Here is a 57,671-nt window from a genome sequence, read left to right on the forward strand (position 1 = left end):
GGCTAAGGTCCCCAAGTATATGCTAAGTTGAACTAAGGGGGTCCAGTCACAGAGACAGCCAGGATGTTGGCTTGGAAGCAGCCATTCATTTAAAGAGTGCGTAACAGCTCACTGGTCGAGTGACAGGGCATCGATGATAATCGGGCATAAGCATATCACCGAAGCCACGGACTCGAAAGAGTGGTAGGGGAGCATTCCAAGGGCGTCGAAGCCGTCCCGCGAGGGCTGGTGGAGCGCTTGGAAAAGCAAATGTAGGCATAAGTAACGATAAGGCGGGTGCGAAACCCGCCCACCGATAGACTAAGGTTTCCCTGGCAATGCTAATCATCCAGGGGTCAGTCGGGACCTAAGGCGAACCCGAAGGGGGCAGTCGATGGACAACTGGTCAACATTCCAGTACCCGCCATGGGCTAAAAAGTGACGAAGGAGGTTAAGGTACGCGCACTGACGGAATAGTGCGTTGAAGCCCTCGGGCGAGAGTACCGCGAAGCTACGGCGGAGCGGATAGCGACCTGGACTCCTTCCGAGAAAAGCGAACCATGGCGGCCCGTACCGCAAACCGACACAGGTAGTCAAGGAGAGGATCCTGAGGTGCTCGGAAGATTCATGGCTAAGGAACTAGGCAAAATAACCCCGTAACTTCGGGAGAAGGGGTGCTTACCTCATTTATGAGGAAGCCGCAGTGAAAAGGCCCAGGCGACTGTTTAACAAAAACACATGGCTTTGCGAACTCGCAAGAGGAAGTATAAGGCCTGACACCTGCCCGGTGCTGGAAGGTTAAGGGGGGACGTTAGCCTCGGCGAAGCGTTGAACCGAAGCCCCAGTAAACGGCGGCCGTAACTATAACGGTCCTAAGGTAGCGAAATTCCTTGTCGGGTAAGTTCCGACCTGCACGAATGGTGCAACGATCTGGGCACTGTCTCGGCCATGACTCCGGTGAAATTGTAGTTCCGGTGAAGATGCCGGATACCCGCAACGGGACGGAAAGACCCCATGAACCTTTACTATAGCTTAACGTTGGTATTGGGCAAATAATGTGTAGGATAGGCGGGAGGCTTTGAAGCGGTGTCGCCAGGCATCGTGGAGCCAATGTTGAAATACCGCCCTTTGTTTGTCTGGTGCCTAACCCCTTGCCGGGGACAGCGTTTGGTGGGTAGTTTGACTGGGGTGGTCGCCTCCAAAAGAGTAACGGAGGCTTTCAAAGGTACCCTCAGCACGGTCGGTAATCGTGCGCGGAGTGCAATGGCACAAGGGTGCTTGACTGTGAGGCCTACAAGCCGAGCAGGCAGGAAACTGGGACATAGTGATCCGGTGGTTCCGCATGGAAGGGCCATCGCTCAAAGGATAAAAGGTACTCTGGGGATAACAGGCTGATCTCCCCCAAGAGCTCATATCGACGGGGAGGTTTGGCACCTCGATGTCGGCTCGTCACATCCTGGGGCTGGAGAAGGTCCCAAGGGTTGGGCTGTTCGCCCATTAAAGTGGCACGCGAGCTGGGTTCAGAACGTCGTGAGACAGTTCGGTCCCTATCTGTTGTGGGCGCTAGAAGCTTGAGAGATCCTGACCTTAGTACGAGAGGACCGGGTTGGACGAACCTCTGGTGTACCTGTTGTGGCGCCAGCCGCACCGCAGGGTAGCTATGTTCGGAAGGGATAAGCACTGAAAGCATCTAAGTGCGAAACCCGTCTCGAGATGAGGCTTCTTTTAAGGGCCGTGGTAGACGACCACGTCGATAGGCCGCAGGTGTAAAGCCAGAGATGGCAAAGCCGAGCGGTACTAATTGCCCGTCAGCTTCCTTCACGCCGGCAGACCGTTGGCCGAGGGATACCCTTTCTTATCTGAGACATGCCAGGACTAAAGACATATAAAGACAAAATGGCGACGACAGCGCGGGTGCCCACCTCTTCCCATTCCGAACAGAGAAGTTAAGACCCGATGCGCCGATGGTACTGCGGTAACACGTGGGAGAGTAGGAGATCGCCAGCCCACCATGCGGGGGCGCCCGAAGGGCGTCCCCCTTTTTTTTGCCCCTGCCAAACCGCCCCACAGGCAGGCAATGCCCCCCCCACACAAAAAAAAATCCAACGGAAAGGTGCGAGACGCCCTCATCGAAAGATGATCACTGGCCGATCATCCCGCTACTTCCATTTAGCATGATATGGGGTTCATATGTTATTGTTAAATCCATAGTTCTGTTTTCCTTCAAACTAAATCTGCTAGCCCTAACTTTCTATATACTGTATTATTACTGTTTCATGCATGGTATTTATTCCTATATTTGAGTATAGTGATTGTATAAATACATTGGCGTTAATATATATTGAAATATAATGAAGAAGAAAGCATTAATCACTGGGATAACAGGTCAAGATGGGGCTTATTTAGCAGAGCTTTTGTTAGAAAAAGGCTATGAAGTACATGGAGTAAAAAGGAGGAGCTCTCTCTTTAATACGGATAGAATAGATCATTTATATCAGGATCCTCACGAGAAAAATCTTAAATTAATTTTACATTACGGGGATCTTTCTGATTCGACTAATATTATTCGAATTGTGCAGGAAGTACAGCCAGATGAGATTTATAACTTGGGTGCAATGTCTCATGTGAAGGTGAGCTTTGATAGCCCTGAATATACAGCAAATGTTGATGGTATAGGAACACTCAGGATTTTAGAAGCAGTTAGGATTTTAGGCTTGACAGAAAAAACTAAAATTTATCAGGCGTCTACTTCGGAGCTTTATGGACTTGTCCAGGAAGTTCCACAATCAGAAACTACACCATTTTACCCTCGCTCCCCATATGCAGTAGCTAAACTTTATGGTTATTGGATTACAGTTAATTACCGTGAAGCCTATAATATGTTTGCTGTAAATGGGATTTTATTCAATCATGAATCTCCTTTGAGAGGTGAGACTTTTGTAACAAGAAAAATTACTAGGGGGGTTGCTAGGGTAGCGCTAGGTCTTCAAGATAAAATATTTTTAGGAAACTTAGATGCTAAAAGAGATTGGGGGCATGCAAAAGATTATGTAGAAGGAATGTGGAGGATTTTACAGCATGATACGCCAGAAGATTTTGTGATAGCTACAGGGATTACTACTACGGTGAGAGATTTTGTTAAACTTTCTTTTGCAGAGGTTGGTATTGAAGTAGCATTTGATGGAGAGGGGGTAGATGAAAAAGGGACGGTGGTTAAATGTAATAATCCTGATTATCAACTTGAGGAAGGGATAGAGGTTGTAGCTATTGACCCAAGATATTTCCGCCCTACTGAAGTTGAGCTTTTGATTGGTGATCCAGCTAAAATGAAGGAAAAACTTAATTGGGAGCCTAAATATGACTTGAAAGGGTTAGTTGAGGATATGATAAAGGCTGATTTAGAATTATTTAAAAAGGATCAATATCTACAAGAAGGCGGTCATAAAGTCTTTAATTATCACGAATAATAATGGAAAAGGATTTTAAAATTTATATAGCCGGCCATAGAGGGATGGTCGGCTCTGCTATTTACAGGAAATTAGAGAGTGAGGGGTATTCGAATATAATTCACAGAACCTCTAAAGAGCTTGATTTACGAGACCAAACCCAAGTATCTGATTTTTTTAAAATAGAGAAACCTGATGTTGTAGTTTTAGCTGCAGCTAAGGTGGGGGGGATTCATGCAAATAATGTGTATAGAGCGGAGTTTCTTTATGATAATTTGATGATTCAAAACAATGTGATTCATCAAAGTTATTTGAATAACGTCAAAAAATTATTGTTTTTAGGGTCATCTTGTATTTATCCTAAGTTTGCTCCTCAGCCTCTTAAAGAGGATTATTTGTTGACAGGTGAATTAGAGCCGACAAATGAACCGTATGCAATTGCGAAGATAGCTGGCATAAAGATGTGCGAAAACTATAGGAGTCAATATGGCTGTGACTTTATTTCTGCAATGCCTACTAATTTGTATGGACCAAATGATAATTATGATTTAAATAATTCCCATGTATTACCTGCTCTTATCAGGAAGTTTCATACAGCGAAGACTAATGGAGTTGCGTTTGTTCCTGTTTGGGGAAGCGGAACCCCTAAGAGAGAGTTTTTACATGTAGATGATTTAGCAGATGCATGCTATTATCTGTTGCAGAACTATAATGGTGAACAGTTGGTGAATGTAGGTACAGGAGAGGATATAAGTATAAAGGAATTAGCTTATCTAGTAAAAATGATTGTAGGCTTTGAAGGGGATATTAAGTTTGATAGCTCAAAGCCAGATGGAACGCCTAGAAAATTGATGGATGTATCTAAGCTAAATGGCTTGGGTTGGAAGTATTCTATCGGTCTAGAAGAAGGAATCCGTTCTGTATATAATTCTATCAATTGGGATTCAATTATAGAGCGTTAACTAGCTATTTAAGATATAGCACTTTGTAAACCAGGGTGCTATATCTTATTTTGCAATACAATTTCAGTCTTATAAGTTTTGTCAACTCTTTGGATATAAAGCCTGATTTTCCTGCCATCACGGCTTTGAAAAAGGCTGACAATATCATTAAGCGAATACCTAGTCGCTTTCACCCCATTTATCATCATTATTTGGTCTCCTTTCAATAACCCTGCTTGCTTTGCAGGTGAGTTGGCTCGTACTTTAGATATTTCATAAATAGGCATTCCTGGAATAGGAGTACTAACCTCTATGCCACTCATATTATATCTAAAAGCATTTTTATACTCAGTATTTGGTTTTAAAAGGATAGTTTTATCATTATAATGATAAACTACTCTAAACCTTTTAAGTATTTCCGAACCAAGGCTTCCATTTCTATCACTGAAATCTAATACTTTTTGAATACTTGTTTCATCAGGGTAGGAAACAATTGGATCTGTAAAATTGTAATTCCCTAGCCAGAGTTCTTTAACTCTGCCCACATAACCGAAAATTTCCCCGCTCAATCCAGCACCCAAAAATGAGCGAAAAGTATCATCAGGAATCGCTAGTTTATTGTGGGTAATTGGATAAAGAGAGAGGGCATGACTTGCCCCGGAGTCCACTAAGAGTTTGATATTAAGCTTAGTACTATCTTTTTGTAAAATATTTGCCGTTATGTAAGGCTTTTCTTTTTCCAAGGATATCGGTAATGCTTCCCACTTTACCTTCATTTTTCGATACTTCTTATTATATCTGACTGGGTCATGTAAATAAATCTTCTTTTTTACATAAGATATTTCAACAATAAAGTTTCTGAATACATCGTAGCCAATCAGACCATGAACATATGTGCCCATGCTTGCTGAAAGGTGAAAAACATCATCAAGTAAAAATAGCACCTCGTGGTTATAACCTATTGCATCATGGATAGAAAGCGTATTTCCTGTAGAATAAAGTGCTTGTATAGAGTTGCCTTCTCCTAAGCCATTTAAATCAAGTTTTCTTACATATTTGAGATTAATATCTTCTGAATTGGGCAGACTTGTTATTACAGTAGTGCTAACTCCAGTGTCTAATATAAACCGGAGGGTATCCGAACCATTAATACTGAGTGGGATCAATATCAAGTTATGTACTAATTCGAAAGGTATAGTTAATGTCTTTTTATGCTTGGGAAGCCTAAAGCTACCTAATTCTTGCTGAGCGATAGCAGGTACTATAAACACAAAGACAATTAACGTAATAAAGAAAGCTCTAATTCTAACGTATATATTTGCTCCCATCTTTCTGAATTTAAGTACAAATAGGTCTCTTGTTAAGGAGGCTATTTGAAGGTGAAGCGTGGAAGAAGATAAAGAACATCAGTTTAATTCACACGCATTTCTGTTTTGGAAAAGGCATAGTCGGTATCCATGTTGATTAATACAGAAGTTTGTCTTTTGTACTTAAGTGATGCTAATTGCGGGAATTGAATCTAGTATTAGAACCTCAAAGAGGTGATATAGTAAGTTAATATACAGCTTTTTTTGCCAAAATCAAAGATTATTAGCTTGTCGAATTACTTATTGTATTAGTGTGATAAGATACAAACCTATTCCTCTTTTTAGAACGGTTAATGAAAGGAGTTGGTTTAAAAAAGTAGGGAATAGGGTTTGTATTATCAATTTTTCAAACCAAAACCATCGTAGGTAGGTTTTAATGAAGCTCATCGTCAATAAACAAGGACGGTAGTGTAACTTCTCATCTGTCTTTCATAGTATAATTTTACTTGTAGAAAATAACGGTAAGAAACCTTCTCTAATAGTGAGTATTAAATTAGATAGGTTTTTTACCGTTAAGCTTTCTTTAAACCTCAAGTTTCAGTTCCTCTAAATACTTGTTTATAAGGGATATTTCTTCGGTACTTAAAGAAATTGTTGCCCCTTTTACATTATGTTTTACTTGTTCGGTATTTCTAGCGCCTACTAAAGCACAAGTAATCCCAGGTTGCTCAATTGTCCATTTTATTACAAGTTGAGTCAGTGATACGCCTTTATCATCAGCAATAGGTCTTATCTTATTCAGAAAATCGTTGGTTTTCTTTAAGTTTTCTGTTTTGAAAAAGGGTGTATTAGGTCTATGGTCCCCTTCGCCAAATTGATAGTCTGGAGTGATTTTCCCCGTTAATAAGCCTCGCTGAAGTGGGCTGTAGGCTAATATCGATTTTTTCTTCTCTAGGCAAAGTGGGACAACGTCCTCTTCAATACCTCTAAATACCATGCTGTAAGGGACTTGGTTCGATGTAATTTCAACAGTTTCCTCAGCCTCTTTCATTTGGTCGGTGCTATAGTTGCATACACCTCCAGCCCTTATTTTTCCTTGTTTCAATAAAATGTCTATAGCTTCCATCGACTCGGAAATGGGAGTAGTTTTGTCAGGCCAATGAATTTGGTACAAATCAATAAAGTCTGTTTTTAACCTTCTCAAACTCTCCTCGCATTCTTTTATTATACCCTCTTTTCCAGCATATTTATAAACTTGGAGCGTTTTTCCATCATTGCTTTTAGTATCAAAATAATAGTCGCCTTTTGTATCATCCCAGCGTAGCCCAAACTTGGTCAAAACCTGTACTTTATCTCTTCTTCCTTCCAGCGCTTCACCTACAAGCTCCTCACTAAGGCCAAACCCATATACAGGGGCTGTGTCTATAGTAGTAATTCCCATATCCAAGGAACAATGAATGGCATCTATAGCGGCTTTTGCATCGGTACCTCCCCACATCCATCCGCCTATTGCCCATGCCCCAAAGGCTATTGGGGTAATTTCTACATCTGTATTTCCCAGTTTTCTATATTCCATTTTAAAGCTGTTTTAGGTTGTGAAGAAATTTGATTTTTATTTTCTTATTTTTTTGAAAAAATTCTTTATCAATATTTCCGATTCATTTGCCAATATTCCTGATATTACCTCCGCTTTGGGGTGCAATAGTTTGCTAGAAATAAAACTGTATCCCATTTTGGGATCACTTGCTCCATAAACCACTCTTTTTATTTGTGCCCACAGAGTTGCCGTAGCACACATAGGGCAAGGTTCCATTGTCACATAAAGGGTGCAATCTTGCAAATGGCGGTTTTGAAGAAAATTAGCAGCAGATGTAATTGCTAACATTTCGGCATGGGCAGTGGGGTCGTTAAGCCGTTCGGTTTCATTATGAGCTTTTGCTATAATCTCTCCGTTTGATACAATCAGAGCTCCTATAGGCACTTCTCCAAGTTCAAAAGCTTGCTTTGCAAGTTCGAGGGCTTTCCTCATGAAATGTTCGTCGTCCTTTTTTATCATATTCTCTAATTTCCCAATAGAAAATGAATGTTAAAAAATCTTTTTTTCAAGGCATACCTAAAAAATTAATCATCATTCAGATGGCTTAGTATTTGAACCACGTTCTATTTAAATAAAACTAGTACAAAAAGGTTTAAACAAACTTACTATAGGCCTCAAAAGTATATTAATAAATTTTTTTTAAGAAATACTGATGTAGTAAGCCAAGGTAAAGTAATTGTTTATGAATGCAAGCTAACCATGAGCCAATCACATATCACTGACAAATATCTAGTATCCCAATACCTTAAGGGTGATGAAAAAGCTTTTGAGTTGTTGATAAATCGACATAAAAATAGATTATATACCACTATTTATCTTGTGGTAAAAGATCAACACACTGCTGAAGATATTTTACAAGAGGTGTTCATCAAGGCTATTAAAAAACTGAAGTCTGGTAAATATAATGAAGAAGGAAAATTCTTGCCTTGGATTTCAAGAGTGGCGCATAATATGGCAATTGACTATTTTAGAAAAATAAAAAGGCTGCCTGTCACGGTATCGGAGGAAGGATACAGCTTGTTTGACCAATTAGTTTTTACTGAAAACCGAGGGGCGGAAAATACGAATTCTAATTATACTGCAAATATAAGAGAGCTTGTTCAGCAGCTTCCCGAACCACAAAAAGAGGTTTTGATAATGAGGCATTATCTGGAAATGAGTTTTCAGGATATTGCCCAAATGACAGGTGTAAGTATCAATACGGCTTTGGGCAGAATGCGATACGCCCTTATCAACCTAAAGAAACAAATCTTGCTTAACGAAGATAAAAATGAGCACAAGAGCCAACGACTTGATCGTTAAATACCTTTACGATGAACTTTCCGATAAAGAAAAAAAAGAGTTTGAAGCACAACTTAAGGTCGATCCTGAGCTTAGGGAAAGTGTACATTTATTAAGCTCAATAGTAGGCCAAGTAGATGAAATTGGTGAACATTTGAAGCCAGACGACTCTACCATTGATAAAATACTTGATTTTTCTAAGAATTATAAACCTAAAAAGCCGCCTAAAAAAAGAGACTCCTAATGTGCCCTGTCTTTCACTGTAAGTGAATATCACGGTATATTCCTAATATTCGGGTTAAAAAAGCAGAGCCTAGTTAGAGCTAACCAAGTTCCTATATTGCTAGGCTACAATTTATTCTGCTTTGCCTCTTCCTCCTAATTGTAAAAGTGTTTTTACCTCTGGCTAACTGGGAAATTTCACTAAACTCCACCACATTGTTTAGGATAAATTTCCATTTTCAAAAAAGGTTTAGCTAATTTGGCAATGGCCTTAAATGAAAAGGTCAAACCTTCCTTATGATTAAACAGCACAAACTTACTATGACAGCATGTACCTGGGCTCGTATTCCGAAAAAGTATTCTTTTCAGAGAAGAGTTAGCCCTCGATATACATAAAATGCTAAGTTTCATCATTCCAAGAAAACTTCATTGGTTAATAGGATTTTGTATAAATTAGCTTGGTAACACACAAAGAAAATCTACCTTGATATGTCGATAACTGAACGTTATAAACCCATTGAAAACTATGGATTAATAGGTGACCTGCTCACTACCGCATTGGTAGGAATGGACGGGTCTATTGACTTTATGTCCTTTCCAGAGTTTGATTCGCCTACTATCTTTGCTAGCCTGCTAGATCATGATAACGGTGGTTTTTTTAAGATTGCCCCAAGGCTTTATGAGCCCAAGCAGAAGCAAATGTATTTGCCTAATACGAATGTTCTCATAAGTCGTTTTTTGTCAAAGGAAGGGGTTGCTGAAATCTCAGATTTTATGCCAGTGGAAGCAGCAGGAGAGGAGCATCATGATTTGGTGAGAAGGGCTAAAACGGTTCGTGGAGAGGTGCATTATGAAATGATATGTGCTCCCAGGTTCAATTATGGCTTATCTAAGCATACTGCCAAATTAGTAGATGGAGGAGTTTTGTTCGAGTCACAAGGAGAAGATGACTTGAAAATATTTTTAAGGTGTTCTATCCCTGTAAAAATAGTAAATGGCGATGCTGTAGTTCGGTTTACGCTTAAAGCTGGTGAAACAGAATTTTTTATCTTAGAAAAGTATGAAGAAGGTAAAGAGAGCCCTTCTGCTCATCCAGATTATGTTTCTGAATCATTTAAAGATACAGTAAACTTTTGGAGGCGCTGGATTAGAAAATCGTATTATAGAGGACGCTGGAGAGAGATGATCAATCGCTCAGCTTTGACATTGAAACTTCTGACTTCACAAAAATACGGATCCGTAGTCGCTGCCCCTACATTTGGCTTGCCTGAGGAAGTTGGAGGAGTAAGAAACTGGGATTATAGATACACTTGGGTGCGAGATGCCTCCTTTTCCCTGTATGCTCTTATCCGATTAGGGTATACCGAAGAGGCAGCTGCATTTATGAGTTGGGTAGAAGATAGGTGTAAAGATCTTAACCCAGACGGTTCGTTACAAATTATGTATAGTATACGGGGCGAGAAGTATTTGGAAGAAAAAGAGCTTGATCATTTTGAAGGATATATGGGTTCCAAGCCTGTCAGAATAGGTAATGGTGCTCACGATCAGCTTCAGCTTGACATTTATGGCGAGTTGATGGACTCTGTTTATCTCTATAATAAATATGGGCAGCCAATTTCATACGACCTCTGGAAGAACTTGGTAAAACTTGTGAACTGGGTGACAGAAAACTGGCATTTGAAGGATGAGGGAATTTGGGAAGTACGTGGAGGAAGACAAGAATTTTTGTATTCTAGGTTGATGTGCTGGGTGGCTATGGATAGAGGTATCAGATTGGCTATGAGGCGCTCTTTTCCTGCTCCATTAGATAGATGGATAAAGGCTAGAGATGAAATTTATGTAGATATTTTTGAGAACTTCTGGAGTGAGAAAAAGCAGGCATTTGTACAGTATAAAGGTTCGGAAACTTTAGATGCTGCTAATTTGCTCATGCCTTTAGTAAAATTCATTGGGCCTACAGATCCTAAATGGCTATCAACCTTAAAAGCGATTGGGGATGAATTGACAGATGATTCTCTTGTATATCGTTATAAAATTGATGAAGCGGCAAGTGATGGACTTGACGGAGATGAAGGAACCTTTAGTATGTGTTCCTTCTGGTATGTAGAATGCCTATCAAGGGCAGGGGAATTGGAGCAAGCTAGGCTGCTATTTGAGAAGATGCTTAGTTATGCCAACCACGTAGGGCTATTTGCCGAAGAGCTAGGGCCAAGTGGTGAGCATTTGGGTAATTTTCCCCAAGCATTTACACACTTGGGGCTTATCAGTGCAGCATATAATCTCAATCATAACTTGTCAAAGGCTAGAAATCCATACTCTTCTCATGAAGAGCAGATTTAATATTTAACATGAGTCGAGGGCATAAAAAAAGAGCTAGTGGAAACTAGCTCTTTTTTTATATGATCAAGGCTTGTTGCCTTTTAATTATCCATTCATTGAAGTAAGAAACTCCTCGTTGCTTCGTGTACCTCTCATATTGTTGAGTAGGTATTCCATTGCTTCTACAGGGTTCATATCCGACATAAACTTGCGAAGTATCCAAACCCTTGAAAGTGAATCTTTATCAAGAAGCAAGTCTTCCCTTCTGGTACCAGATGCAATAACATCGATAGCAGGGTAAACTCTCTTGTTCGATAGTCTTCTGTCCAATTGCAATTCCATGTTACCAGTACCTTTGAATTCTTCAAAGATAACTTCGTCCATTTTAGAACCAGTCTCTATCAATGCAGTAGCGATGATGGTAAGTGACCCGCCATGTTCTACATTACGAGCAGCACCAAAGAAACGCTTAGGTTTATGAAGAGCATTGGCATCCACACCACCAGTAAGTATTTTGCCTGATGAAGGAGCTGTTGTATTATGCGCCCTTGCGAGTCTAGTGATCGAGTCAAGCAAAATGATTACATCATGCCCACATTCTACCATTCTCTTGGCTTTTTCAAGCACGATATTAGAAACCTTCACGTGCCTGTCAGCTTGCTCATCAAAGGTAGAGGCTACTACTTCAGCCTGTACGCTTCTTGCCATATCCGTAACCTCTTCAGGGCGTTCGTCTATAAGCAGAACAATTAGGTAACACTCAGGGTGGTTTTTCGCAATAGCGTTGGCTATTTCTTTCAAAAGGACTGTTTTACCAGTTTTTGGCTGTGCCACAATCATACCCCTTTGCCCTTTTCCTATCGGAGAGAACAAATCTACCACCCGGGTAGAAAGGCTGCTAGAGCGATCACTCAGGTTCAATTTTTCTTGAGGGAATAATGGAGTAAGGTATTCAAAGGGAACCCTATCCCTTATTTCTTCGGTAGTTTTACCATTTACACTTTCTACTCTTAGCAGAGCAAAGTACTTTTCTCCATCTTTTGGAGGCCTGATCTGCCCTTTAACAGTATCACCTGTTTTTAAGCCGAAGAGCTTGATTTGAGAAGGAGAAACATAAATATCATCAGGGCTAGCCAAGTAATTGTAATCAGGAGACCTTAAAAAACCGTAGCCATCTTGCATGATTTCAAGTACACCCTCATTTTCAATCGCTCCGTCAAACTCCCTTATATTGAAACCAGGTTTTTTCTTGTCTCTGTTAGGAGTATTTCTTTCCCTGTTATCAGAACCTTGATCGTCCTTTTCTCTGACAGCTCTTTTTCTTTCTACTACTTCCTTTTTCTCTTCTACAGCAACCTCTTGGGTAGGTTGTTCTTTAGGCTTCTCTTCTTGTACAGGAGTTGGGGTTGGTGCTGTTACTTCTTCACTCTGTACATTTTCTCTTTTTACTCTCCTCCTTTTACTTGCAGGAGAATCAGCCCGGTCAGCTCTTCGGTTGAGGGTTTTAGGCTCTTTGTTAGCAATAGGCTCTTTAGGTTCTGTTTTCTTCTCCTTCTTTGCTTTTGCTTCTAAATCAGCGTCAGGCAAAACTGCCTGCTGATCCAATATTTTATAAATAAGTTCTTTTTTTGGAAGTTTCTTGAAGTTCTTAAGACCTAGGTCTTCCGCTATTTCCTTCAGCTCTGATAAGAGCCTAACCTCCAGTTCTTCAATAGTGTACATAGTGTGTGTGAAAAATTATTAAAGGTGCCATTTGAGATGGTCTCTCCTAGAATAATCGTGAATAAATTTATTTGATTAAAATCCTTTGAGAGGAAAAAAATAATGTGGTGATTTTATATGATTTGAATGTGCAATTATAAAGACTTATACCGAAATACCAAAAACAATAAGGTTAAATTCAAGACTAACAAAAATAAATATGGTTTTGTAAAGACTTAATTAGCTTATAATTAGAAGCTAATAGAGATGTTATTGGTGGTGTGGTACAAAACATAAACTCTTGTTTCCAAGGAATGTTTTGCATCACAAATATATTATTTTTTTTGGATTGAGGCTTGTGTTTTTCTCTAAAACCTATCAAAAAGAGCTTTTCTCTTAAAATAAAAGGAGTTTTTTGTTAAAAAACATGTTAGGGTTCTTAGTAGTTGGACTAAAGGAATTACCAAGTTACCTTTGCCGCTTAGGTAAAGTTCTGTAGAAGTTAAGTAGCAACTGTTTATTGTTTTTATCTTGTTATTTAGCAAACAGGTGTTCTTTAGTTTAGATGATAAATACGATAAATTGCAATGGGAAAAGCTTTGAGAAGAAATAGTTTTTTGTGGATCGTCTTTGTGTTTTCTGCAATGTTTTTTAGTTGCGGTGGACCAAAAACACCAAAGGCTGGAGAGTTTGCCCCTGACTTTAAGTTAAAAGGGATTAATGGGAATGACTACACTCTTTCAGATTATAAGGGGAAGCTTGTTTTGCTGTATTTTTGGGTAGACAATTGTGATATCTGCAAAAAAGAGTTTCCTGTAGTGCAAGAAAATTATGAAGAGCTAAAGGGTGAAGGGTTTGAGATATTGGGCATATATATAGGTGATAAAACCGAACCTTCCAAAGAGTTTAAAGAGGCATACGGAGTGACATTTCCCATGCTGGTAGATGAGACTTACAAGGTAATAGACGAGTATAATATCACGGCTTCTCCTACCAATTACTTGGTAAATCCAGATGGGAAAATTGTACGGAGAATTGTCGGGTATCTTGATAAGCAACAAATAAGTTCATTGCTTTATAACATCAAAATGAATAAATAAAAGAATGAAACATCTCTATTTTTTTCTGTTAATCGCTTTGTTTTTTACTTCTCAAAGCTGCCAAAAGGAAAAGCAAGAGGAAGTCCAAGTTCAAGAATATGCTGAAGAGCATAAAGGTCATTCCCATGCTAATGAAGGAGGTTGTGCCCATTGTGGAATGGATTATACAATGCATCCAAAATGGAAGGCTTCGTTTGAGTCACCTGAAAAAGGGACGCTTATGTTTTGTAGCAATAGATGTATGTTGTTGACTTCTATAAAAGAGAAGGATCAGCTCGGGGAAATAAGCGGAATTCAGGTGCAAGATTATTATGACCTGAAAACTATCGATGGACAATCTGCTTTTTATGTGACAGGTAGCGATGTATTAGGACCTATGGGACATGATTTTGTGCCATTTTCTTCCAAAGAAGCAGCTGAAGAATTTATGAAAGACCATTCGGGAAAAAATATCTATTCTTTTGAGGAGGTAACTATGGAAGTGATCACTTCTGTGATAAATCAGTAAGGTTGCTATGAGATATGTATCGAGGTTTTTTGGCTTCTTACTTTTATTGGTTTTGTTTACTATAGCTACTTGGGGCTATGCTTTTTTTGGTAAAAAGCGTGCTGGAATAGAGGAAAAACAGCAAGTGGCAAGGAGCTTTTTGCTAACCGATTTTTGCCTTACTACCGAATCTCGGCATACGAGAAATATAGCCTTGCCTGAGCTGATAGCACCTTTTCAGGATCTTCCAGGTTATCACGATCATTTTCCTTCATCCTCTTTTTATCAACCCGATTTTTATTTGAGAAAATATAAATGAGAAGGCAATTAAATATTTTGGAATATGCCCTCTCGTCTTTGGCAAGAAGGTGGAAAAAGCAATTGTCATTAGTTGGGATTTACGGCTTGGTTGTAGGGTTCTTTGCATCGGTAATCTTTTTCACTTCAGCGCTTCGCTCAGAAACCACTCAGGTATTAGAAGATGTCCCCGAACTTTGGGTGCAAAAGCTTGCGGGGGGCAGGTTACGACCTATGGATACAAGCTTTATTGATTCTCTAGGGAAACTACGTGGGGTAGCATCGATAGCTCCACGTATTTGGGGCTATATGTATGATTCACCAACTGGAGCGGTATTTACCATCACGGGTTCGGATTCTTTGCCCAAGGGGCTGTCATTGGTGCAAACCCAACTAGAAGGAGCTCTTAAGCCAGATGAAGTGCTTTGTGGTACGGGAATATTGGAGCAAAGAGGTTTGTTTTTGGGGGATTGGCTAACCATGGCAAATTCAGAAGGTGAGCTCAAAACTTTCCGAATAGCAGGCACTTTCGATGCAAAATCTGATCTGCTTACTAAAGACCTATTGGTGCTTTCACCATCTTCGGCAAGGGATATGATAGGCTTGGATGAAGGGGAGATGACCGATTTGGCTATAGAAATAATCAACCCTGATGAGGTGGAGAATATCGCTAAAAAAATAGACATGGCTTTTGGAGGAATTCGAGTAGTAAGTAAGATGCAATTGCAAAGTACCTATGAAGCCCTTTTTAGTTGGCGAGGAGGTATATTTATCTATGGGGCAATCATTTCCATCTTAGCATTCCTAACCTTGGCTTGGGATAAGGCTTCAGGTTTAAATAGTGAAGAAAAAAAGGAATTGGGGATTTTGAAGGGAGTTGGTTGGGAAATCAGTGATGTATTGTGGATGAAGTTTTGGGAAGGCGCTGCTGTTTCGGTAACCGCTACATTATTAGGGATTATGATGGCGCTAGGGCATGTTTTTATTTTTGATGCCCCATTGTTGAAGCCATTTTTAATTGGCTGGTCAGTAGTTTATCCATCTTATAATCTTACTCCCAGTATCTCATTGGGGGACTTGCTTTCTATTGTGTCCATTTCTGTAATCCCATACCTTAGTGCTACGCTTATTCCCGCTTGGAAAGGGGCTATAACCGACCCCGCACAAGTGATGCAAGAAGGGTGATTTTTCATTTTTAAAACTGTAGATGTTGGAAAAAAATACGCCGATCCAATTTTCACATTCCAATGGATTTCCCGCAAGTTCTTATCAGCATTTCTTTAAGCTTCTAGCTCCATATCCAGTTACAGCAGTAGAACGCTTTGGTATGGGAAAGTATCAAATAAAGAATGATTGGAAGCCTTTGGTCGCAGAGCTAATAGATGATATCGAATCAAAGCACTCCAAGCCAGTAATAGGTGTCGGCCATTCTTTGGGCGGGGTGCTAACGGCTTGGGCTGCAATAGAGCGTCCAGATTTATTCGCTAAAATCATCTTTATTGATCCCCCCCTTTTTCGTCCTTTCAAGAGGTTTGTGATGAGATCGGCTAGTTTGATGGGAATTACCGATAAGGTTGTTCCTCCGGCAAGAAGCACTAAAAAAAGAAGGTCGGTTTTTGAATCAAAAGAACAGGCATATGAGCTGTGGAAGCACAAAAAGCTGTTTAAAAATTTTGATGACCAATGTTTTCAAGATTATGTGGAATACGGTCTTTCTCCATCTGCTAAAGGTGTAGAACTTATTATTCCGCCAAATTTAGAGTATAAAATATTCACCCTAACTCCTGCTATAATAGGAAGTGCTGATTTTAGTATGCCATCCTATTTTCTTTACTCTGGTAAATTAAAAACTGTAGAGGCTAAAGACTTAGCTTGGCTAAAGAAAAAGTTTAAGAAAACTCAATTTATGCCATATGACGGAGGGCATATGTATCCTATGGAAGAACCGGAAAAAGCTGCTGGATTAATAAAAGGTCTGATTAATTCACCTGATGCTTTAGGATGATTTTTTTCTTTCTTTTTTTCTTCTTCTTCTTTTTTTTACCCACATTGTATAAAAGCACCAAGCCAGCAGTAAAAAATGGTAACAGAGGGATTTTAAACCTAGCCAAAGCACCAAAATTATAGCTGACAAAGCCAACTGCAAAGCCAAAAATGACTGTAAACCAGAGGCATAGTTGGATTTCAGGATTGTTGACCATAAGATAAAAAACTCGGATTATCCCTCTTCGAAATAATATGACCAAAGTGAGCATGAGGTAAAAGCCACTCTCAAGTGCGCCTATGAGCATTACAGGGTTTCGTGCTTCCCATAAATACGGTCTATAAAGTGTTACATTTACACTGGCAGGTACTTTTTTGAGCATTCCGCCTATGGAATAATCTATTTCGCCCAATGAGTAACTAGATCCCCCAGCTCTACTTCCATGGTCACCATGAAAACCGCTTATTTCATCCTCTATAGCTTCCATTGAACTATATTTCTCTGTTTGTGCTGCCAAAGAAGTTACCATTAAAGCCCCAGCTCCAGCTATTAATATGATGAGAACTGGTGCGCTCATGTACCTAAGTACGGGATTTTTGATTCCTCCTTTAAATTTTAAGTAGTACCAAAGCATGAGTGGGGGTAAAAATGCATAAAGAATGTAGGCTTTAAGCTGTAGGATTACCCAAGCAGTTGATAACATAATTATAATTAGCCTCACTCGTCCTTTGTTGGTGCTTACTAGGTGGAGAGCCGCATAGGTAAACCAGCCAAGTGCACCCAAGGTTATGGAATCTTTAAGTAAACCAGAGCCCCAAAAAATAGCAGAAGGGATATAGAAAATAGCATAGGCAAGAGGTTTATAGAGTTCTGGATAGAACCTTATGAAGGTTTGGTAGATTTTCCATGTTCCGCTAAAGGCAAAAAAACTGAAAATAAAGGTGATGCCAATATAGGACTGAAAGCAAAATGCGCCTGCTATGGCAGCGATTCTTACCAGAGTCCACTCTTCATGGGCTTTGAAATACGTAATTCTTGTCGTGTAGAGCAAAGTATCTCCCGTATATTCTCGAGCATCGAGAGTCATTATTTTTAAGCCTGTAAAGAAGTTGTCAGAAAAGGCTCTTCCTATGATTTCGGCTCCTTTGTGGTAATAGAAAGTATCTCCACCTCCGTAGTAAAATTGGTAAATAAAGGCAAATGCAACTGCTCCAAAAAGCTTAACTGTGAAAGCAGGAATAAAATACTTTCTTGTAAAGCGGTTTGTGGTCTTTTTTCTCATCTTATAAGCCACCAAATAAATGGCTATAAGGAAAATAGGAGACAAGATAAGATCAAAAATAGTCATAGGCTGTTGGCGAAATTACAGAATTATCTTTAAGAAAAGTGCCTATGTGATTTGTAAGAACAAGAAAAGATTGATTGGGAGGGACAGTACGAATGACTTGAGTATCATTCGTAGGCTTTAGAGTACGTTTTTTGGTTGGCATAAAATAAAAGAGGCGGTCATGTGACCGCCTCTTTATATCAATTCGCATATATCTTAGTCATTCTAATATTAGAGTGGGCTTATGCTCGCTCTAGAATTCAAATTAAAACTTAGGATTGGATTAGAGTTTCAATTCTTTTTCAAATTGTTTTTTACCGGCTTTGATCTCCATACGGTAAACACCTTCTGAAAGACCTTCTAGTTTGTAAAGCTTACCGAATTTTTTTACTTGAGATCCAAGTTCTTCGTAGATCAACTTATTGTTAGCATCGAAAATGTTTACCGAAACGTCTTCAGCGCTTTCGTTTTCGAATACTACAGCAACTTTTTCTTCTACCAATTGTACAGAAGGAGTAAGTGCTTCTACTTCTGTGGTTTCTGTAACCGATACATCGCCACTTTTAGAGATAGAGAAGCTTTTTCTGGCAAGTTGGTTTCCGTTTACAATTTCTAATGTATATTCTCCTTCCTCCAATTTAGAGAAATTGAACAATTCTCTAACGAAAGGCTTATAAAGGCTCTTAGCATAAATAGTGGTTCCATCTTCGTTTAAGATGGCCAAAGAAGCGCTGGTTTCTTGAATGTTTCTTACTGTCAATACTGCATTGCTAGAAGAAGCAAGAGGCTTAAGAGAAACAGTAATTGATTTTGCTGCTGCAGCAGCAGGAGATTCCTTTGCGTTCACTGCAAATGCTCCAAGCACTAACAATGAGATTAAGATTACTTTTTTCATGTGATTAGGATTTAATTCTATATTTGAGTAAACGATTACAATGCAAACATAACTGTCTTTGCGGTTATGTCAATTAAATAGGTGTTAATTAAATATTAATTAGAAGTTCTAGTATTAACTTAATGTTAAGTTTATGGTTTGGTAATATAAAAGTTACACTAATATCATAAAGTATAAATATATTTTATTTATACTTTTTATCAGTATAATATTATGTTTTTTATTTATTATTTAGAATATAATTTTATGCAACCGTTGTAGTTTTTTGCTATATGCTCTTCTGTTATGTATAATTGTTATGCTAACTATATGCAAAAAGTCACATTAATGCTGAAAAATTACACGCTACTATTTGATGCTTGTTTTTAGAAGAAATGAGAGTATTTCCATAAAAAAGCATCAACATTACTATTTCACACCTCATTATTTAATTTTGCACCATCACAAAAATGAGTTTGTGCAGCAAAAAAAAAGAAATGGAAAAAGACGTTTGTGTAAGATTTGCCCCAAGTCCAACAGGGCCATTGCATATAGGAGGTTTGCGTACGGCATTATTCAATTATTTATTTGCCAAACATTATAATGGCAAAATGCTGTTACGGATAGAGGATACGGATCGTACAAGGTTTGTCCCAGGAGCAGAAGAATATATTAAAGAAGCTTTGGAATGGTGCGGGATAGTTCCTGATGAAAGCCCGTGGATTGGAGGGGAGAATGGCCCCTACAGGCAGTCGGAGCGAAAGGATATTTACCATACCTATATAAAACAACTTATTGAAGAGGGTAAAGCCTATTATGCTTTTGATACTCCAGCAGAATTGGAGAAAATGCGGGAGGAGCTGAAAGAAGCAAAAGTTGACAACCCGCAATATAATGCGATCACTAGACAAAAAATGTCAAATTCGTTGACGCTGACTGCCGAAGAGGTGCAGAAAAGAATTGACGAGGGCGTGCCGTATGTGGTAAGGCTTAAAGTACCTGCTAAGGAAGCAATTGTGGTGAGCGACATAGTGAGGGGAGAAGTAACGGTACATTCCCATACAATTGACGATAAGATTTTACTAAAATCGGATGGGATGCCTACTTACCATATGGCAAGTGTAGTAGATGACCATCTTATGGAAGTGACACATGTGATTAGGGGAGAAGAATGGTTGCCATCAGCTCCTTTTCATGTTATGCTCTATAAATATTTAGGTTGGGAAGACAGTATGCCGCAGTTTGCCCATCTGCCCTTGCTTTTGAAGCCGAGTGGAAAAGGCAAGCTCAGCAAAAGGGACGGTGATAAACTCGGCTTTTCGGTTTTCCCTCTAGAGTGGAAAGATCCTAGCTCTGGTGAGGTTTCTTCAGGTTTTAGGGAAGATGGCTTTTTGCCAGAAGCTTTCACCAACTTTATAGCTTTGTTAGGTTGGAATCCTGGTACAGAGCAAGAGATTTTTTCTCTTGATGAATTGATTACAGCCTTTAGCGCTGAACGAATATTGAAGGCGGGAACCAAGTTCGATATTGAAAAAGCGAAGTGGTTCAACCAGCAATATATTAAGCATCTTTCTGTAGAAGAGCTTTCTGGATATTTATTAGCTGAATTGAAAAAGGAAAATATTAGCTGCACTCCAGAAAAGGCGGCATTAATTGCCGAGGCTATGCAGGAAAGGATTGTCTTCCCTCAAGAGCTTTGGGCAAATGCTAAATTCTTTTTCTTTGCCCCAAAAGCATACGACGAAAAAATAGCTAGGAAGAAATGGAAGGCTGAAGCGGTAGATGCTTTTACTGCTTATAAAGACGCCATCCTAGCTTCGGATGATTTTAATAGAGAATCGGCAAAGGAAATTTTGACAGAGGTGCTGGAAAGTAAAGGTATTGGGCTTGGAAAAGTAATGCAGGCCTTACGCTTGTCCATCACAGGGCTTGGTGGCGGTCCAGATCTGATGCTTATAATGGAAGTGCTGGGCAAAGATGAAGTGGCAAGTAGAATTGACAAAGCCATTGCATCTCTTGCAAGCTATGCTGCTTAACGTATGCTGACAGATAGCTGGATCATTTCTCAACTGATTTCTCAAGTATGTGCACTTGCCTTGCTTGGCGGAGCATTATATAATGGAGTTGGCATTTTCTTTAAGTGGGATGCCAACTCTACTTCCGATCTCCAGCTCCAACTGGAGCGGAAAACTTACCTCATTTCTACCATCGTCCAGTTCGTGATGATTTTTCAGGTAGTTTCCTTGCTCATGTTTCTGAACACGGTAAATATTCACTTGCCAAGTGTAGTAAAAGGGGCGATGTGTGCTACAGGTGCGCTCGGTGCAAATGAATTTGGATATCCTACCTTATATATAAAGGTGGGGGCGGTGCTGGTGTATGCCACATACTTATTTATGCATCAGCTTGATGAAAGCGAACCTGAGTTTCCCCTTACTCCGCTCAAATACTGGATACTTCCGCTAGCATTCCTATTGGTTGGGGCAGATTTGGTATTGATGATTCTCTATTTTGCCAACATAAATCCTGATGTAATTGCGACTTGCTGTAGTGTGGCATTTATTGGGTCGGGAGCAAAAGCGGATTTCTTGGGAAATGGAGGCATTGATCCTATTATATATATAGGCACCAGTTCCCTGAGCTTTTTTGCTCTGATAGGCTCAGTGCTTTTTATAAAAAAGAAAGCAAACCTCCTGAGCTTATGGATTTCCATTGTTTTTAGCATTAGCTCCACTCTTGCCCTTCGCTACTACTTTGTAAAATACATTTATGGGCTACCTTCCCATCTTTGCCTGTTCGATATATTCTTCGGGCAGTATTACTTTATAGGATATGTGATTTTTGGCGCCTATTATATAACTGTTATTGCTGCATTGCTCAAAAGTATATTAGCTTTAAGCGAAGGCAGGCTTAAAACTGAGCACCACAGTTTAGATAAAATACTTGGAAGAATTATCATAGTTGCAGGAACTGTCGCTCTTGCAATTCCGCTGAGTTATTGGTTGGCATGGAGCGGTGAGCTATAGTTAATTCTTGCACACATTTAAAAGCTCTCTTTTTACTCTGATATCCGAGTCAATGATAGAATAAAATTCGTCCATATAGTTCAATATGAAGGTCTTGTTTTTTTTTCTAATACCATTGCTTTCATTTATGACTAAACTATATAGTTCTTCTTTTTTTTCTTTAAAGAATGCAATGGTCTGGTCAAATGTCTCTTTTGGGTAGCAGTGGCCCATAAAATAGCGCTCTCTTACCTCTTTAATAGGAAGGCTTTCGTGAGGGACGGCATATGAGGTATTGATGATGCCAGCATAGTCAAAATCATACGGAATAGGGTAGGCTATTTGATCTAGGGTAGAAATGTCTTTCACTATTTTCATATTGTGGGTTGTGGGCATAGACCAGTCCGTATTCCCAATAAAATACTGGAAAATATCCATCAAGTTTGAAATATTTGCTTCTGTAAGGTTATGGCCCACGTTTTTAGCCAAAATTTCTACACAGTTCAATCTTTTATTCAGCTGCTCTAGGCTCTCTATAAAAAAAGCATATTTGTATTCTGGTTTGTGTCTTCCGCCAGTATCAATGTATTTTAGCTGAACAAGCCTTACCCTAAAGCTGATATTTGTGAGTACATTATACATTTTATATACTAAGTATTCGGTGAGGAGATATTGCTCGTACATATTTCCAGACTTGCATTCCACTACCATCTTCAACTTATCAAATTCTTGTAGTTCTTTAAGAATCGCCTTTTTCTTGGAAAGTTTGATTTTGAGAGGAGGGTAATAGCATACTTGTCTACGCATATTTCCCCTTGGCTTTATTCTGATTTTCCTTACTACTTTTACCGAATCTCTAAGAAAATAAGTCAATATTCCATCGCGGTATTCATCTACATACTTCTTCTTAACTATTTCCTTAAAATCAGCAGCGATGGTCATTTTCACTACCGTGGTGTCGGCAAAAAAGTCATAGTTGGCAGAAAAGTTATCAAATTGTTCCTTAAACTCTGGTGATGCCTTATAAAGTGAATCAAAGTCTTGTTGCGCCCAACTGATCTGATAAAAAAGTAGAAAAGCTAGAATAAGCAATTTGTTTCTCATCTGAGTGTAGGTTAATCAAGGTTCTTGTCAAAAAAATAGATTAATTGGAAGTTAAAAACTTGTCTTGTGGTTTCAAACTCTGCATCTAAATTATTTTTCGCTTGCCCTATCACATAATAAAAGGTGTACCTCCAGTTGAAGTCTCTCCTATAGCCCAGCCCAATCCGTGCATTAAATGTGTTGGCATATCGTTCGGTCAAGTCTTTTTGGCTCACAGGATAGAAAATTTCTCCATCTACAATACCATAAAAAGCCTTGTCCGACCCAAGCGTTTTCCGAAAGGGGAATTTAATTTGAAGCCTGTTTCTTATCCTTGTCGATTCTGCCCAGTCTTTAGGTTTGTAAAAGTTTTGATTCCTGTATTCCAGGCGGGAGCGGTTTGTGATATTTATCCTTCCCGAAAGCAATTGAATGATCAGCCCAGTATAAAACCGATATTCAAAAGAGCTGAAGCCTATGTCTTGTTTTACATGGGAAAGAAGAGTGCCCGCTTCTATATTATAAATAGAGTGGATATTGTAATCGATAGCTAATTGGTAATCTTGTCGTATGTAATCCCCTTCTTCATTTATATTCCAGATATACCTCACATAATTATTGAGGCGCAAGTTGGTGTTGAAGAAATACGCAAGTTGTACATCGGCTCTGCTTTGGGTGGTTAACAAGCTTTCTTCTTGTGCAAAAGTTGGGCGAAGGGTTAGAAAAAAAAATAAGCAGGTAGCCAGTATTGTAATTTTTCCATTGGTGGAAATGGTTAGCCCCCTAATCTGGTAAAATACAGTATTCATATTTTATCATTTGCTGTTTTACCCATACAAATCACATTATTTTTCTAAATTTAGAATAATTGATTAAATAAATTTTACTTATGCACTCAGGAAAGGAAAATCAATACACCAGATTTTCTGTTGGCATCGGATATGTCCTAAGCTGAATTGGACAAAGAGTCTTGCTTCAATAGAGCAGGCTGGTTGGGCTTGTTTTTGAAGGAAGGTTTGAAAAGCTTCAAACAGCTCCTTAAAAAGGCTAGGAGTATGCAAAAGTTTGCAACCCAAAACCTTTGACAATGCTTTACATCAAGGTAAGGATTTTTGATGGAGCGATAGTTCCAACATAAAGTTTGTTTATTTCCCAATGTTAGGCATTCGGGTGCACCAGTATTTAAATGAGATATATGAAGGGTATTATATTCATCCCACTTTTTTTTATCGGACTAATTTCTCCTCTGATGGGGCAAACTGACGATGCCCTTTTTTTGAAAGCGAAGGGACTTTACGATAAAAATAATTACCGGGAAGCATTGTACCATCTCAAGAAATATATTTCTATAGACAATAGCAATGCGGAAGCGTACAAAATGCGGGGCAATTGCTATTTGGAATTTAACCAGCTCGATAGTGCCGAAAATGACTACTATACAGCTCTTCAGCTAGACAGCACGCTCACCGAGGTGAATTATAACCTTGGGCTTTTGTATGAAAGCCGTTCTCAGATAGATAGCGCAATGATTTTCTATTATCGTTTCATGGAAACGAATCCTAAAGATGCAGATGTCTATCTCAAACTGGGCACTATTTATGACGAGCGAATGATCCAAGATTCGTCTCGGATTCTCTTTGAGCAGGCTTATTCGCTCGATTCTCTCAACCCAGAACCTCATTATTATTTATGTTGGAACTATTACCTCTCAGATGAGTGGGACACCGCACTGAAATGGACAAAAAGCGGAAAAGAGCTGGATGCAAACAACACAGGGTTTTACTTGGTGGCAGGTTTGTGCCATTATACCCAAATGAATTTTAAGAAGTCCGTAGAGGAGTTTGAAAAAGCTCTTACAATAGACGAACAACCGAGTATTTATGTGCTTAAGGCACGTTCGGAAGTTTTTATGGATACGGATACATCGCTTATTCGCCAAGGAGAAGATTATTCTTTCCAATTTGTACATGTGAACTCGAAACTTACAGAAACGCTTGATACTTGGGTAAAAGATAGTACGCATCAGTATAGTTTTGATAGCCTTTGGGGGCAATTTGTAGATCCTGTTGATGGCTTTGGGATTGATAAGTATTTTATGTTTTATTATGGAACATCGACCTTAGACGGCTACAGCCCTTATTCATTGAATGAAAACCCTTTGCCAACCCTTTTGAAAGAAGGGAAATACAAAGAAGCAGCAGAGGCTGGAGAAAGAATTGCCCTAAGAAACCCTTCCGATTTCAAAAACTTTGGTTTGCTATCGGTTGCTTACCTCAACCTTGGGGATACTGAGAAGTTTTATGATAATGTACTAAAATACGAAGGGTTTGTAAATGGCATATTGGCCACTGGCAGCGGTGAGTCGTATGGCGATGCGCAGATAGTAATCAAGCCTAGCGATGAGTACGAAGTGATCAGCTACCTAGGGCATTCTTCTCAAAGCCAATCCCTCAATTTTCATGAAGGCCATATATTTGATATCCTCAAAACGATAGATGAATATGGCAACGAGCGGGACTTTTTTTTCAATATAGATAAGCCCTACAAGCAGCTTTCGGAATCGGTAGGAGGGAAGAAGAAAAAAAAGAAGCGGGGTAAGAAAAAGAAGTCGAAGAAGAAGGATTGATTACTCGACTTTTATTTCTTGTGTGAAATTGAAGGGAGTTCCACTTTCATCATAACTCCAAAAGCAAATTGCTTTTCCCTTTCCTTGTAATTTATATTTTCCTCGGTCTTTAGCTTCAAAAGATAGGATAGCAGCCCCGTCAATTTTTTCAACTGTAAAATCTAATGTTTTTGCTTCATTGTGTGAAATCAAAATGGACTCATAATCTATCTTAGGGTAGCTTGGGTCGAAAGAATATTTAGAAACAGCGATAACTATTTTGATAGTATCTCCCACACTATATTTGTTTTTATTAAAGAAATAACTAAAATGAAGTTTAGGGAAATCAGAAGTAGTTTCTACCTCGCTAGCTATGGATTGAAAGATCTCATGTTCCATTAATGCCAGAGTTATCATAAAGTCCTTTTCAATTTTTTTCGAATCTCTTTTTTCTAAATGATCAACAAAAAATGATGCATTATGCATCAATCCTTCCCAGTTGTTTATTTCGAACTTGTTTGCTGTTTTTAAAGAATCGAGGAATGTATAATAAGCGGTATACTCTTTTAGGTCGGGAAAAGAATCATTTCCAAATTGAGCTAAAACAGGTCTTTTTCTCACTGTTATTTCTTTTGCAGAAGAGAGCCATTTAACTTCGAGAGTTTTCCTACCTGCTCGATCCACTCGATGCTCAATGAATGTTAGTAAGCCCTCATTATCTCTTAGTATAAACTCGTGTGTTTCATGCCATAGCTTTTCAGCTTCTTCAGGAGGCTGCGGAGGCCTACAGGAAAAGATGAAGATAGAAAGGAGGAGGAAAAGAGGTAGGTTTTTCATGTAATTATTTTTAGTCGAAACAGCACTTAAGAGCAAGTTTAAAGGTAAAGTTTTGAAAAAACTCTGAGCCGATTTCCCCCAAAAAACTTATCTTTAAGAGAAGTGCCCAAATATATTTTGGACGTTTCAACAACCTTATCAACCAAAAATAACTACGTAAATAGAAAATGGAAGCATTAATAGAATTTTTCGAGCACGTGCCTACCGTGTTCCGAACAGGATTGCTGTTAGGGGGGATCGTCCTTTTTTGGATGCTAGAAGGCATTTTGCCCATGTTCAAGTTTAGTTACAAAAAACTCAACCACGGGGCATTGAACATGTTTTTTAATCTCACCACAGCCATTGTTGGGTTTAGCTTGGCAGGTGCACTGCTTTGGGCGTCCAATTTTACCCAAGAAAATAATTTTGGTTTGCTACATATAGTGGAAATGCCGCTTTGGCTAGAAGTAATTGTGGGGGTGCTGTTACTCGACCTTATCGGAGCATACTTTATCCACTGGCTAGAGCATAAAGTTAAATGGATGTGGAAATTCCATTTGGTACACCATAGCGATACCACTGTCGATGTAACTTCAGGCTTGCGCCATCATCCGGGAGAAACCGTATTTCGGATATTTTTCACCATCTGTGCTGTAATGGTTGTTGGTGCGCCCATGGGCATAGTGATGCTTTACCAAAGCCTTTCTGTGTTTTTTGCCCACATCACCCACGCTAACATCACAATGCCCGCAAAGCTAGACAAAGCTCTGTCTTATGTATTTGTTACTCCGTATATGCACAAAATCCACCATCATTACCAACAGCCCCTTACCGATACCAACTATGGCAACATCTTCGCTTTTTGGGACCGAATATTTAAAACTTATGCCGAAGTGGACGATACGCAAACTATCCAATATGGAATAGATACGCATATGGATCCGAAGGAGAATACAAGGGTCGGGAACTTATTAGCTATCCCATTTCAGAAATACAGAACACCTGAAAGTATAGGGTTAGAGAAAGAGAAAGCTTGATGAAAGTCAAAATATGACACTATAAAAGTAAAAAGGCCAGCGATCTGCATCGCTGGCCTTTCTTGTATTATAAAAGGGGTAAACCTAGAAGCTATACCTAGCTCCAAGCTGTGCCGACCATCTTGCACTGTTAATGCCAGTTTCTATGATATCCCAAGGAGTGCCATCTTCGCTAAAGGTATATTGTGGGTTTCTCGTACCAGGTACATACCCTTGGAAAGTGATCAACTGATAGTTGTCGCTATCTACAAAATACCTTCTGCCCCAGTCTTTGTTGAGGAAGTTACCAAAGTTGAAGACGTCAAGCGAAAGTTGAAGTGTGTGTTTCTTGCTTCCGTTGGTGGTGATGTAGAAATCTTGCAATACCCTTACGTCAAATATATGTTCGAAAGGAGTGCGGTTTTGGTTCCTTTCCGCATACTGGCCCCTTCTTGAGCTTAGGTAATCGTCTGCTGAAATATAAGCATCTAGTGCAGCCCACTGCTCTTCTGCAGTAGCAAGTACATTTCCACCATCATCAACCTGATCTATCAAGTTGATTTCCCCTCTGTTGATTGGAACATATATCAATTGGAAGTCTTCAGCTTCTTCATAAGTAGGTCCGCCATTGCCTGCTACATCTCTATATGTATAAGAGAAAGGCCTTCCTGATTGGCCATTGTAGAATACAGAGAAAGTGGTGGCGAAATGATCTGCATAATCCAACCTGTAAGAAGCATAACCCGTAATTCTTGAGCCAGTAGCATAAATTGATTTTCCGCTCATTGGGTTATTTCTACCATATACATTGTATTGTTCTTTCCAGTTGGTAGAGTTGATGAAGCCTTGGCCGTCAAACAACGATTCGGAAGCTGTATAAGAATATGCCAAGCTACCAGTAAAACCGTTTTCGAAAGGTTTGGTCAGTGAGACAGTACCATTCCATGTAAATCCTTCACTGGTGTTGTCTACCAAGGTGATATAGGCATAGGTAGGGTCAATTAGGTCGCCGTTGTCAAAGAAAGGGCGGTTGTCTGTTCCTTCCAAGTATCCAGCTGGTTCTATCTTTCTATTTACATTTTTCACATCAATATTATTCAGGGTTTTAGAGTACATAAATTCAGCGGTACCTATCAAGCCCCAAGGAAGTTGTTGGTCAACGGCAATATTTCCTCTTAATATTTGAGGATATTTGAAGTCTTCCACAAAAAGGTCAACATCACCAGTTGGGCTATTGCTAACATCTGCCAAATTCTCTTTCCACTCTTCTGGAGTTGGATAAAAAGGTTTGACTCCAAGAACAAAATTACTGTTCAAGCCATTACGGATAAACATACCACCTGGCCATACCCAAGGAACACGGCTAGTGAATACACCAATTCCACCACGTACTTGTGTGGTTTTGTCCCCTTTTACATCCCAGTTAAAGCCAACCCTAGGGCTCCACAATACTTGGGTTTTAGGAGCTTGGCTAGCTCTTGCGCCTTTCAAGTTCCAGCCTTCAGCTTCTATCAAAGGCACTGTTTCTTCGTTGAATTGGGTATTGTTCAATGGAGGGTTGTCCAAGAAAATAGGAATATCTGCTCTCAACCCAATAGTCAATTTGAATTTATCATTCATTTGAATTTCATCCTGAGCATAGAAAGCTAATTGAAGTGCGTTGAAGCTCGGCCCTAGGTTCTCTGCGTTATCGCCTAATCTTATTTCTGATTGCCCTTCCGCCAATTGCTCATGACCAAATAGGAAAAAACCAGGGTCTTTTGCCATAAAACTGCCAAGGCTTCCATATGAATAGCGTGGAGTTGAGAAGATGGTAAATAGGTTTTCCATCTTAAAGAACTCATTGTGTGTACCAAAAGTCAAAGTATGCTTACCCTTGAAAATGCTCACATTATCGGTGAGGGTAAAAACGTTTTGCTTTACAATGTTTGAGTAAGAAAAGTTGTCCGTACCCACGTTGATAGTGGCGTTGCCATCACTAATTACAGCTAGTGGGAAAGGGTCTCCTGAGATATCTCTGTCATCATCTACTGAAGTGATGCCGATGATCAAGTTGTTAGAAATCTTATTACTGAAATTACTCTTCAACTCAATAGCCGTAGAGTTGGTGGTGGTAGGGAAATAGTAACCAGTGTTGAAGAAATAGATGTTTCGGCTGTTCGGGCGGTTTACGATGTCTGTTTCACCTTTCACATAACTATGGCGAGCCGATAGTTTGTGCTTGTCGTTAATATTCCAATCTAATTTCAGTAAGAACTTATCACTATTTCTGGTCTGAACATTATTCAAATAGCCGCCAGGGTTGTAGTTGTATGCCGTATCCAAAAAGGTAATAAGGTTATTGATATCAGCTTCTGTTGCATTGCCATCGTAGTTTGAAAAACTAAATGGCCTTGGTTCTTCTTCTCGCAAAAGCTCTACATTGGCGAAGAAAAACAATTTGTTTTTGATGATTGGGCCACCCAACCTTGCTCCATAAGTTTTTGCGCTAAACGGCTCTAGTTTTGTACGCTCCCTATTAGGGTCATCTGTAGGTGTTTTACCTGACAGACCTTCGTTTCTCACAAAATAGTAAGCAGAACCTTCAAATTCGTTTGTACCGCTTCTGGTCACGGCATTTACACCACCACCGGCAAAACCACCAAGGGTTACATCATAGGGAGCAAGTACTACTTGGATTTGTTCCAAAGCATCAATACTGATAGGAGAGATACCTGCTTGACCGCCATTAGTACCTGAATTTGCAAGACCAAAAACATCGTTGTTTACCGCACCATCAATAAATATTGAGTTATAACGGTTGTTCATACCACCGAAAGAGATACCGCCATTTGGCTGCACGCTAGATTGTGGTGTCAAACGCATGTAATCGTTGAGGTTACGCTCAACTGTAGGTAGTGAGTTCAGTTTTCTTTTGTTTACAAAAGTCTCTGCCCCAGTTCTGTTACCATCAAAAATGGAACTTGCCGTTGAAGTAACTACAACCTCTTGCAGTTCGGTTGATCCTTCTTTTAGCTCAAAATTAATTTGGAAAGTTTGTCCCAAAGTAAGTTGGATTCCACCCTGAGCCGTTTCCTGATAGCCTATATAAGAGGCTGTTACCTTATAAGGACCGCCAACATTCATATTGTTGATAGTAAAATACCCTTGGGCATTGGTAATAGCCCCAAACTTGGAACCTGTAGGCTCATGCGTAGCAATAACAGTAGCTCCTGGTAATGGTTCTCCTTCAGAGATTACCGAGCCGGACATTCTAGCAGATGTCGAGCCTTGTGCAAAAGCAGCATTTGAAATAATCATTGTAAATAGTGTATACAATGAAAATTGTAGAACTTTTCTCATAGAAAAAGGGATGATTAAGTTGAGATGATATTAATATTGTATAATAAAATATTTAAATAATACAATTGTAAAAGTCGTTAATCGACCTTTGTAATTCTAGGGTATCATTTTTTTATTGGCTGAAGATATTTGAAAGAATATCTTTTAGGGATAAGGGTGGTGAGTTGGTATTATATGATAAGTATAGGAGCTGAAGTTTGCTATGCAAAGCATGGAATATTCCTTAATTATCATTTTTGTGTTGCGAAATTAATAAATTATCCAAAGCATCATTCCTGCTTTGGTTGTTTTTTTACTTTCTGAATTTCTGTTTGTTAACTTTTGTCAGCTTGTACCTAAAATGAAAATTAATATATTGAAGGGATCATTACAAGGTTGAATTTGATTTATACTGATAATATTGAAACATCTGAAGAACTTTTATCCAATTAGGTTTGTCACTTGTTCTCCTCCAATAATTACAAGGGCTGAAAAAACAAATCCCCAAAAAAAAGCACTTAGGAGCATATAAAGCAATATTTTTTCTTTCTTTTCTCCAAAGCTAACGGCAATGATTGCTCCACCTGGAGGGCTAAAAACGATAGGTGTAAGCAATGCAACACCTGCTATTCCGTATTTTGCCCAAAGCCTGTTTAGCCGCTTCTTTCTTTCTGATTCTTCCCCTTCCTTGGTTTTCTTTACAAAGCGTTTCATTATTTGCTGGCGAAGTTCGGTACCAGCGTAGGTGATTATAATTACCGTGGCCATCATGCCTAAGGCGGTAAATACACCTGTTTCAAAAATACTTAGGCCTGTAGCTGCACCTGCAAGAGGTCCAAAAATGAATTTGAACATACTTCCAGCAAAAACTGATAGGTATTTTAATAACTGTTCAGTCATAGTGGTTTCTACACCGAGTTAGATAGGGTGGTCTTATTAAACAAAAAAGTCAGCCCTTTTTGTTGGGCTGACCGCAAAATTATTCATTTCCTTTTAAAAGCTACTAATGAAAGCTTTTGCCTTTTTGTTCCTTACAATCTGAAACAAACTGTTTGATTCGTTGCTCTTGATCTTTTTTGCAAATGAGTAAAACGTTGTCTTTTTCGGCAACTATATAATCATCCAAACCTTGAATGACTACTAACTTATCAGGGTCTGATACCTTTATAAGGGTGTTTGATGTTTCATAAAGCAATGTGTTTGCTTGCACAAGGTTGTTTTTTTCGTCGTGTTCGGATATTTCGAAGAGTGATTTCCAAGTACCCAAGTCCGACCAGCCAAAATCTCCCCTCATCACATACACATGCTGTGCCTTTTCCATAATCCCGTAGTCAATCGAGATGTTCTTGCATTGGAAATAGGTAAGCTTTATGGCTTCTTTTTCCTCGGGAGTATAATATTTGTCGCTTATATCGGAAAACAACTTACCAATTTCTGAAGAGTATGTTTCAAAAGCTTTTATAATAGAAGAGGCTTTCCAAATGAAGATACCTGCATTCCATACAAAATCACCGCTTTCTACAAATTCTTTGGCTAGTTCCTCATTAGGCTTTTCGGTGAAGGTCTTGACCTTGTTGAGAGGACCAAGCTGTTCACTGTTTTTCACTTGGATGTACCCGTAGCCCGTATCAGGCCTACTTGGCTGAATACCCAGAGTCACCAAAATATCGTGCTGGCTTGCTTCATTGAGAGCAGAGTTCACCACTCGCTTAAACTCCTCTTCTTTTGTGATGATATGATCGGCAGGAGTCACTACCAAATTGGCGTCTGGGTTTTTAGCCGCTATCTTATAACTTGCATAAGCTATACATGGGGCAGTATTTCGCATGACCGGCTCAAGCAAAATCTGATCATCTTCCATAAAAGGCAGCTGCTCTTTTACCAAGTCAAAATAGATGTCATTGGTGACGATATACATATTTTCTGGTGGGCAGATTCCTTCAAACCGTTCAGCAGTTTGCTGTAGGAGCGTTTTACCGGTACCTAAAATATCTTGGAATTGTTTGGGGTGAGCTTTTCTGCTAAAGGGCCAAAAGCGGCTTCCTATACCACCCGCCATGATGATCACATAGTTGTTTTTCATTATTCTAAAAATGTTTTTATAAACCTGCACCCTACAACCAGACCTGTGTAGGGTGGATGTAAAATGATTGAAAAGACAAAAAATTAAGGTTTCAAAAAAACAACTAATGCCAACTCAGAATAGAATGGTTGGGAGCTATTAAATAAAAATAATTTCACTCACCGCTCCCTCGCCAAATTTGCTTTGTACTATTTCTAATATCATTTTCTTTTTGAGTGAGAGCTCATTTTTGAGAGGAGCAGAATTAATTTCTACATAAAGCTTTTCCTTGCTTACAAACATTTTGGTAGTTCTGCTAGCTACCGTTTTTCCCACCATTTCTTCCCATGAGTTTTTGATTTGCTCATGCAAATATTTTTTGTCGAGCCTATATGACTTTAATGCTGAATGCATAGCATCTTTTATCGATACCGTTTCTGCTGCTCGCCCCTTTTTTCCCTTACGGTTGTTAAAATATTGCATGCTCAATCTAGGTTGGACATTTGTGTGTGTTTTTTAAAACGGTTTCTAAGATATGGCAGGGAGACCGAAATAAAAAATATACCCTCAGATAGTTGAAAAGCAAGGCATCCCAAAAACGAATAAAAGAAACGCTTTTGGGATGTTGGTTCTAGAAATTGAAAATTACTAGCGTTACTAGTAAAAGTGCTCCAATAATAATAGCTGCAGTTATCATTCGATCTTGCTTTTTGGATGCAACAGGTTCAAATATAAAATCAACATTTGTTTTTTGTGCACTGTCAACTTGTACTTCGTCAGTCATTACTATCGTGGTTTTGTATTGTGAAAGAGATTTTAGAAAGTATGCTATTTCAGGCTACCAAGCAATAATATTGTGTGTTAATATTGGAAGGGTAATGTCTGGTAGCTCACCTAGAGATTTTAACTAGTTTACAGCTGTTTCGTATCAAAAAAGCTGGGAGAAGAGATATTGGTAGTTTAGAATTGAACCATAAGTTACTTATTAAAAAGTGCTTTTAAAAGCTATCAAGCTACTTTTTAATAAAATATTAATGTTTGAAAAACAAAAAGGTCATGAAACTTAATTCATGACCTTTTCAACTAGAATAGTTTTTAGGGTTACCATTCAGTGTGGAAAATCCCATCTTTATCGATTCGCTCATATGTATGAGCGCCAAAGTGGTCACGTTGAGCTTGAACGAGGTTCAATGGTAATCTACCAGAAGTAAATACATCGAAATAGCTTAGTGAAGCAGTAAGCGCTGCAGCAGGAACACCATTTTGCACAGCAAAGGAAACTACCTCTCTCGTGGCGCCAACAGAACCTTTTATTTGCTCGGCTATGCCGCCGTCAAGTAATAAGTGTGGTAATTTTTCATCTTTCTTAAATGCCGTTCTGATATCTTCGAGCAAGCCCGCACGAATGATACAGCCTCCTCTCCAAATCCTTGCAATAGCTTCCATGTCCAAATTGTAGCCATACTCATCAGAAGCAGCTTTTAGCTGGGTAAAGCCTTGGGCGTAAGAAAGAATAAAGCTAAAATACAGAGCTGCTTCCGCTTTTTGTATAAATGCTTCTTTATCGGCTGGGGCTACGATTGGTTTGCCATACACAGCCTCAGCTGCCACCCTTTCGTCTTTTTTGGCAGAAAGCTCTCGCAAGCTTACCGCAGCATCTATGGTAGGTACGGCAATGCCCAAGTCCATCGCATTTTGTGAAGTCCATTTACCCGTTCCTTTTTGTTTCGCTTTATCCAAAATCAAATCCACCAAACGCTCATCCGAGTCATCGGCTTTTTGTAAGAAAATCTCAGTAGTGATATCTACCAAAAATGATTGCAAGCGACCTTTGTTCCAGTTATCGAATACTTCGTGCAGTTCGTCGTTAGTCAAGCCGCAAGCTTTCTTGAGTAGGTCATATACCTCAGAGATCAGCTGCATCATGCCGTATTCAATGCCATTGTGCACCATTTTCACATAATTTCCTGCAGACTTGGGTCCGAGATAGGTCACACAAGGTTCACCATTAGCCTTGGCAGAAACTGCTTCAAATATTGGTCTTACAAATTCGTAAGCTTCTTCCGAACCACCTGGCATGATGCTAGGGCCAAATCGAGCTCCTTTTGCTCCGCCCGAAACGCCAGTTCCTATAAAGTGATACCCTTTTTCAGAAAGATACTTTTCCCTTCTGTCAGTATCGGTATAGAAAGAGTTTCCTCCGTCTATTAGCAAATCACCTTTATCAATGAAGGGCAATAAGCTTTCTATCACGCCATCAACAGGTCCTCCTGCTGGAACGAGTAGCATTATTTTTCTTGGAGTTTTAAGCGATTTCACAAATTCTTCTCCAGAGGTGGTAGCAGTTACCTTATCCTCGTCTCCTTCTTCTTTTAGTGCGGCAACTTTTTCTGGATCCAAATCGAGCCCGCAGGCGGTAAAGCCATTGTCGACAACATTTAGTATAAAGTTACGCCCCATTACGCCAAGGCCTACCAGCCCAAAATCGTGTAGCTTACTCATAGTTTTATAATTTCGATAAACAATTAAGTTCTTAGTTAAAAAGAATATAGGTTTTTGTTAGAGTTGTTACAAAAGTATCAATTTGTAAAAACTTTGTGCGACGAAATACATCAGGCAAGGAGTTTTTATGTAAAAATGTAGAATTATAGCAAAAAAAGCCTTGCCCCAACTTAGTGGAACAAGGCTTAAAATTAGAACAGTAAAAGATCGTATTACTAAACTGCTGCTTCCTCAGCGTAAGCTTCTACAGGAGTACAAGAACAAATCAGGTTTCTGTCACCAAATGCGCTGTCGATTCTTCTGACGGTTGGCCAGAATTTTTTCTCTTTTACGAAAGCTAAGGGATAAGCAGCTTTTTCCCTGCTATAAGGAAGTTCCCAGTTGTCGGCCAACAGCATTTCTGCGGTGTGAGGTGCATTTTTCAATACATTCACTTTGGTATCGGTTTTTCCTTCTTTTACCTCCATTATCTCTCCATAAATAGAAATAAGGGCATCGCAGAAGCGGTCAAGCTCGGCTTTCGATTCGCTCTCGGTTGGTTCTATCATAAGTGTGCCCGCTACAGGGAACGAAACGGTAGGGGCATGGTAACCGTAGTCCATCAGCCTTTTGGCAATGTCTTCCACTTCTACTCCAAATTCTTTGAACTGGCGGCAATCAACGATCATTTCGTGAGCGCAGCGGCCATTTTTACCTGTATAGAGGATTTGAAAATAGTTTTCTAACCTTGCTTTTATATAGTTAGCGTTTAAGATCGCTCTTTTGGTCGCGTTGGTCAAGCCTTCTTCGCCCATCATGGCAATGTACGCATAAGAAATAGGCAAGATGCTGGCAGAGCCCCAAGGTGCAGCCGAAACCGCCGTGCCTTGTTTTCCATCCAACTCTACCACTGCATGTCCCGAAAGGAAAGGAGCTAACTCCTTGGTAACGCCGATGGGTCCCATACCAGGTCCGCCGCCGCCGTGAGGGATACAGAACGTTTTATGGAGGTTGAGGTGGCAAACATCTGCACCAATGTTGGCAGGGCTGGTCAAACCGACTTGTGCGTTCATGTTTGCTCCGTCCATATATACTTTTCCTCCAAACTTGTGGATAAGTTGGCAAATCTCGATGATTCCTTCTTCAAATACCCCGTGGGTAGAAGGATAGGTAACCATGAGAGCGGCCAAATCATCTTTGTGGGTTTCTGCTTTTTCAGCCAAATCAACCATATCGATGTTGCCATTTTCATCACATTTGGTGATTACCACTTTCATGCCCGCCATTACCGCACTAGCAGGGTTGGTGCCATGTGCCGAAGATGGAATCAGCGCCACATTTCTGTGACCTTCACCATTTCCCTTATGGTAGCCCATTATAGCCATCAAGCCAGCATACTCGCCTTGTGCACCTGAGTTAGGTTGAAGAGATACGGCATCGAAACCAGTGATTTCACACAACCATTTTTCTAAATTATCGAACATTTTGGAATAGCCATCAGCTTGATTAAGCGGGGCGAATGGGTGCAGATTTCCAACGGTTGACCAAGTGATCGGAATCATTTCCGAAGTGGCGTTGAGTTTCATGGTACAAGAACCCAATGAGATCATCGAATGAACCAAAGAAAGATCTTTGTTTTCCAACGATTTGAGGTAACGCAACATCTCGTGCTCAGAGTGGTAAGCCGAGAAAACAGGATGTTCGAGGTAAGTAGTTTTCCTTTGCAAGCTTTCGCCAATAGCCAAATCAATTGATTGAGCTAGCTCGGTCACATCAAAGTCGATATTTTCACCCATAGCTTCGGCAAAAATATTCACCAAGATTTCTATGTCTTCTACAGTAGTGCTTTCGCCGATAGAAACGCCCACATTTCCATCTCCAAAGTAGCGGAGGTTAATTTCGTTTTTGAGGGCAAATTCCTTCAATATTTCTTCATTAGCTTCGCTTCCCAAGTCTAGTTTGAGAGTATCGAAGAACTGGTCATTTTTGACAGAAACGCCAATTTTTTCCAAGCTTTTTGCCAAAAGGTTGGTCATGCCATGTATACGCAAGGCTATATTTTTCAAACCTTTAGGTCCGTGATAAACTGCGTAAGCTGCTGCTATTACCGCCAACAAAACTTGTGCGGTGCAGATATTTGAAGTAGCTTTTTCTCTTTTAATATGCTGCTCACGTGTTTGGAGCGCCATTCGATAAGCCACTTTACCATCCACGTCTTTAGATATACCGATAATACGGCCGGGCAACATACGTTTGTAATCATCTTTGGCAGAAAGGAAAGCTGCATGTGGACCGCCATAGCCCAAAGGAACACCAAATCGTTGCGAGGAACCAATGACTACATCAGCGCCCATTTCGCCAGGTGTTTTGAGTAACAACAAGCTAAGCAGGTCGGCAGCTAAGGTTACCTGCACTTTATTCTCGTGAGCCGAGGCAATGAGCTCAGTGAAATCGGTTACTTGCCCGTTGGTATCAGGGTATTGTAAAAGCACACCGTAAAGGCTTGCATCGGTAAGGTCAAGGCTTTCTACAGAGGCTATTTCTAAGTCAATCCCAATTGAAATTGCCCTCGTACGCATCACGTCGATAGTTTGCGGATGGCAATTATCGGCTACGAAGAACTTGTTTGCCCCTTTCTTTTTACGCTGAGCAAAAGCATAGGTCATGCCCATTGCTTCGGCAGCGGCAGTGCCCTCGTCTAGCAAAGAAGCGTTGGCTATTTCCAAGCCTGTTAGGTCGGATACAACTGTCTGGAAATTTAGCAACATTTCCAATCTTCCTTGGGCAATTTCCGCTTGGTAAGGCGTGTAAGCGGTGTACCATCCTGGGTTTTCCAAAATATTGCGGAGGATTACCGTAGGAGTGATGGTATCAGAATAACCCATGCCAATGTAGTTTTTGAAAACCTTGTTTTTATCGGTGAGCTGCTTAAATTCTTGTAGAAATTTGTATTCGTTTTGTGCGGGTGGAAGTTGAAGTTTTTGCTTCAAACGGATAGCTGGCGGTACGGTTTCGTCTATCAGGGTGTCGAGGTTTGGCGTGCCAATCGCCGCTAGCATTTCTTGTACCTCGGCATCACCTGAACTGTTGTGACGCTTTTCGAATTTTTCGAAGTTCCTTAAGTTGATGTTCATTCTTCGCGGTTGTGATAAAAAGTATTGAATAATAACATCCCGTCATGGTGATTTAAACCTTGATAGGCAATGCGTTAATTTGTGTTGTTTTGCAATAAGCTGCAAATATAGCGAGTTCAGTTCAGAAGTGTTACCTTAGCGTTAATATTCGGGTAAAACCTATGCTGTTTTTCAGGTAAGAAATGAGGTGTTCAGCAAGAATGTTTTGCCGAAATGCTACAGAACTGTTCTACGAATTGAATTGGTTCATGGTCTGCTGGATTCCTACAGAAGCAAAGGAAAGTATCATTTCGCAAGCTTTTTCCACATGTAGGCCAAGCTCGGCAAATTCTCCTTCGGAAAAAGGACTTAATACGTAATCGACCTGTTTGCCTCTAGAAAAATCATCGCCTATGCCGAAGCGCAGCCTTGGGTAGGCATTCGACCCTAAAATTTCTTCAATATTCTTCAAGCCATTATGCCCGGCACTTGCCCCTTTGGGTCGCATCCGCAGCGTACCGAAAGGTAATGCTAGGTCGTCCATGATTACGAGCGTATTGCTTACGGGGACTTTCAAGGTTTTCATCCAGTAATTTAGCGCCTTCCCGCTCAGGTTCATATACGTTGTAGGTTTTACCATGTAAATCCCCCTTCCCTTAAACTTAAAATCTGCTACGTTGGCAAGCCTATCCGAATCGAACTCCACACCTTTTTGCTTTGCCAATTCATCCAATACCATAAAACCGATGTTGTGTCTTGTATCGGCATATTCCTTCCCTATATTTCCTAGTCCTACAATAAGGTATTTCATATGGTTGTTTTTTTGCTTCGTTAAAAGCTGCAAAGATCAGCTTATCCTTATTTTCTACAAAATAACATTTTAAAAAGTATGAAATACTTTGGCTCTGATCTTGTCAGGAAATTTGATTTTTTAACTCAATTAGGGTTAAAAATTAATGCTGAGATAAAATAAAAGGTTTTGAGGTTCAGGATTTTTAAAGAATTTGCTTATCTTCAAATAGACTTGAAAACTAAGAGAAAATAGTGTTGTAGGAGTAGAGGTGAAATTTTCAAGAAAATAAAACAGAAGTTGGCCAATTTCTGTTGACAAATAAAATAGGGCTTACTAAAAAGTGGGTTTCACAACTCTCAAAATGATTCCCAACAAATTCGGCTATTGGTTTTGGCGTCCATTATGGTGAGTCCGGTAAAATGATTCTTCATTTGTAACTACGAGTAGTTCCTATGCTTTTGCTAGTAAATGCACTTTTTTTTATTTTGGCATATGTCATCACAGTGGCTTATATCATCTCCCGGACGGACTTTGGAAGAGGCTCGAACGACGATGGAAATGATAGTGGTGACGGTGGCTGGAACGATCCGCCCAAAGATCCTCCTTTCGACTTGCCTCCAGGCGTATTTATACTTCCCCCCGATGCCGATGACCCTTCTGTAAAGAGGAGGTCTTTGCTGGAAGACGAAAGTTTTGCTTAGGTTTAGGTGATAGAGGCTGGAGGTTAGAAGTTAGAAAAAGTTTTCTCCAATTATTTTTACACCCTCTCTTGCTCGCCCCTCAAACTAAAATCAATATCCATACTTATCTTTCCACAGCATCCTCAATCTTTTTCGCATTTCTTCTTCTCTTGGGTTTTTGCCTGGGTCGTAAATCACTTTTCCAGCCAGTTCTTTGGGTAAGAATTCCTGTTCGGCAAAGTTGTTTTCGTAGTTGTGCGAATATTTGTAGCCTTTTCCATAGCCCTGTTGCTTCATAAGCTTGGTTGGAGCATTGCGGATGGCAAGTGGAACTTGCAAGTTCCCCGTGTCTCTCACTACTTGTTGGGCTTTATTTATAGCCATGTACGCAGCATTGCTTTTGGGCGATGCTGCCAAATAAGTAGTGGCTTGAGAGAGAATAATCCGAGCTTCGGGGTAGCCTACAAACGTGACAGCTTGGAAGCAGTTGGTGGCAATGACCAAGGCGGTCGGGTTGGCATTTCCGATATCTTCCGAGGCGGCAATGAGCAGCCTGCGGGCAATAAATTTGGGATCTTCTCCGCCTTCTATCATCCTTGCCAAGTAATAAACAGCAGCATTTGGGTCGCTTCCTCGTATTGATTTTATAAATGCGGAAATAATATCGTAATGTTGTTCCCCCGTTTTGTCATAAAGTACAGTTTTCCGTTGGGCAGTGTTCAATACAATTTCATCTGTGATTTCCACTTCCTCACTTTCTTCCTCATCTGCTACCATTTCCAGTAAATTGAGCACTTTTCGGGCATCTCCGTCAGAAAGGTTGATGAGCGCTTCTGTTTCTGCCAACGTAATTTTTTTCTGTTGAAGGAAAGGGTCAATGGTTATAGCTTGCTTCATCAGCCCAATCAGCTCGCTTTTGTCGAGGTGCTTGAGGGTGTACACTTGGCAGCGGGAAATAAGTGCTGAGTTTACCTCGAAGGAAGGGTTTTCGGTGGTAGCACCCAGCAGGGTTATATATCCTTTTTCCACAGCTCCCAACAGCGCATCTTGCTGGCTTTTGTTGAAGCGGTGGATTTCATCTATAAATAGTACCGTATTGTACTGGTTTTGCGCTTTGGCAATTACCTCCCTCACTTCTTTTACCCCTGCACTCACTGCGCTTAGGGTAAAGAAAGGGCGTTTCATTTGGTTGGCAATGATGTTGGCAAGGGTAGTTTTACCCACGCCAGGAGGACCCCAAAATATCATGGAGACCAAGGTGTTCCCTTCCACCATTTTCCTAATTACACCCCGCTCGCCCACAAGGTGCTTTTGCCCTATAAAAGTATCGAACGAGGAAGGACGAATCCGCTCCGAAAGAGGTGGTCTGTTGGCTTTCATAGGTCAAATATAAATAGAAAAGCACAGGTTTTATGTCCTTAACTTATAGCGGGTTTCATATTGAATTCATATTCAGGTGATACCTTGTCCAAAACCACAACCTATGAACGAACACTCCTGATTTTACTGTTTTATACAACAGGAATAGCAGCGTATGCGCAAAATTCGGCTGATTCCACCAGTCTTTTGCAAAGCTTGTATTCAGAAACTTTTGCAAAAGACAGCAACCCTTATGCATCGAAAAAATGCTACGAGACCATTAAAGGTTGGAGGATATATACAGTTTAGGTACAATAGTTTTAAAACGAATCCGAATCTTGAATGCGAGCAGTGTGACCCTATATATGGAGGAAAAAGTTTGAATTGGATGCCCGAAGTCAAGATACTAAAGAGTTTGAAATAGACCCAGAATGGCATCCTAATAATGTTTTTGAACTCGCAGTGATGCTGATAGGAAAACTTCTTACACCACAGAACCGATGAACTTTCAAGTAGAGCACATGATTCGGTTTCAGGCACAAATGAATTATTAATTGAGTTTTTCGACTTTGTGATGTTTTAAGTATTACATTTTTTAGGCATAGTGTCATGAAGACTTAATTAGATCATGTTTAAAAATTTTAAATAGGCATTTTTTTGATCCTATTAAGTATTATTTGGCAGTTTTGCCATAAAACCCAAGCTTCTTGGCTTTTGGTAGTTTTTTCATAGTCTTTGGACAGCCTCCGGAAGAAATTGAACGTGCCGAATGTCCTCTCGGTGACCCATCTCCACTTGATGGGCACAAAGCCCCTGGGGGTTGGGGGACAAGAGGATATCTCGACCTCTACGCCCCTTATGTTGTCCTCTACCCATCCGGTGAACTTCTTTTTATAGGCCTGGTCTGCCAGGATCTTTTCCATCCTGTGCAGGTAGCCCAAGAGGGGCTCCACCACCCGTTGCCCTATCGTGCCGTCATGCTCGTTGGCGCCAGTGGCGACCACTCCCCATACCAGCCCGAGCGTATCGGTGATGACGTGCCTTTTTCTCCCGTTCACCTTCTTGTTGCCGTCCAGCCCCGTGTCCTGCCCGATAAAAGGCGCGCACTTTACCGACTGGCTATCAATGGAAAGCATGCTCGGGGTCGCCTTCTTGCCCTTCCTCTTGCGCTCTAGTTGGTTGAGTGCCGCGTTCAGCCGAAAAAGCGTGTTGTCCCCCTGCCACTTGCGGAAATAATAGTATACCACATTCCAAGGAGGGCGTCCCTCGCCCGAGAGGCTGCGCCACTGCTGTCCGCTGCGCATGCAGTACAAGATCGAGTCCACCACGTCCCTGAGGTCATATTTGCGTTTCCTTTCCACGGGAAGATATTCTTTTATATATTGCCATTGCCGGGAGGTCAAGCGGGTATATCCTGTTTCCATAAACTTTGTTGTTTCGTCACTACAAAGTTTTAGCCTGCCCGGCTCTTTTCAAAATTTAAACATGCTCTTAACTAGAGTCCTTAAAAAAAATAACATCGTCTATTTATTTAATTAAACATAATTAATCAATACTCTACTACGTTCTAAGCAAAAGTACCGACTGTAACTTAATAAACTGTAAAATATTCATTGTTATGCTTAGAAAGTTAAAAATCTCAACTCGCTTGTGGATTTTGAATGGGCTCATGATCGTTATTGCGTTCCTTTCTTTTCTGATTTTTTATGTCAATCTTGAAAGAATAAAATCATACAGCTCCGATATGCTGTATGATGAAATGCTGCAACTGAAAAAGCAAAAAATTCAAGCAGCCACTGTTGCGACAGCTAAAATCATAGAAAAACTATGTGAAAATATTTCTGACGAACAGGAGCAGTTGGCTATTATTAAAAATACGTTGTACGATATTCGGTACGATACAAGTAGCACCAGCTATTTTTCTGTATATAAAGGTTCTGTCATGCAAGTATTTCCCCCTTCTCCTGCATTTGAAGGTAAAGATTTGGGCGATTCTGCTGATAGTACTGGCGTGTTTTATATAAGAGATTTGGTGAAAAAGGTTAACTCGGGCGGAGGGTTTGTTCAGTTTTGGCTAGGAGGTGGTAGTAATTCGGCTATAAGGGAAGCTAGGTTAAAGCTCTTGTACGGAACCCCTATAAAAGGAACCCCTTACTGGATTGGAAATGGTTTTTATATAGACAATATTCTCAATGCAAAAGAAGAGCTCCAGCTAGAGCTGGGCGATGTCCAGAAAACATCATTCTTCTCTATTGTACTTGGTGTAGGTTTCTTTTTGGCTTTTGTAGTAATGCCTATTAGTTGGCAAGTGAGGAAAAGTATTACCCAGCCAATCGCCTATCTTTCCGAGCAGCTTCAGTCACTAGGGAAGGGGTTGAAGGTAGATCTGATCAGTTCAGATAATAAACATGAAATTGGGCTTATTACCGAATCGGTCAACCAAGTGATTCAAGAAAAGAACAGGGCTGCAGATTTTGCCTCGGCCATAGGTGAAGAGAATTTTGATTTTGAATACGAAAAGCAAAGTGAGGACGATGTGTTAGGTATTTCTTTGATGGCTATGCGTGATAACCTAAAAGAGCATAGAAATGCAGAAGCGGCAAGGCATTGGAAAAACGATGGTTTGGCACTGTTTTCTTCAATTACACATTCCCAAGTAGATGACCTTGGAGTACTTGGGAAAAAATTGATCTCAGAAATTGTTAAGTATATTGGAGCGAACCAGGGGTGTATTTATCGAGTTCCGCAAGATGGTGAGAAGGTGATGGAAAGGATGGCTACTTATGCTTGGGGGCGAGTGAAATATGTTAAGGAGGCAATTCTTCCAGGCGAAGGGCTCGTAGGGCAGGCATGGCTTGAAAAAGAACCAACTTATTTGGAAGAAATTCCCGACGAGTACTTGATTATAAAATCGGGGCTTGGTGAAGCTTGCCCAAAAATGATTTATATTCTTCCGCTTATTAGCAATGATGAGGTTCAGGGGATGCTGGAAATAGCCTCGTTCAAAAAATTGAATGAAATAGAGAAAAGCTTTTTGGAAAGCCTTGCAGAGAGCTTGGGCGCATGGCTGTGGTCGATCAGCAATACAGAAAAAACTAAAGCGCTTTTGGAAGAAAGCCAGCACCTCTCGGCCACGCTTCAGGCAGGAGAAGAGGAAATTCGCCAAAATATGGAAGAGCTTCAGGCTACCCACGAAGAGATGCGAAGACGTGAAGAGTCTTACAAGAGGCAAATAGAAGAATTGAAGGCTGAAAAAGCCGTCTAATTATACTTCATGCCATTTTGCCACTTATTCTTTCATAAAAAAGGATAAGGGGCTTTTTTGTGGATAATAATTTTGCTTTAGGGCGAAAGCCAGAAAAATAACCCAATCCCTCTCGTTTGCATACAAATACCTTCTCTTTGAAAAGGAATTGTCCTAAGTTTGTTCTTTGAAATTTCAATCAGCTTATGCTTACAAAAAGAATAATTCCTTGCCTCGATATAAAAGACGGGCAAACGGTGAAGGGGATCAACTTTGTGAACCTTATAAGTGCGGGTGATCCGGTAGAGCTTGCCGAAATTTACAGTGAATCGGGTGCGGATGAGTTGGTGTTTTTGGACATTACTGCTACGGTAGAAAAGCGTAAGACTTTGGTAGAGTTGGTTCGCCGAGTGGCGCAGAAAATCAGCATTCCATTTACCGTAGGTGGCGGTATCAGTACCAAAGAAGATGTTTCTGCTTTGCTCAATGCTGGTGCAGACAAGATTTCCATCAATTCTTCGGCAGTTAAAAATCCTGATTTGGTAAATGAGCTTGCTGGGGAGTTTGGCTCGCAGTGCGTAGTAGTTGCTATCGATTCCCGATATGTGGAAGGGGAGCATATTGTGCATGTGAAAGGAGGGCGCGAACCTACTGAGTTACGGACGATCCCTTGGGCAAAAGAGGTGGAAGAAAGAGGGGCTGGTGAGATTTTGCTTACTTCGATGGACCATGACGGTACTAAAAATGGTTTTGCCATAGAGCTTACCGGATACCTGACCAAAAACTTGAACATTCCTGTAATAGCCTCGGGTGGAGCAGGAAATATGGAGCATTTTGTAGATATTTTTGAAAACAACGATGCGGATGCGGCGCTTGCTGCTAGCATTTTCCACTTCAAGGAAATTGGTATTCCAGATTTGAAAAGTTATTTGAATAAGAAAAATGTTGCTGTAAGGCTATAATATTAATGATGATGGAGATAGATTTTGAAAAAGGAGATGGGCTGGTGCCTGCGGTAGTGCAAGATTCGGTTACCAATAAGGTGCTGATGGTGGGGTATATGAATGCCGAAGCTTTGGAAAAAACGAAAGCAGAAGGAAAAACCACATTTTTTAGCCGCAGCAAGCAGAGGCTTTGGACAAAGGGCGAGACCTCGGGGAATTTCCTCTTTGCCGAAGAAGTTTTGGTCGATTGCGATAACGACACTGTTTTGGTAAAGGCTAAGCCAGTTGGTCCGGCTTGCCACACGGGAGCGGACACGTGCTTCAAAGAAGACAACGAAGGGAGAGGGGCATATTTGAACTACATTGCCTCGGTAATAAAATCGAGAAGGCAAGAAGGTTCTGACAAGTCTTATACTTCCAGCTTGTTCGATAAAGGAATCAATAAAATTGCACAAAAAGTTGGGGAAGAAGCGGTGGAGCTAGTGATAGAAGCCAAAGACGATGATAAAGATCTTTTCCTAAACGAATCGGCTGATTTGCTGTTCCACTTTTTGGTATTGCTCGAAGCCAAAGGCTACACCCTCGACGAGGTGATTGGCATATTGGAAGGAAGGCACAAGAAGTAGGGGATTGAGCATGAATTTTGGGTGTGGGTAATGAGAAGGGTTTTGATGTGAGAGGTACAGGTGAAATGCTTTGCCCCACCAAGTGCTCGTGCCAGCACGGAAAATGTAGAGCCAACGTATGCGTTGGCTTATGTTAGTATTTTACAAACAAACGAGTTTCAACCAGATGCAAGAATTATTTAAAACAAACTTGGGGAGGTTCAGGGTGTTGGCTTTTGCCGAAGGGGTATCATTTTTGGTCATCCTTTTTGTGACTATGCCCCTCAAATATTTATTTGACAACCCCATGCCCAACAAAGTTTTTGGGATGGTTCACGGGCTGCTTTTTGTGCTATACCTTGTTTGGGCATTGCAACTCAAGCTAGATGAGGGTTGGCCTATGAAAAAGCTTGGCTTGGCTATTTTGGCTTCAATCGTTCCTTTTGGTACTTTTTGGGCAGACAAACATCTTTTAAGGCCTAGAGCAGAAGAGGTTTGATAGAATTGGGCTAAATTAGCCCATATCTTATCTTCTTTAAACCAACTCTAAAACCTGCAAATGACCTTGGGAAGTATTTTTAAAGCCCCTACATCCACTTCCAGCAAGCAACATTGGGTAGCGTATATTGGCACTATCACTGCTATTACTTTTCTCATTATCCACCTTTCTTTTCTTCTCTACAAGAAACTCAACACTACTCAAATAGAAGAACTTATACCAGCATCTTCTGCTTTGGCACTTAAAATATGGTACACCGATTCTTTGTACCAAGAACTTGAACGCTCTTCTGCTATTCAGCACCTTTCCCACATTCCTGATTTTGGCAGTTTTGCCCAAAACTTCAGATTTTTGGATGGTTTGGTTCAAAATAATCCTTTTTTGAAGCAGACCTTGGCGGAATCGCCCTTGTATTTGAGTGTCCACCCGCACTCTACCCGCGACTTCGATTTGGTATATTACATGCCCCTTTTTACTTTCCCCCAAGCAGGCGACTGGTTCACCCCCACGCTACAGTTAATGCCGTTTCTTACAGAAAAACGGTTGTATGAGGGGCAGGAAATTATCGTTTTTAAAGACAAGGGCAAAACACCAATTTGGAATATTACCACCATAAAAGACCGCTTGGTGTTGAGTAAAAATAGTTCTTTGCTAGAAGAAGTAATTAGGCAATACAAAGAAGAAAGCTCGAATAGTTTTATAAAAACGGCTAGAAATAGCCAAGAAGAGGAGGGTGAGGCAGTAAAGGACTTTGAAATTTATTTTAATCCTCAGCATATGGGGGAGTTGTTGAGTTGTTTTTTGAATCAGCGCTCCGAATTGCCTCAGTGGCTTTCAGCTTTAGCTCCGCCATCGGTATTAGGAGCGGAAAGCCAGCAAAGTTATATTTCTTTTGAGGGGAGTCATTTTGAACAGCTAGAGGAATTGGAAGGGGTTTTTCATAACCTCCAACCTACATTTTCTGCAACTATGGCTGAGTTAATTCCTGCTAAGGCAAATTATTTTGTGCGTCTAGGTTTCGATGATGGAGAACAACTGAGGGATAACGTGTTGAGTTGGTTGGAAAAAAAACAGCCAGAGAAGTTTCAGAAATATAAGGAGCTTGCTAAAAGAGTACCTTTTGATACAGATGATTTTTTTGCGCTAGTTGAGAAAGAAGTGATTTTTTTTGAGCAGGATGAGGAAAATACCGATTCCCCAACACAAGTTTTGCTTTTTAACTCTACGCAAAAAGAAGAGCTACTAGAGCTTTTGTTTGATTTAGACCTAAAGCTTAGGCCTGAGGAATTGTTGCCTTTTAGTGAGAAGTACGGAGATTTTGAGATCAAAAGTATTGCCATGGCTAATTTTCCCCAACTGCTGAGCAGTATTTGGCATCCGGCCTGGGAAGAAACCTATTATGCTTTTTATAAGGAGCATTTGGTGCTTGCTGAAAACCCTCAGCACATCAAAAATTTGTTGGAGAGTTACAAAAAAAATCAGGTGCTCAGCCAACTGAAAGGCTATCAGGATTTTATTGATGCCGAACTGGATAAGCCGTCCAACCTTGCCTTGGGAATGTTGCCTAGCAATGTTTGGCAACCTTTTTTCTCTGAGTTAAAACCGAAATGGAAGCCCTTTTTTGAGAAATACAAGCGCTATTTTCTAAAGTTTGGCTACCTGTGGACAAGCTGGAGTGGGAACAAAGGAGGGAATTTGCATAGCGGAATGGTGACTTTTCGCCCGCCTCGGTCTGCTCCTGTGCAGGAGAGACTTTGGGAAGCGCCATTGGTTACCAATGCCCAAGAAAATTTGCACTTGCTCAAAAACCATTACTCTGGGCAAACAGATATTTTACTTCAAGACAAGTGGAATAATTTGTATCTATTTTCGAGCAGTGGCGAACAGTTGTTCAGGTCAAAAATGTATGGGAAAGTCAATGCGGATGTGAGGCAAATTGACCTTAGACATAATGGGGAATTGCAAATCTTACTTTCGTATGAGAACAAAATTTTTCTGATAGATAGGAAAGGGCGTTTTGTGAAAGGATACCCTCTATCACTTCCTCCTTATTTTAACACCCAGCATCTTTCGGTTATTGAATACAACAATTTTAAGAATTATCGCTTTTTGGCTACGGATAAGTTGGGAAATGCATTTGTGATTAGCCAATATGGCACGCCGCTCAATAATTGGTCGCCAAGGATGTTTTCTTATTCTTTTTCCCAAGCGGCAAGGGCTGTTCGGGTGGGGAACTTTGATGCCTATATTTTCTTATTGGAAAATGGTACGCTCAATGCGCTCAAAACAGATGCAAAGTCTTACCCCGAATTTCCACTGATATTTAATGTACCAACCAAAAATCCGCTTTTTGTAGTTCCAAAACAAGATTTTGAACATACCCAATTACAGTTGCTAGGCACTTCGGGAGAGCTGGTAAGTTGCAATATGAGGGGAAAGGTTTTAAAGCGGGCTCAACTCCCCAAAAAATACCCAGGAAGCAGGTTTGTCATGTGCATAGATCAGAACCTTGGGCAAAACTGGGTAGCAGCAAGGATGGAGGGGCGTGAGTTGACATTCATAAGCCCTGAAGGGAAATACATTTTTAGGACGTATATGAACAGAGAGGCAAAAGTGAGCACAAGCTACTATAAGTTTAGCCCTCACAATGAAATATTTGCTGTACATAATGCGACAGATAAAAAGTTGGTGCTTTTTTATAATAATGGGGAAAAAGTATTGGAAAAGCCATTGGCCGCTGAGCAAGTTGCGGGAATAGAATACCTGGAAAAGGATGATTTGTTTCTTGTGTATGTGACGAATGGAAAAATGTTGGAAGCTATTGCGGTAAAGAACCGCTAGTTTACCAGCTATACTTTTAGAGTCGAGAGTAAAAAAGCAAAGTTCTTGACTCGAACAATGAAATATACTTCTATTTTTGCGCAAAAATACGCACCTAAACCAGCGGCTTGCAATAGGTAATGTCGCTCAACTACCGTCTCAATTTAGCAAAAGCGATGAGTACTAACCATGTGATTTTAAATATCTGCCTGTACTTTTTAACCCTTTTTATAATCGCATACTTTACTGCAAGAGGGGCTACTACCAGTGTTTATTTCAATGCCGAAAAGAAAGCTCCTTGGTTTTTGGTAGCAATTGGTTCGGTAGGGGCATTCCTTTCGGGCTTCTTGTTTCTTAACATTCCAGGGTTTGTAGGAACCAATGATTTTAGTTATATACAGCGGGTTTTTGGCTATTTGGTAGGCTATAGTTTTGTCGCTACTATCCTTTTACCTCTTTTTTATAAGCTCAATGTGGTTTCCATTTACCAATATCTAGAAGAACGCCTAGGGTTTTGGTCACACAAAACGGGCTCGGTGTTTTTTATTCTGTCTAGGCTGATAGCCACAGCATTTATGGTGTATGTTTCCGCTAAGTCGGCTCAGAGCTATATGTTCGAAGAATTAGGGTTTAATTATGGGCTTACCGTGTTTATTGTGTTATTGGTTGTGCTGTTGTATTCTATGAGAGGGGGGATCAAAACAATTGTTTTTACCGATGTTTTCCACACTATTATTATTGTGTCTACCATTTCAGTCATTGCTTATTTAGTGATGGATAAATTGGGGGTAACGTTCAACGAGGCGATGGTTCAAGTGCAAGAGAGTGAATATTCTAAGGCATTTTTTTGGGACACGGGTGATCCAAGGCATTTTTTTACACAGTTTTTTGCCGGGGTCTTTATAGCGGTGGTGATGAATGGGCTCGACCAAGCTGTGATGCAAAAGCACCTTTCTTGCGCAACTGTTGCCGATGCCCAGAAAAATATGATATGGTTTAGTATTTTTTTGGTGATCATTAATATTGCTTTGCTTACGCTAGGTGCGTTACTCTATATTTATGCTGATGCCGAAGGGATGCAAATTCCTGCTTCGGGAAATGATTTTTATGTATTGGTGATCCAAGATCATTTGGGCAAGTTTACAGGATTGCTCTTTATGCTTGGGCTGATAGCAGCTACTTGTGCCAATGCAGATTCATCCATGATAGCCCTCACAAGTGCTTTTACTGTCGATTTTTTAGAGTTTACCAAGACAAAAACAGGCGAAGCAAAAAAGCGGATGAGGCGGATTCAGAGCCAGATTGTATTTGCCATCCTATTATTTTTGCTAGTAATTCTCTTCAATGCTTTTAAGAACAGGACTGTCGTCGACTCTATTTATACCATAGCCAGTTATACTTACGGTCCACTCATTGGGCTTTTTGCCTTCGGGATTTTTACCAAATGGAAAATCAAGGATCAGTTTGTGCCAGCTATTTGCGCTATCTCAACAGTTCTTTGTTATTTAATGGATTTTTTCTCTGAGTCATTATTTGGAGGATACCAGTTTGGCTATAATCTTTTGATGATCAACGGCGGGGTGACTTTTGTAGCATTGATGTTACTGATAAAAAAAGAAAAGCCAGATGAAGTAGCATTGGCAAATGATATGGGGAGGAGTTAATAAATTGAATTAACAGGACGCACAAGGTAATTTGTGTGAATACAGTGAATTATAAATCAAAAAAAACTTGAGTTTTATGTTTTTTTTGATTTAACTTTGCAAGTTTTTGCTACTAAAAGAAAATTTTGATTGAAAAATAGCAAAAAGAAAGTTGTAACAAAAGCTTTACATTAGCTAGCTTAGCCAATGGCCTTAATTACTAGAAAAATTAACAATAAATGTTACAAAAGTTCAAGTTCTTTTGTTGCATATAAAACTTTTTACAAAGACTTGCTGTTCTGGTTCTAGTTATGGTCACTCATGGGTGGCAAAATTTCCTGCCAATGTTAAAAAAAACGTACTATCTGCTTTTTTGGCAAAAAATCCTTAATGATTCCTGAACAAGGGAAACCTCAATATTAAGTCGTTTTTTTTATTATCCACTAACCAAACACAGAATTAAAGTAAAAAAATAAGAAAAAGCTTACAGCCCTGATTGGCAGAAGCTTTTGATAAATATACTCACAGTGCCTGATAATTTGTTTTTATATAAAAACCATATAGTAGAAAAAAGATATGCGTCAACTTAAGATCACACAAACCATTACCAACCGGGAAAGCCAGTCCTTGGAAAGATACTTCAATGAAATTAGCAAAGTTGACTTGCTAACTCCAGAAGAAGAGGTTACACTGGCTAAAAGGATTAAACAGGGTGATACTGCTGCGCTGGAAAAACTTACAAAAGCAAACTTGCGTTTTGTCGTTTCGGTAGCGAAGCAATATCAAAACAGAAATCTTTCCCTCAATGATCTTATCAATGAAGGAAACCTTGGGCTGTTGAAAGCTGCTCAAAAGTTTGATGAGACTCGTGGTTTCAAGTTTATCTCCTATGCAGTTTGGTGGATTCGTCAGTCTATCATGCAGGCGTTGGCTGAGCAGTCTCGTATTGTAAGGCTCCCGCTTAACAAAACTGGTGCATTGAGCAAAATCAATAAAGCATTTGCCGAGCTAGAGCAGCAATTTGAGCGTGAACCAACCGCTGAAGAGCTAGCAGGTATTTTGGAGATGGATTCTCACGAGATCACAAGCACGCTAAATGCAGGTGCTAGGCAGATTTCAGTAGATGCGCCTTTCCAAGAAGGAGAGAGCAACTCATTGCTTGATGTGATGGAGAACAAGAACATCGATACTACTGACCAACCAATGGTTTATGAAGATTCATTGAGAATCGAGACCGAAAGGGCGCTGTCTAGCCTTAGCGAGCGTGAGCGTCAGGTAATCAAGATGTCGTTTGGTATTGGTGTTGATCACCCGCTTTCTTTGGAGCAAATAGGAGAAATCTTAGACTTGACCAGAGAGCGTGTAAGGCAGATCAAAGACAAGGCGATCAAGAAGCTTCGTACTTCTAACAGAAGTAGGTTGTTAGCTGAATATTTAGGCTAGTAAAACAGGTTTACTAGATAAAGTAAAAGCCCGACCAATCTCAGATTGGTCGGGCGTTTTTGTGTAACGAAGTCATTTTGCATGTTTACTAACATTAGTTGTAATTACATTGATAACTTGCTTCTTCATAAAAATGTGCAACTTTTAGATTGAGTAGCTGGCAAAATGTAATCAGGGATTTCAAGTTTTTCGGGTAGGTTTGTAAGGACACAAAACCCGGGAGGGGTTTCATAATTGTAGTAATTTTCGATTTTACATTTACAACACCTACGGCGTATTTTTAAGCTTAAATCATTGGGCTACAATTATGGAATCCCTCACGGGATTCTTTCCATAAAGAACAGAAGATTTTTTGTCAATGACTTACAAGGAGGGTTTAGCCAAAAGTTTAAATCCGTTTATAATGAAAAGCAGGTTTGGGCTCGCAAAGGTGAGAGCAATATCAGCAGGTACAAATAGGAAGATGGTTATATAAGAAAAAAGGGTCTACCATTCTCGGAATGGTAGACCCTTAATGTATATAAGCTTAGTTTCCTTTACTGTTTTAAAAACGACTTGGTGAAGCCTTCTCCTTCTACAAACAGCTTGAGGATATACAAACCGCTACCCAATTGGCTAGGGATATCGATTCTGTGCTTGGAAAAGCTACTTTCTGATGTCAGTTCCCCAGTTAGAACAACTACTCCTTCGCTTGAATAGATAACATATGGAATAATTGAATTTGGTGCTACTCCCATTCCTTCTACAGTGAAGTAGTTAGAGGAAACAGGGTTAGGGTAGATGTTGAAGTCTATTCCACTAGCCGCTGCTACTACGGTTATTACCTTGGAAAGCTCTGTTGAGCCATCAAAATCGACTTGGGTAAGGCGGTAATAATTGACTCCGAGATTCGGGCTAGTATCTTGAAAGGAGTAAACAATCCTAGTATTTGAATAACCTTCACTGTTTACCTCGCCTATAGTTTCGAAGGTACGACCATCTAGTGACCGTTCTATCAAAAACTTATCGCTATCATATTCTGAAATAGTAGAAAAGGAGAGTTGTACTCTATCTTCTTCAAATTTACCTGAAAAGCTTTCTAGCTCTACAGGGAGAGGTATAATGCCTCCCCCGCTTATTTCATTGACAAAGTTATATAAAGGAAGGTCATCTGATTGTAGTTCTGATTCTGTTTTCGAGGCGTCCTCAGGGTCACAAACAGCGGTATTATATGCATCACAACCATTTACTGTTCCCCCTCCTCCAGAAGCAGCAGAAGTACTTCCGTAAACATACAAATCATTATCATTCTGCACTGTACCATTTTTAACTTCTAAATCTTCAGTAACTACCATTCTACCATTATTCCCTAGATCAAAACTTCCTAATACTGTAAGTTTTCCAAGAATTATTAAGATGCCATTACCTGAGACATTTAATGCAGCGCCTGACCCAAGGGTCGCATCTCCGTTAATTACCAATGTATCATGTACATTGATTACAGGGTTGGCATTATTTATAGTTAGATCACCACTGACAAGTACATAACCATAAATATCTACAGTTCCAAGGCGATTATGAGTTGTTGGATTTCCTGGGTTTACAGGTGCAGGATCATATGGATTACTATCATTTGGAATATTCCAAGTACTCGCATCAGCCCAATTTATAGATACTGGAGTATTATCTTGGGAAACATAGTTAAATTGCGCACTAACCTGCCCCCACACAAGCATGGTTATACATAGTATTAGGCTGCTTTTTAGCAATTGAAATTTCATTGGAGTCAATTTTTGTTTAGTTTATTAGTTTAGCTAGTTGAGTTAGTCGAGGATTACTTATTGGTTGGAGTGTTTTTTCATACAAAAAGCCACCTCTTGACTTTCAAATAGCCAATCTGTTAAAAGGATGGTTACGAAAACCATACCTCAGCTATTGGAATTGTTTGAAATTAGGGATGACTGTTGCCTGTAAAACGGCATTATTGATGGATTATATATTCTGATAATGTTAATTAACAAATATTTTTTTGGATTATAACATGAGGATTTTTACCTCCTGTTGTCCTCGTTTTCCATCATGGAGATATAACTTTTGTAGCGGGGGATGGCTATTTTACTTTGTTCTACGGCTTCTATTACTGCACAGCCAGGTTCGTGCAAGTGGGTGCAATTGTAGTATTTGCAGTTTTTTTGATACTTTTTGATTTCTGGAAAAAACATTCCAAGCTCAGCTTCTTCTACATCCATTATTCCCAGTTCTTTTATTCCCGGGGTGTCTATTAAAAAGATTCCGTTTCCCAAAATGAACATTTCGGCATAGGTGGTGGTATGAACTCCCTTATTGGCAAAGGAGGAAATTTCCTTGGTTTCCTGCTGGGCTTCTGGCACAAGTGTATTGATAAGGGTAGATTTTCCAACCCCTGAATGCCCTGCTATGAGGGATTTTTTGCCTTTCAAAACTTCGTAAAGCTCGTCCATCCCATCTTTATTGAGGGCGGATATGTGCATGGACTGGTAGCCTAATGAGCGGTAGAGTTTTTCATATTGTTCTTGGTATTCTTTTTCGTCTTCGTCCAGTAAGTCGTGTTTGTTGAATAGCACCAAGGCTGGAATTTCAAAAGATTCGGCAGAGACCAAAAACCGGTCGATAAAACCCGGAGAAGTGCGAGGTTGCTTCACTGTTGCCATTACTATGGCGAGGTCAATGTTGGCGGCTATCACATGTTTGTGCCAGCGCTTTCTAGTCGATTGCCTCACCAAGTAATTTCTCCGCTCGTGGATATCCATAATGATCGCAGTATTTTCTTCTTCACTTTCCACTTCAAAATCAACGTAATCTCCCACGGCCAGTGGGTTGGTCGATTTTATCTTAATCTTGCTCTGTTTGAATTTACCCCGCAACCTTCCTTGGTAAACCTTTTGCTCGCTAGTGCCTTCGCCCTGCAAAACTTCGTACCAAGAACCTGTCGATCTGATAATTAATCCTTTTTCCACATTACTGCACTTTAGTTGATGGAGATAAACTTTTGCTAAAAGCGATTACTTTTTCGGTAGCGCCCACATTTTTTCTAACCAAGTCAAAACTTGCTTTGGCTGCTTTTCCCCAAGCTTTTTCGTTCTCATAGAGTTCCGAAAATTGGGCAAGGAAGTCCTCCCCATTTTTGATGGAGAAACCGCCGCCGCAGTCGATCAGGTCAAAAGCCTCTTGAAATTTAACATATTCTGGTCCAAAAAACACGGGAACGCCGTAAGTTGCCGCTTCCAGCGTATTGTGCAAGCCTTGTTCGAAAGCCCCGCCAATGAAGGCAAATTCGCCGTATTGGTACAGAGAAGATAGCATCCCAATATTATCAATGATCAAAATTTCGCTGTTGGCCACCTCGTCTATATTTGCCTCTGAGTAGCGAGTAGTTTTATATCCTGCAAAAGCTTTTTCCACTGCTTTTATGTTGCTTTCCCCAATTTCATGAGGGGCAATGAGCAGCTTGAGTGGTTGTTCAAATTGCTTGTACATTTCGGCGATGGCCTCAATATCTTGCGGCCAGCTACTGCCAATTACTAAGGTTTTTACCCCATTTTTAAAGGCTTTCGCCAATGGAATTTCTTTTCTTTGGTCAAAAACTTCTTTCACCCTGTCGTAGCGGGTATCTCCCGATTGGGTTGTGTTTTCTATTCCTATACTTTTGAGCAACTCAACAGAAGTTTTATCTTGCACAAAAAAGTGGCTGAAAAAATGGAGGGACTGGCGATAAAAGCCTCCGTAAGACTTGAAGAATAATTGCTCTGGCCGGAAAATAGCCGAAAAGGAAATCAGTGGAATGTTTCGTTGATGAATAGCTTGTAGGTAGAAATACCAAAATTCATATTTGACAAAGAAAACTAAAGAAGGGGAAATGGTTTCAACAAACTTTTGGGCATTCGCAGGTGTGTCGAGCGGAAGGTAGCATACGTAGTCTGCTTGGTCGTAATCTTTCCTTATTTCATAGCCGCTTGGCGAGAAAAAAGTGACCAATAAAAAAGTGTTGGGAAATTCTTCCTTGTATTTTTCTATAACAGGCCGGGCTTGTTCGAACTCACCAAGCGAGGCGCAATGAAACCAAACCGTTTCTTTTGTATTTCCCGCAAGTGCTTCCTGTAAATTAGCTTCCCATCCTTTTCTCCCTTTGGCAAAAAGCTTTGCTTTTTCATTGAACAGAGAAAGGGTTCTCACCAAAAAACCGTACAGACCAATTCCGATCCTATATAGTATTTTACCCATTTTTTAAAATTCAATTGTGCTGCAATTTTACGAAAATCTCTTTCCAACTTTCTATTATTCTTGTGCTACTTCCTTATAGGTATACATTAAATAATGGAAACGAGGCTTTCCGCTTTCGTGCAGCGCTTGGTAAACTAGAAATAACCAGAGGCAAAAAGCTTTTTCACCAAGTTTTTTTTGCTTTTTGGGGGAACGATGTTTGGTGATTTGCCTATGCATTCTGATATTTTGCCTAAGCCACCACCAAAATGTTCTGCGCACCTTGTCTCGATATCAAATGGGTTTTTCCATCAATTTCCAGTTCTAAAGAGCCGTCATATGCTATTTTGTCCACAATTTTGATATGGATGCCTATGCTAATGCCAACCTTGTCGAGGTATTGCAAAAATTCCGAGCTGCTGTCGCTTACCGTCACTACTTTTAGGTCTGTTTTCATGGTTGCTTCCGAGAGGGGAAGGGTAGGGAGCTGTCGCACTTTCCCTTCGCTATCGGGGATAGGGTCTCCGTGCGGATCGTACTTGGGGAATTCCAAAAACCAATCGAGCTGTTCGATCAACCTTCTGGATTTTATATGCTCCAACTGCTCGGCAACTTCGTGAACCTCGTCCCAATTAAACTTCATTTTTTCCACCAAAAAAACTTCCCACAAACGATGCTTCCTTATGATCCAAAGAGCGATGGATTTTCCCTCTTCGGTCAGAGTCACTCCTTTATATTTAATATAGTTGATGAGGCTTTTTGAGTCCAGTTTTTTGAGCATATCGCTCACAGATGCTGGTTTGGTACTCAGCATATCGGCTATGGCATTTGTGGAAACGGCTTCGTTTTTCTCGGAAAGGTGGTAGATCACCTTTATATAATTTTCCTCCGTATGGCTAAGCTCTATCGGTTGGGTCATCAGTTCGCTGTTTTGGTCATGTTGTTTGCCGAGGGCAAGGGGCAAAAATAAAATGATAATATCGGAAATTAACTACGATTGGCAAAACTTTGCTCAAAACCCAACACTTTCTCCACTACGTCCAGCAGCTTTTCCTCCTC

At 40.1% G+C, this 57,671-nt stretch carries 46 protein-coding genes and 2 rRNA genes (2 of these 48 cut by a window edge); 24 read left to right on the plus strand and 24 right to left on the minus strand.

Translation table 11 applies throughout. The features are described from left to right. From R9C00_00415 to R9C00_00430, 4 genes are all read left to right on the plus strand, one after another. Positions 1-1,800: ribosomal RNA gene (locus R9C00_00415) — 23S ribosomal RNA — on the plus strand; it begins 1,021 nt to the left of the window's first position. Between the two features lie 74 nt (positions 1,801-1,874). Then, positions 1,875-1,986 (plus strand): 5S ribosomal RNA (gene rrf, locus R9C00_00420). 344 nt (positions 1,987-2,330) lie between these two features. Continuing rightward, positions 2,331-3,446 carry a GDP-mannose 4,6-dehydratase gene (gene gmd / locus R9C00_00425; protein ID WPO35914.1) on the plus strand — a complete coding sequence of 372 codons (1,116 nt, stop codon included), beginning with the start codon at positions 2,331-2,333 and terminating at the stop codon, positions 3,444-3,446. 2 nt (positions 3,447-3,448) lie between these two features. Then, positions 3,449-4,387: a GDP-L-fucose synthase gene (locus R9C00_00430; GenBank protein WPO35915.1), complete on the plus strand. Its 939-nt coding sequence runs from the start codon at positions 3,449-3,451 to the stop codon at positions 4,385-4,387. Positions 4,388-4,425: 38 nt separating this feature from the next. On the opposite strand, the gene R9C00_00435 is transcribed toward R9C00_00430, so the two are convergent. The 3 genes from R9C00_00435 to R9C00_00445 form a co-directional block, all read right to left on the minus strand. After that, on the minus strand, positions 4,426-5,694 hold the full coding sequence (locus tag R9C00_00435) for an aspartyl protease family protein (protein WPO35916.1): 1,269 nt from the start codon (positions 5,692-5,694) through the stop codon (positions 4,426-4,428). A 562-nt stretch (positions 5,695-6,256) separates the two neighbouring features. Beyond that, on the minus strand, positions 6,257-7,249 hold the full coding sequence (locus tag R9C00_00440) for an aldo/keto reductase (protein ID WPO35917.1): 993 nt from the start codon (positions 7,247-7,249) through the stop codon (positions 6,257-6,259). Positions 7,250-7,285: 36 nt separating this feature from the next. Beyond that, complete coding sequence (locus tag R9C00_00445; GenBank protein ID WPO35918.1) at positions 7,286-7,729, minus strand: nucleoside deaminase; 444 nt, start codon at positions 7,727-7,729, stop codon at positions 7,286-7,288. 240 nt (positions 7,730-7,969) lie between these two features. Between R9C00_00445 and R9C00_00450 the strand changes: the two genes are divergently transcribed. The 3 genes from R9C00_00450 (at position 7,970) to R9C00_00460 (ending at position 11,113) form a co-directional block, all read left to right on the plus strand. Next, positions 7,970-8,572: an RNA polymerase sigma factor gene (locus tag R9C00_00450; GenBank protein WPO35919.1), complete on the plus strand. Its 603-nt coding sequence runs from the start codon at positions 7,970-7,972 to the stop codon at positions 8,570-8,572. Then, positions 8,541-8,795 (plus strand): hypothetical protein, encoded by a 255-nt coding sequence (locus tag R9C00_00455; GenBank protein WPO35920.1) that lies wholly within the window; start codon positions 8,541-8,543, stop codon positions 8,793-8,795. The genes R9C00_00450 and R9C00_00455 overlap by 32 nt, the downstream gene beginning before the upstream one ends. A 467-nt stretch (positions 8,796-9,262) precedes the next feature. After that, complete coding sequence (locus tag R9C00_00460) at positions 9,263-11,113, plus strand: glycoside hydrolase family 15 protein (GenBank protein ID WPO35921.1); 1,851 nt, start codon at positions 9,263-9,265, stop codon at positions 11,111-11,113. Between the two features lie 84 nt (positions 11,114-11,197). Here the strand turns inward: R9C00_00460 and rho are convergent, their stop codons facing one another. After that, positions 11,198-12,814, minus strand: a complete 1,617-nt coding sequence (rho, locus tag R9C00_00465; GenBank protein ID WPO35922.1) for a transcription termination factor Rho — start codon at positions 12,812-12,814, stop codon at positions 11,198-11,200. 566 nt (positions 12,815-13,380) lie between these two features. Here rho and R9C00_00470 point away from each other — a divergent pair. From R9C00_00470 to R9C00_00490, 5 genes are read left to right on the plus strand one after another with little or no spacing between them, the layout of a single operon-like run. After that, positions 13,381-13,893, plus strand: a complete 513-nt coding sequence (locus R9C00_00470) for a redoxin domain-containing protein (GenBank protein WPO35923.1) — start codon at positions 13,381-13,383, stop codon at positions 13,891-13,893. 4 nt (positions 13,894-13,897) lie between these two features. Next, positions 13,898-14,401 (plus strand): nitrous oxide reductase accessory protein NosL, encoded by a 504-nt coding sequence (locus R9C00_00475; GenBank protein WPO35924.1) that lies wholly within the window; start codon positions 13,898-13,900, stop codon positions 14,399-14,401. A 7-nt stretch (positions 14,402-14,408) separates the two neighbouring features. Then, a complete protein-coding gene (locus R9C00_00480) occupies positions 14,409-14,699 on the plus strand; it encodes a hypothetical protein (GenBank protein ID WPO35925.1) in 291 nt (96 codons plus the stop codon). Next, entirely contained in the window at positions 14,696-15,862 is a 1,167-nt protein-coding gene (locus R9C00_00485) for an ABC transporter permease (GenBank protein ID WPO35926.1), read from the plus strand. Before R9C00_00480 ends, R9C00_00485 begins: the two co-directional genes overlap by 4 nt. 22 nt (positions 15,863-15,884) lie before the next feature. Continuing rightward, entirely contained in the window at positions 15,885-16,682 is a 798-nt protein-coding gene (locus R9C00_00490) for an alpha/beta hydrolase (GenBank protein WPO35927.1), read from the plus strand. On the opposite strand, the gene R9C00_00495 is transcribed toward R9C00_00490, so the two are convergent. Next, entirely contained in the window at positions 16,657-18,009 is a 1,353-nt protein-coding gene (locus R9C00_00495) for a hypothetical protein (GenBank protein WPO35928.1), read from the minus strand. The two genes, R9C00_00490 and R9C00_00495, sit on opposite strands and share 26 nt — an antisense overlap. Positions 18,010-18,271: 262 nt before the next feature. After that, entirely contained in the window at positions 18,272-18,883 is a 612-nt protein-coding gene (locus tag R9C00_00500) for a hypothetical protein (protein WPO35929.1), read from the minus strand. A 476-nt stretch (positions 18,884-19,359) separates the two neighbouring features. Here R9C00_00500 and gltX point away from each other — a divergent pair, with 476 nt between their 5' ends. Together gltX and R9C00_00510 are read left to right on the plus strand one after the other, a co-directional pair. Continuing rightward, entirely contained in the window at positions 19,360-20,898 is a 1,539-nt protein-coding gene (gene gltX, locus R9C00_00505) for a glutamate--tRNA ligase (protein ID WPO35930.1), read from the plus strand. A 3-nt stretch (positions 20,899-20,901) separates the two neighbouring features. Further along, positions 20,902-21,888, plus strand: coding sequence for a hypothetical protein (locus tag R9C00_00510; GenBank protein WPO35931.1), 987 nt, complete (start codon positions 20,902-20,904; stop codon positions 21,886-21,888). Here R9C00_00510 and R9C00_00515 read toward each other — a convergent pair whose 3' ends face one another. Together R9C00_00515 and R9C00_00520 are read right to left on the minus strand one after the other, a co-directional pair. Then, complete coding sequence (locus R9C00_00515; GenBank protein WPO35932.1) at positions 21,889-22,971, minus strand: hypothetical protein; 1,083 nt, start codon at positions 22,969-22,971, stop codon at positions 21,889-21,891. A gap of 11 nt (positions 22,972-22,982) precedes the next feature. Next, positions 22,983-23,759 carry a DUF2490 domain-containing protein gene (locus R9C00_00520; protein ID WPO35933.1) on the minus strand — a complete coding sequence of 259 codons (777 nt, stop codon included), beginning with the start codon at positions 23,757-23,759 and terminating at the stop codon, positions 22,983-22,985. Positions 23,760-24,145: 386 nt separating this feature from the next. Between R9C00_00520 and R9C00_00525 the strand changes: the two genes are divergently transcribed. After that, positions 24,146-25,576 (plus strand): DUF4919 domain-containing protein, encoded by a 1,431-nt coding sequence (locus tag R9C00_00525; GenBank protein ID WPO35934.1) that lies wholly within the window; start codon positions 24,146-24,148, stop codon positions 25,574-25,576. Here R9C00_00525 and R9C00_00530 read toward each other — a convergent pair whose 3' ends face one another. After that, the gene (locus R9C00_00530) at positions 25,577-26,392 is read right to left on the minus strand and encodes a hypothetical protein (protein ID WPO35935.1); all 816 of its coding nucleotides are present in this window, start codon (positions 26,390-26,392) and stop codon (positions 25,577-25,579) included. Positions 26,393-26,559: 167 nt separating this feature from the next. Here R9C00_00530 and R9C00_00535 point away from each other — a divergent pair, with 167 nt between their 5' ends. Continuing rightward, positions 26,560-27,408, plus strand: coding sequence for a sterol desaturase family protein (locus R9C00_00535; protein WPO35936.1), 849 nt, complete (start codon positions 26,560-26,562; stop codon positions 27,406-27,408). An 84-nt stretch (positions 27,409-27,492) separates the two neighbouring features. On the opposite strand, the gene R9C00_00540 is transcribed toward R9C00_00535, so the two are convergent. The 8 genes from R9C00_00540 to pth all read right to left on the minus strand — a co-directional run bounded on the left by R9C00_00540 (position 27,493) and on the right by pth (position 39,175). Further along, complete coding sequence (locus R9C00_00540) at positions 27,493-30,687, minus strand: TonB-dependent receptor (protein WPO35937.1); 3,195 nt, start codon at positions 30,685-30,687, stop codon at positions 27,493-27,495. A gap of 462 nt (positions 30,688-31,149) precedes the next feature. Continuing rightward, positions 31,150-31,608, minus strand: coding sequence for a hypothetical protein (locus tag R9C00_00545; GenBank protein ID WPO35938.1), 459 nt, complete (start codon positions 31,606-31,608; stop codon positions 31,150-31,152). A gap of 103 nt (positions 31,609-31,711) precedes the next feature. Beyond that, positions 31,712-32,791, minus strand: coding sequence for a mannose-1-phosphate guanylyltransferase (locus R9C00_00550; protein WPO35939.1), 1,080 nt, complete (start codon positions 32,789-32,791; stop codon positions 31,712-31,714). A 138-nt stretch (positions 32,792-32,929) separates the two neighbouring features. Beyond that, entirely contained in the window at positions 32,930-33,253 is a 324-nt protein-coding gene (locus R9C00_00555; GenBank protein ID WPO35940.1) for a DUF721 domain-containing protein, read from the minus strand. Positions 33,254-33,401: 148 nt separating this feature from the next. Then, positions 33,402-33,554: a hypothetical protein gene (locus R9C00_00560; protein WPO35941.1), complete on the minus strand. Its 153-nt coding sequence runs from the start codon at positions 33,552-33,554 to the stop codon at positions 33,402-33,404. A 317-nt stretch (positions 33,555-33,871) separates the two neighbouring features. Then, the gene (gene gndA / locus R9C00_00565) at positions 33,872-35,272 is read right to left on the minus strand and encodes an NADP-dependent phosphogluconate dehydrogenase (GenBank protein WPO35942.1); all 1,401 of its coding nucleotides are present in this window, start codon (positions 35,270-35,272) and stop codon (positions 33,872-33,874) included. A gap of 215 nt (positions 35,273-35,487) precedes the next feature. Continuing rightward, complete coding sequence (gene gcvP, locus R9C00_00570; GenBank protein ID WPO35943.1) at positions 35,488-38,385, minus strand: aminomethyl-transferring glycine dehydrogenase; 2,898 nt, start codon at positions 38,383-38,385, stop codon at positions 35,488-35,490. 229 nt (positions 38,386-38,614) lie between these two features. Then, positions 38,615-39,175: an aminoacyl-tRNA hydrolase gene (gene pth, locus R9C00_00575; GenBank protein WPO35944.1), complete on the minus strand. Its 561-nt coding sequence runs from the start codon at positions 39,173-39,175 to the stop codon at positions 38,615-38,617. A gap of 434 nt (positions 39,176-39,609) precedes the next feature. Between pth and R9C00_00580 the strand changes: the two genes are divergently transcribed. Further along, positions 39,610-39,858 carry a hypothetical protein gene (locus R9C00_00580; protein ID WPO35945.1) on the plus strand — a complete coding sequence of 83 codons (249 nt, stop codon included), beginning with the start codon at positions 39,610-39,612 and terminating at the stop codon, positions 39,856-39,858. Between the two features lie 90 nt (positions 39,859-39,948). Here R9C00_00580 and R9C00_00585 read toward each other — a convergent pair whose 3' ends face one another. Together R9C00_00585 and R9C00_00590 are read right to left on the minus strand one after the other, a co-directional pair. After that, positions 39,949-41,217, minus strand: coding sequence for a replication-associated recombination protein A (locus R9C00_00585; GenBank protein WPO35946.1), 1,269 nt, complete (start codon positions 41,215-41,217; stop codon positions 39,949-39,951). A 620-nt stretch (positions 41,218-41,837) separates the two neighbouring features. Beyond that, positions 41,838-42,620 carry an IS5 family transposase gene (locus R9C00_00590; GenBank protein ID WPO35947.1) on the minus strand — a complete coding sequence of 261 codons (783 nt, stop codon included), beginning with the start codon at positions 42,618-42,620 and terminating at the stop codon, positions 41,838-41,840. 194 nt (positions 42,621-42,814) lie between these two features. On the opposite strand from R9C00_00590, the gene R9C00_00595 reads away from it, so the two are divergent. The 7 genes from R9C00_00595 (at position 42,815) to R9C00_00625 (ending at position 52,394) form a co-directional block, all read left to right on the plus strand. Continuing rightward, a complete protein-coding gene (locus R9C00_00595; protein WPO35948.1) occupies positions 42,815-44,461 on the plus strand; it encodes a cache domain-containing protein in 1,647 nt (548 codons plus the stop codon). Between the two features lie 185 nt (positions 44,462-44,646). Continuing rightward, the gene (gene hisF / locus R9C00_00600; protein ID WPO35949.1) at positions 44,647-45,402 is read left to right on the plus strand and encodes an imidazole glycerol phosphate synthase subunit HisF; all 756 of its coding nucleotides are present in this window, start codon (positions 44,647-44,649) and stop codon (positions 45,400-45,402) included. A gap of 5 nt (positions 45,403-45,407) precedes the next feature. Next, on the plus strand, positions 45,408-46,010 hold the full coding sequence (gene hisIE / locus R9C00_00605; protein WPO35950.1) for a bifunctional phosphoribosyl-AMP cyclohydrolase/phosphoribosyl-ATP diphosphatase HisIE: 603 nt from the start codon (positions 45,408-45,410) through the stop codon (positions 46,008-46,010). 166 nt (positions 46,011-46,176) lie between these two features. Continuing rightward, entirely contained in the window at positions 46,177-46,488 is a 312-nt protein-coding gene (locus tag R9C00_00610; GenBank protein ID WPO35951.1) for a DUF3817 domain-containing protein, read from the plus strand. 60 nt (positions 46,489-46,548) lie between these two features. Then, entirely contained in the window at positions 46,549-49,329 is a 2,781-nt protein-coding gene (locus R9C00_00615) for a hypothetical protein (GenBank protein ID WPO35952.1), read from the plus strand. A 155-nt stretch (positions 49,330-49,484) separates the two neighbouring features. After that, a complete protein-coding gene (locus R9C00_00620) occupies positions 49,485-50,972 on the plus strand; it encodes a sodium:solute symporter (protein WPO35953.1) in 1,488 nt (495 codons plus the stop codon). 555 nt (positions 50,973-51,527) lie between these two features. Further along, positions 51,528-52,394 (plus strand): sigma-70 family RNA polymerase sigma factor, encoded by an 867-nt coding sequence (locus R9C00_00625; GenBank protein ID WPO35954.1) that lies wholly within the window; start codon positions 51,528-51,530, stop codon positions 52,392-52,394. Between the two features lie 536 nt (positions 52,395-52,930). On the opposite strand, the gene R9C00_00630 is transcribed toward R9C00_00625, so the two are convergent. The 5 genes from R9C00_00630 to R9C00_00650 all read right to left on the minus strand — a co-directional run. Beyond that, on the minus strand, positions 52,931-54,154 hold the full coding sequence (locus R9C00_00630) for a T9SS type A sorting domain-containing protein (GenBank protein WPO35955.1): 1,224 nt from the start codon (positions 54,152-54,154) through the stop codon (positions 52,931-52,933). Positions 54,155-54,424: 270 nt separating this feature from the next. Next, on the minus strand, positions 54,425-55,369 hold the full coding sequence (rsgA, locus tag R9C00_00635; GenBank protein WPO35956.1) for a ribosome small subunit-dependent GTPase A: 945 nt from the start codon (positions 55,367-55,369) through the stop codon (positions 54,425-54,427). A 1-nt stretch (position 55,370) separates the two neighbouring features. Continuing rightward, positions 55,371-56,633 carry a glycosyltransferase N-terminal domain-containing protein gene (locus tag R9C00_00640; GenBank protein ID WPO35957.1) on the minus strand — a complete coding sequence of 421 codons (1,263 nt, stop codon included), beginning with the start codon at positions 56,631-56,633 and terminating at the stop codon, positions 55,371-55,373. Positions 56,634-56,865: 232 nt separating this feature from the next. Next, the gene (locus tag R9C00_00645) at positions 56,866-57,531 is read right to left on the minus strand and encodes a metal-dependent transcriptional regulator (GenBank protein ID WPO35958.1); all 666 of its coding nucleotides are present in this window, start codon (positions 57,529-57,531) and stop codon (positions 56,866-56,868) included. A 68-nt stretch (positions 57,532-57,599) separates the two neighbouring features. After that, positions 57,600-57,671: the 3' end of a glycosyltransferase gene (locus tag R9C00_00650; protein WPO35959.1), read on the minus strand. 1,047 nt of this gene lie beyond the right edge of the window; the window shows 72 of its 1,119 coding nt (coding positions 1,048-1,119); its start codon lies beyond the right edge, outside the window — the gene reads right to left on this strand; the stop codon is at positions 57,600-57,602.

It is taken from the genome of Flammeovirgaceae bacterium SG7u.111 (assembly GCA_034044135.1).
Classification (GTDB): Bacteria; Bacteroidota; Bacteroidia; order Cytophagales; family Flammeovirgaceae.

Excerpts from the sequence above, each read along its gene's own strand:
- gmd (WPO35914.1), top strand. The coding sequence starts at position 2,331 with ATGAAGAAGAAAGCATTAATCACTGGGATAACAGGTCAAGATGGGGCT.
- R9C00_00430 (WPO35915.1), top strand. The coding sequence starts at position 3,449 with ATGGAAAAGGATTTTAAAATTTATATAGCCGGCCATAGAGGGATGGTC.
- R9C00_00435 (WPO35916.1), bottom strand. The coding sequence starts at position 5,694 with ATGGGAGCAAATATATACGTTAGAATTAGAGCTTTCTTTATTACGTTA.
- R9C00_00440 (WPO35917.1), bottom strand. The coding sequence starts at position 7,249 with ATGGAATATAGAAAACTGGGAAATACAGATGTAGAAATTACCCCAATA.
- R9C00_00445 (WPO35918.1), bottom strand. The coding sequence starts at position 7,729 with ATGATAAAAAAGGACGACGAACATTTCATGAGGAAAGCCCTCGAACTT.
- R9C00_00450 (WPO35919.1), top strand. The coding sequence starts at position 7,970 with ATGAGCCAATCACATATCACTGACAAATATCTAGTATCCCAATACCTT.
- R9C00_00455 (WPO35920.1), top strand. The coding sequence starts at position 8,541 with ATGAGCACAAGAGCCAACGACTTGATCGTTAAATACCTTTACGATGAA.
- R9C00_00460 (WPO35921.1), top strand. The coding sequence starts at position 9,263 with ATGTCGATAACTGAACGTTATAAACCCATTGAAAACTATGGATTAATA.
- rho (WPO35922.1), bottom strand. The coding sequence starts at position 12,814 with ATGTACACTATTGAAGAACTGGAGGTTAGGCTCTTATCAGAGCTGAAG.
- R9C00_00470 (WPO35923.1), top strand. The coding sequence starts at position 13,381 with ATGGGAAAAGCTTTGAGAAGAAATAGTTTTTTGTGGATCGTCTTTGTG.
- R9C00_00475 (WPO35924.1), top strand. The coding sequence starts at position 13,898 with ATGAAACATCTCTATTTTTTTCTGTTAATCGCTTTGTTTTTTACTTCT.
- R9C00_00480 (WPO35925.1), top strand. The coding sequence starts at position 14,409 with ATGAGATATGTATCGAGGTTTTTTGGCTTCTTACTTTTATTGGTTTTG.
- R9C00_00485 (WPO35926.1), top strand. The coding sequence starts at position 14,696 with ATGAGAAGGCAATTAAATATTTTGGAATATGCCCTCTCGTCTTTGGCA.
- R9C00_00490 (WPO35927.1), top strand. The coding sequence starts at position 15,885 with ATGTTGGAAAAAAATACGCCGATCCAATTTTCACATTCCAATGGATTT.
- R9C00_00495 (WPO35928.1), bottom strand. The coding sequence starts at position 18,009 with ATGACTATTTTTGATCTTATCTTGTCTCCTATTTTCCTTATAGCCATT.
- R9C00_00500 (WPO35929.1), bottom strand. The coding sequence starts at position 18,883 with ATGAAAAAAGTAATCTTAATCTCATTGTTAGTGCTTGGAGCATTTGCA.
- gltX (WPO35930.1), top strand. The coding sequence starts at position 19,360 with ATGGAAAAAGACGTTTGTGTAAGATTTGCCCCAAGTCCAACAGGGCCA.
- R9C00_00510 (WPO35931.1), top strand. The coding sequence starts at position 20,902 with ATGCTGACAGATAGCTGGATCATTTCTCAACTGATTTCTCAAGTATGT.
- R9C00_00515 (WPO35932.1), bottom strand. The coding sequence starts at position 22,971 with ATGAGAAACAAATTGCTTATTCTAGCTTTTCTACTTTTTTATCAGATC.
- R9C00_00520 (WPO35933.1), bottom strand. The coding sequence starts at position 23,759 with ATGAATACTGTATTTTACCAGATTAGGGGGCTAACCATTTCCACCAAT.
- R9C00_00525 (WPO35934.1), top strand. The coding sequence starts at position 24,146 with ATGAAGGGTATTATATTCATCCCACTTTTTTTTATCGGACTAATTTCT.
- R9C00_00530 (WPO35935.1), bottom strand. The coding sequence starts at position 26,392 with ATGAAAAACCTACCTCTTTTCCTCCTCCTTTCTATCTTCATCTTTTCC.
- R9C00_00535 (WPO35936.1), top strand. The coding sequence starts at position 26,560 with ATGGAAGCATTAATAGAATTTTTCGAGCACGTGCCTACCGTGTTCCGA.
- R9C00_00540 (WPO35937.1), bottom strand. The coding sequence starts at position 30,687 with ATGATTATTTCAAATGCTGCTTTTGCACAAGGCTCGACATCTGCTAGA.
- R9C00_00545 (WPO35938.1), bottom strand. The coding sequence starts at position 31,608 with ATGACTGAACAGTTATTAAAATACCTATCAGTTTTTGCTGGAAGTATG.
- R9C00_00550 (WPO35939.1), bottom strand. The coding sequence starts at position 32,791 with ATGAAAAACAACTATGTGATCATCATGGCGGGTGGTATAGGAAGCCGC.
- R9C00_00555 (WPO35940.1), bottom strand. The coding sequence starts at position 33,253 with ATGCAATATTTTAACAACCGTAAGGGAAAAAAGGGGCGAGCAGCAGAA.
- R9C00_00560 (WPO35941.1), bottom strand. The coding sequence starts at position 33,554 with ATGACTGACGAAGTACAAGTTGACAGTGCACAAAAAACAAATGTTGAT.
- gndA (WPO35942.1), bottom strand. The coding sequence starts at position 35,272 with ATGAGTAAGCTACACGATTTTGGGCTGGTAGGCCTTGGCGTAATGGGG.
- gcvP (WPO35943.1), bottom strand. The coding sequence starts at position 38,385 with ATGAACATCAACTTAAGGAACTTCGAAAAATTCGAAAAGCGTCACAAC.
- pth (WPO35944.1), bottom strand. The coding sequence starts at position 39,175 with ATGAAATACCTTATTGTAGGACTAGGAAATATAGGGAAGGAATATGCC.
- R9C00_00580 (WPO35945.1), top strand. The coding sequence starts at position 39,610 with ATGCTTTTGCTAGTAAATGCACTTTTTTTTATTTTGGCATATGTCATC.
- R9C00_00585 (WPO35946.1), bottom strand. The coding sequence starts at position 41,217 with ATGAAAGCCAACAGACCACCTCTTTCGGAGCGGATTCGTCCTTCCTCG.
- R9C00_00590 (WPO35947.1), bottom strand. The coding sequence starts at position 42,620 with ATGGAAACAGGATATACCCGCTTGACCTCCCGGCAATGGCAATATATA.
- R9C00_00595 (WPO35948.1), top strand. The coding sequence starts at position 42,815 with ATGCTTAGAAAGTTAAAAATCTCAACTCGCTTGTGGATTTTGAATGGG.
- hisF (WPO35949.1), top strand. The coding sequence starts at position 44,647 with ATGCTTACAAAAAGAATAATTCCTTGCCTCGATATAAAAGACGGGCAA.
- hisIE (WPO35950.1), top strand. The coding sequence starts at position 45,408 with ATGATGATGGAGATAGATTTTGAAAAAGGAGATGGGCTGGTGCCTGCG.
- R9C00_00610 (WPO35951.1), top strand. The coding sequence starts at position 46,177 with ATGCAAGAATTATTTAAAACAAACTTGGGGAGGTTCAGGGTGTTGGCT.
- R9C00_00615 (WPO35952.1), top strand. The coding sequence starts at position 46,549 with ATGACCTTGGGAAGTATTTTTAAAGCCCCTACATCCACTTCCAGCAAG.
- R9C00_00620 (WPO35953.1), top strand. The coding sequence starts at position 49,485 with ATGAGTACTAACCATGTGATTTTAAATATCTGCCTGTACTTTTTAACC.
- R9C00_00625 (WPO35954.1), top strand. The coding sequence starts at position 51,528 with ATGCGTCAACTTAAGATCACACAAACCATTACCAACCGGGAAAGCCAG.
- R9C00_00630 (WPO35955.1), bottom strand. The coding sequence starts at position 54,154 with ATGAAATTTCAATTGCTAAAAAGCAGCCTAATACTATGTATAACCATG.
- R9C00_00640 (WPO35957.1), bottom strand. The coding sequence starts at position 56,633 with ATGGGTAAAATACTATATAGGATCGGAATTGGTCTGTACGGTTTTTTG.
- R9C00_00645 (WPO35958.1), bottom strand. The coding sequence starts at position 57,531 with ATGACCCAACCGATAGAGCTTAGCCATACGGAGGAAAATTATATAAAG.